The sequence below is a fragment of the Bacillus sp. AFS073361 genome, from assembly GCF_002567005.1.
GTDB lineage: Bacteria > Bacillota > Bacilli > Bacillales > Cytobacillaceae > Neobacillus.
In genome coordinates, this window is sequence record NZ_NUZU01000052.1 from 1 (window position 1) to 52201 (window position 52201).

The 52201-nt window shown below is 37.4% G+C and carries 49 protein-coding genes and 1 riboswitch; of the genes, 31 read left to right on the forward strand and 18 right to left on the reverse strand.

The annotated features are described in order from the left end of the window. Nucleotides 1-104 precede the first annotated feature (104 nt). The 4 genes from COJ96_RS24450 to COJ96_RS24470 form a co-directional block, all read right to left on the reverse strand. On the reverse strand, nucleotides 105-782 hold the full coding sequence (locus tag COJ96_RS24450) for a DUF2642 domain-containing protein (RefSeq protein WP_098576412.1): 678 nt from the start codon (nucleotides 780-782) through the stop codon (nucleotides 105-107). A 191-nt stretch (nucleotides 783-973) separates the two neighbouring features. Then, complete coding sequence (locus COJ96_RS28895; protein WP_180230244.1) at nucleotides 974-2350, reverse strand: hypothetical protein; 1377 nt, start codon at nucleotides 2348-2350, stop codon at nucleotides 974-976. A gap of 59 nt (nucleotides 2351-2409) precedes the next feature. After that, entirely contained in the window at nucleotides 2410-2907 is a 498-nt protein-coding gene (locus COJ96_RS24465; RefSeq protein ID WP_098576414.1) for a hypothetical protein, read from the reverse strand. A gap of 139 nt (nucleotides 2908-3046) precedes the next feature. Beyond that, the gene (locus tag COJ96_RS24470; protein ID WP_098576415.1) at nucleotides 3047-4132 is read right to left on the reverse strand and encodes a CotH kinase family protein; all 1086 of its coding nucleotides are present in this window, start codon (nucleotides 4130-4132) and stop codon (nucleotides 3047-3049) included. A gap of 471 nt (nucleotides 4133-4603) precedes the next feature. Between COJ96_RS24470 and COJ96_RS28905 the strand changes: the two genes are divergently transcribed. From COJ96_RS28905 to tuaH, 16 genes are all read left to right on the forward strand, one after another. Next, nucleotides 4604-5494: a hypothetical protein gene (locus tag COJ96_RS28905; RefSeq protein ID WP_180230246.1), complete on the forward strand. Its 891-nt coding sequence runs from the start codon at nucleotides 4604-4606 to the stop codon at nucleotides 5492-5494. Between the two features lie 313 nt (nucleotides 5495-5807). Further along, a complete protein-coding gene (locus COJ96_RS24485) occupies nucleotides 5808-7166 on the forward strand; it encodes an arsenic transporter (RefSeq protein ID WP_098576416.1) in 1359 nt (452 codons plus the stop codon). A gap of 596 nt (nucleotides 7167-7762) precedes the next feature. Beyond that, a complete protein-coding gene (locus tag COJ96_RS24490; RefSeq protein ID WP_180230247.1) occupies nucleotides 7763-8863 on the forward strand; it encodes a pyruvate kinase in 1101 nt (366 codons plus the stop codon). Nucleotides 8864-9131: 268 nt separating this feature from the next. Beyond that, nucleotides 9132-9932: a hypothetical protein gene (locus tag COJ96_RS24495; RefSeq protein ID WP_098576418.1), complete on the forward strand. Its 801-nt coding sequence runs from the start codon at nucleotides 9132-9134 to the stop codon at nucleotides 9930-9932. A gap of 139 nt (nucleotides 9933-10071) precedes the next feature. Beyond that, entirely contained in the window at nucleotides 10072-10812 is a 741-nt protein-coding gene (gene map, locus COJ96_RS24500) for a type I methionyl aminopeptidase (protein WP_098576419.1), read from the forward strand. 149 nt (nucleotides 10813-10961) lie between these two features. Then, the gene (locus COJ96_RS24505; protein WP_098576420.1) at nucleotides 10962-11375 is read left to right on the forward strand and encodes a MerR family transcriptional regulator; all 414 of its coding nucleotides are present in this window, start codon (nucleotides 10962-10964) and stop codon (nucleotides 11373-11375) included. 69 nt (nucleotides 11376-11444) lie between these two features. After that, nucleotides 11445-12755 (forward strand): hemolysin family protein, encoded by a 1311-nt coding sequence (locus COJ96_RS24510; RefSeq protein ID WP_098576421.1) that lies wholly within the window; start codon nucleotides 11445-11447, stop codon nucleotides 12753-12755. A 370-nt stretch (nucleotides 12756-13125) separates the two neighbouring features. Continuing rightward, complete coding sequence (locus COJ96_RS24515; protein ID WP_257148627.1) at nucleotides 13126-13707, forward strand: sugar transferase; 582 nt, start codon at nucleotides 13126-13128, stop codon at nucleotides 13705-13707. Between the two features lie 16 nt (nucleotides 13708-13723). Beyond that, entirely contained in the window at nucleotides 13724-15169 is a 1446-nt protein-coding gene (tuaB, locus tag COJ96_RS24520) for a teichuronic acid biosynthesis protein TuaB (RefSeq protein ID WP_098576423.1), read from the forward strand. A 13-nt stretch (nucleotides 15170-15182) separates the two neighbouring features. Beyond that, entirely contained in the window at nucleotides 15183-16379 is a 1197-nt protein-coding gene (tuaC, locus tag COJ96_RS24525) for a teichuronic acid biosynthesis protein TuaC (RefSeq protein WP_098576424.1), read from the forward strand. Between the two features lie 24 nt (nucleotides 16380-16403). Further along, nucleotides 16404-17738, forward strand: a complete 1335-nt coding sequence (gene tuaD, locus COJ96_RS24530) for a UDP-glucose 6-dehydrogenase TuaD (RefSeq protein WP_098576425.1) — start codon at nucleotides 16404-16406, stop codon at nucleotides 17736-17738. A gap of 15 nt (nucleotides 17739-17753) precedes the next feature. Further along, entirely contained in the window at nucleotides 17754-18695 is a 942-nt protein-coding gene (locus tag COJ96_RS24535; protein ID WP_098576426.1) for an NAD-dependent epimerase/dehydratase family protein, read from the forward strand. A gap of 24 nt (nucleotides 18696-18719) precedes the next feature. Further along, nucleotides 18720-20162: a teichuronic acid biosynthesis protein TuaE gene (tuaE, locus tag COJ96_RS24540; RefSeq protein WP_098576427.1), complete on the forward strand. Its 1443-nt coding sequence runs from the start codon at nucleotides 18720-18722 to the stop codon at nucleotides 20160-20162. A gap of 14 nt (nucleotides 20163-20176) precedes the next feature. Beyond that, nucleotides 20177-20866: a hypothetical protein gene (locus COJ96_RS24545; protein WP_098576428.1), complete on the forward strand. Its 690-nt coding sequence runs from the start codon at nucleotides 20177-20179 to the stop codon at nucleotides 20864-20866. An 11-nt stretch (nucleotides 20867-20877) separates the two neighbouring features. After that, entirely contained in the window at nucleotides 20878-21636 is a 759-nt protein-coding gene (gene tuaG / locus COJ96_RS24550) for a teichuronic acid biosynthesis protein TuaG (RefSeq protein WP_098576429.1), read from the forward strand. A gap of 15 nt (nucleotides 21637-21651) precedes the next feature. Further along, on the forward strand, nucleotides 21652-22809 hold the full coding sequence (tuaH, locus tag COJ96_RS24555; RefSeq protein WP_373561745.1) for a teichuronic acid biosynthesis protein TuaH: 1158 nt from the start codon (nucleotides 21652-21654) through the stop codon (nucleotides 22807-22809). A gap of 653 nt (nucleotides 22810-23462) precedes the next feature. Here the strand turns inward: tuaH and COJ96_RS24560 are convergent. After that, complete coding sequence (locus COJ96_RS24560; protein ID WP_098576431.1) at nucleotides 23463-24815, reverse strand: arsenic transporter; 1353 nt, start codon at nucleotides 24813-24815, stop codon at nucleotides 23463-23465. Nucleotides 24816-25122: 307 nt separating this feature from the next. Here COJ96_RS24560 and COJ96_RS24565 point away from each other — a divergent pair, with 307 nt between their 5' ends. After that, the gene (locus COJ96_RS24565; protein ID WP_098576432.1) at nucleotides 25123-25497 is read left to right on the forward strand and encodes a DnaJ family domain-containing protein; all 375 of its coding nucleotides are present in this window, start codon (nucleotides 25123-25125) and stop codon (nucleotides 25495-25497) included. Between the two features lie 79 nt (nucleotides 25498-25576). After that, on the forward strand, nucleotides 25577-26428 hold the full coding sequence (locus COJ96_RS24570) for a D-alanyl-D-alanine carboxypeptidase family protein (protein WP_098576433.1): 852 nt from the start codon (nucleotides 25577-25579) through the stop codon (nucleotides 26426-26428). A gap of 54 nt (nucleotides 26429-26482) precedes the next feature. On the opposite strand, the gene COJ96_RS24575 is transcribed toward COJ96_RS24570, so the two are convergent. The 5 genes from COJ96_RS24575 to COJ96_RS24595 all read right to left on the reverse strand — a co-directional run bounded on the left by COJ96_RS24575 (nucleotide 26483) and on the right by COJ96_RS24595 (nucleotide 31681). Beyond that, a complete protein-coding gene (locus COJ96_RS24575) occupies nucleotides 26483-26812 on the reverse strand; it encodes a hypothetical protein (protein WP_098576434.1) in 330 nt (109 codons plus the stop codon). A 72-nt stretch (nucleotides 26813-26884) separates the two neighbouring features. Beyond that, on the reverse strand, nucleotides 26885-28057 hold the full coding sequence (locus COJ96_RS24580; RefSeq protein WP_098576435.1) for an MFS transporter: 1173 nt from the start codon (nucleotides 28055-28057) through the stop codon (nucleotides 26885-26887). Nucleotides 28058-28376: 319 nt separating this feature from the next. After that, nucleotides 28377-30014, reverse strand: a complete 1638-nt coding sequence (locus COJ96_RS24585) for a PhnE/PtxC family ABC transporter permease (RefSeq protein WP_098576436.1) — start codon at nucleotides 30012-30014, stop codon at nucleotides 28377-28379. 1 nt (nucleotide 30015) lies between these two features. Continuing rightward, nucleotides 30016-30768 carry a phosphonate ABC transporter ATP-binding protein gene (locus COJ96_RS24590; protein ID WP_098576437.1) on the reverse strand — a complete coding sequence of 251 codons (753 nt, stop codon included), beginning with the start codon at nucleotides 30766-30768 and terminating at the stop codon, nucleotides 30016-30018. Nucleotides 30769-30781: 13 nt separating this feature from the next. Then, nucleotides 30782-31681 (reverse strand): putative selenate ABC transporter substrate-binding protein, encoded by a 900-nt coding sequence (locus tag COJ96_RS24595; protein ID WP_098576438.1) that lies wholly within the window; start codon nucleotides 31679-31681, stop codon nucleotides 30782-30784. 229 nt (nucleotides 31682-31910) lie between these two features. Here COJ96_RS24595 and COJ96_RS24600 point away from each other — a divergent pair, with 229 nt between their 5' ends. Further along, nucleotides 31911-32396, forward strand: coding sequence for a hypothetical protein (locus COJ96_RS24600; RefSeq protein ID WP_098576439.1), 486 nt, complete (start codon nucleotides 31911-31913; stop codon nucleotides 32394-32396). A 121-nt stretch (nucleotides 32397-32517) separates the two neighbouring features. Further along, a complete protein-coding gene (locus tag COJ96_RS24605; protein WP_180230249.1) occupies nucleotides 32518-32736 on the forward strand; it encodes a hypothetical protein in 219 nt (72 codons plus the stop codon). 90 nt (nucleotides 32737-32826) lie between these two features. On the opposite strand, the gene COJ96_RS24610 is transcribed toward COJ96_RS24605, so the two are convergent. Next, nucleotides 32827-34140, reverse strand: coding sequence for a nucleobase:cation symporter-2 family protein (locus COJ96_RS24610; protein ID WP_098576441.1), 1314 nt, complete (start codon nucleotides 34138-34140; stop codon nucleotides 32827-32829). Further along, entirely contained in the window at nucleotides 34140-34733 is a 594-nt protein-coding gene (locus tag COJ96_RS24615) for a xanthine phosphoribosyltransferase (RefSeq protein WP_098576442.1), read from the reverse strand. The genes COJ96_RS24610 and COJ96_RS24615 overlap by 1 nt, the downstream gene beginning before the upstream one ends. A 136-nt stretch (nucleotides 34734-34869) precedes the next feature. Further along, a riboswitch (purine riboswitch) is annotated at nucleotides 34870-34971 on the reverse strand. A gap of 215 nt (nucleotides 34972-35186) precedes the next feature. Here COJ96_RS24615 and COJ96_RS24620 point away from each other — a divergent pair. Next, a complete protein-coding gene (locus COJ96_RS24620; protein WP_098576443.1) occupies nucleotides 35187-36185 on the forward strand; it encodes an NAD(P)H-dependent flavin oxidoreductase in 999 nt (332 codons plus the stop codon). 121 nt (nucleotides 36186-36306) lie between these two features. Here the strand turns inward: COJ96_RS24620 and COJ96_RS24625 are convergent, their stop codons facing one another. Further along, complete coding sequence (locus COJ96_RS24625; RefSeq protein WP_098576444.1) at nucleotides 36307-36594, reverse strand: hypothetical protein; 288 nt, start codon at nucleotides 36592-36594, stop codon at nucleotides 36307-36309. A gap of 324 nt (nucleotides 36595-36918) precedes the next feature. Between COJ96_RS24625 and COJ96_RS24630 the strand changes: the two genes are divergently transcribed. Further along, a complete protein-coding gene (locus COJ96_RS24630; protein ID WP_098576445.1) occupies nucleotides 36919-38112 on the forward strand; it encodes a glycine C-acetyltransferase in 1194 nt (397 codons plus the stop codon). Between the two features lie 43 nt (nucleotides 38113-38155). Continuing rightward, nucleotides 38156-39100 carry an L-threonine 3-dehydrogenase gene (locus COJ96_RS24635; protein ID WP_098576446.1) on the forward strand — a complete coding sequence of 315 codons (945 nt, stop codon included), beginning with the start codon at nucleotides 38156-38158 and terminating at the stop codon, nucleotides 39098-39100. Between the two features lie 39 nt (nucleotides 39101-39139). Here COJ96_RS24635 and selD read toward each other — a convergent pair whose 3' ends face one another. Further along, nucleotides 39140-40207: a selenide, water dikinase SelD gene (gene selD / locus COJ96_RS24640; protein WP_373561746.1), complete on the reverse strand. Its 1068-nt coding sequence runs from the start codon at nucleotides 40205-40207 to the stop codon at nucleotides 39140-39142. Nucleotides 40208-40333: 126 nt separating this feature from the next. Here selD and COJ96_RS28910 point away from each other — a divergent pair, with 126 nt between their 5' ends. Beyond that, nucleotides 40334-40573 (forward strand): Rdx family protein, encoded by a 240-nt coding sequence (locus COJ96_RS28910; protein ID WP_373561747.1) that lies wholly within the window; start codon nucleotides 40334-40336, stop codon nucleotides 40571-40573. A 105-nt stretch (nucleotides 40574-40678) separates the two neighbouring features. On the opposite strand, the gene COJ96_RS24650 is transcribed toward COJ96_RS28910, so the two are convergent. After that, nucleotides 40679-41077: an Hsp20/alpha crystallin family protein gene (locus tag COJ96_RS24650; RefSeq protein ID WP_098576449.1), complete on the reverse strand. Its 399-nt coding sequence runs from the start codon at nucleotides 41075-41077 to the stop codon at nucleotides 40679-40681. A 168-nt stretch (nucleotides 41078-41245) separates the two neighbouring features. Between COJ96_RS24650 and selA the strand changes: the two genes are divergently transcribed. After that, the gene (selA, locus tag COJ96_RS24655; protein ID WP_098576450.1) at nucleotides 41246-42652 is read left to right on the forward strand and encodes an L-seryl-tRNA(Sec) selenium transferase; all 1407 of its coding nucleotides are present in this window, start codon (nucleotides 41246-41248) and stop codon (nucleotides 42650-42652) included. Nucleotides 42653-42743: 91 nt separating this feature from the next. Here the strand turns inward: selA and COJ96_RS24660 are convergent, their stop codons facing one another. Then, nucleotides 42744-42881: a small acid-soluble spore protein P gene (locus COJ96_RS24660; RefSeq protein ID WP_098576451.1), complete on the reverse strand. Its 138-nt coding sequence runs from the start codon at nucleotides 42879-42881 to the stop codon at nucleotides 42744-42746. A gap of 112 nt (nucleotides 42882-42993) precedes the next feature. Between COJ96_RS24660 and COJ96_RS24665 the strand changes: the two genes are divergently transcribed. Next, nucleotides 42994-43263 (forward strand): hypothetical protein, encoded by a 270-nt coding sequence (locus COJ96_RS24665; protein ID WP_098576458.1) that lies wholly within the window; start codon nucleotides 42994-42996, stop codon nucleotides 43261-43263. A 94-nt stretch (nucleotides 43264-43357) separates the two neighbouring features. Here the strand turns inward: COJ96_RS24665 and sspO are convergent, their stop codons facing one another. Further along, nucleotides 43358-43510 carry a small acid-soluble spore protein O gene (sspO, locus tag COJ96_RS24670; protein ID WP_098576452.1) on the reverse strand — a complete coding sequence of 51 codons (153 nt, stop codon included), beginning with the start codon at nucleotides 43508-43510 and terminating at the stop codon, nucleotides 43358-43360. A 330-nt stretch (nucleotides 43511-43840) separates the two neighbouring features. Between sspO and acnA the strand changes: the two genes are divergently transcribed. Then, nucleotides 43841-46546: an aconitate hydratase AcnA gene (gene acnA / locus COJ96_RS24675; RefSeq protein ID WP_098576453.1), complete on the forward strand. Its 2706-nt coding sequence runs from the start codon at nucleotides 43841-43843 to the stop codon at nucleotides 46544-46546. Nucleotides 46547-46868: 322 nt separating this feature from the next. Then, nucleotides 46869-48599: a ribosomal protection-like ABC-F family protein gene (abc-f, locus tag COJ96_RS24680; RefSeq protein ID WP_098576454.1), complete on the forward strand. Its 1731-nt coding sequence runs from the start codon at nucleotides 46869-46871 to the stop codon at nucleotides 48597-48599. Between the two features lie 94 nt (nucleotides 48600-48693). Here abc-f and COJ96_RS24685 read toward each other — a convergent pair whose 3' ends face one another. Next, nucleotides 48694-49731, reverse strand: a complete 1038-nt coding sequence (locus COJ96_RS24685; RefSeq protein WP_098576455.1) for an NAD-dependent epimerase/dehydratase family protein — start codon at nucleotides 49729-49731, stop codon at nucleotides 48694-48696. Nucleotides 49732-49925: 194 nt separating this feature from the next. Here COJ96_RS24685 and mtnA point away from each other — a divergent pair, with 194 nt between their 5' ends. From mtnA to COJ96_RS24700, 3 genes are all read left to right on the forward strand, one after another. Beyond that, on the forward strand, nucleotides 49926-50975 hold the full coding sequence (gene mtnA / locus COJ96_RS24690) for an S-methyl-5-thioribose-1-phosphate isomerase (protein WP_098576456.1): 1050 nt from the start codon (nucleotides 49926-49928) through the stop codon (nucleotides 50973-50975). Nucleotides 50976-51095: 120 nt separating this feature from the next. Then, a complete protein-coding gene (locus tag COJ96_RS24695) occupies nucleotides 51096-51632 on the forward strand; it encodes a TlpA family protein disulfide reductase (protein ID WP_098576457.1) in 537 nt (178 codons plus the stop codon). 141 nt (nucleotides 51633-51773) lie between these two features. Beyond that, nucleotides 51774-52201, forward strand: a 428-nt coding sequence (locus tag COJ96_RS24700; RefSeq protein ID WP_142333046.1) for a transposase, incomplete at its 3' end; no start/stop codon positions are given.

Here is a 52201-nt window from a genome sequence, read left to right on the forward strand (position 1 = left end):
GATTTGTCGACAGTCTGAGAGTGTCTCTAGACACTCTGTTTTTTTTTGAAAAAAAAGCCGGTGCTTGTTCACTAATTACCCACTCGAACACTTAATTTTAGACATTAAGTCATATGGATTGTTTTAATATGTTGAAGATTAATAAAGACCGGATCTTCTTTTGCGCCAATTAATTCCACAAAATTATCCTTAATCGCTTTTACCTTTCCGATAACATTTTCATTTTCCGCGATATTAAAGACAATCAATTCCCCAGTCAACTTTTCAATTTGAACCTCAAATGATCTTGCAAAGGTAATATTACTTGGATTCACTGGCAGATTTGCGTTACTTAAACCGTATGGACGTTGATTATTTGTGTAAGGAATTAACCATTTTAAATGGTTTAATGAGATAAACATGGTTTTGTAAATTGGCGAGTAGAAGACAAAATAATTATTCATAATACTAATAATATAACCATGTAAAGCTTGGTTACTCGTTACATATATTTCTGTAAAAATCCCTTTAGCGGCTGTTAATGTTTTTCGCAATGAGATTTCTTCGTTATTATTATAAATAGGTGCTGGTTCGTCATTAAGAGAAATTCCATCGAAGTTATTAATTTCATCTTGTGTTAAATAACGCCAGTTTTGGCAATGTATAGCTGGGATGTATAGGTAGTCATATCCATTAAAAATAACCCATAAATCGCTGCCTACATCAATAAGTAATCCTTTAATCATTTTCTTCCCAGAAATCTCTAATTGGATATATTTACCGATATTATCTTTCAACTTCATATTCTCACATCCTTTCTTTTGTTTTCCCATTTACAAAAAGAGGTGGGCTGAAAACACGATTAACCGATACCTTGGATACTTCGTTTTGAAATGCCCACCTCATATTTGTATGGGGTTTGGGGATCGTAACAGGGGAATTATGGGGAGTAAACAAATACTACTATTCAATTTTCAATTTATATTTCATAAATTTAAAATCTAGTTATCCGGTTGTTTCTATTTGGCCATCCCGCAAATGGGAAAGTTCTTGGACTGTCATTATTTGCTGGTTCACCAGCAAATCGAAGGACCTTTTGCTCAGGTTCTTTTTGTTTCCATACATTTTGACTGCTGTTTAATGTAGTTTCATGTTCTGTTTTCTTAGCAGAATTTACCGTCTCTTGAGTTTTCGTTGCTCTTGCTTCAGTCAGTTGTACTTTAAATGGTGGTGCAGGATTATTTTCTGTATTTACAATAGTTGCTGTTTCTTTAGCTGTTTTCATTCCATCTGATTGATGGTTTTCTTTCAAATTGCTCCGCTTTGTATCTTCAGACTTATTATCCTTAGTTCCCATTTCAAATGATGATTTTGAAGAGTCCTTTTCATTTGTTTGAGATTTTTTTGCCCTAAAGATATTTGTAGGAATTTCCTCCTTGGATTGAACCATAGTAGATTCAATTTTAATTGGCTGTGACCAGACCATAGTGTTATTAGGTTCGATTGCTTCAATCTTATGCTCCATTTCACTTTTTTCCATTAGTGATGGAGATTTAACTGAATTGCTGCTGTCTTCCTTTGAGGTCACGTCTGATTTATTTTTTGTTTTGTTACTAGTTTTCTTGGAAGAGGAATCAGATTTATTCTTAGATTTGTTTTTACTTCTTTTGGAAGATGATGATGATGATGATGATGAGTCAGATTTACTCTTAGATTTTTTTTCACTTCTTTTGGATGATGATGATGATGATGATGATGATGATGATGATGATGATGATGAATCAGATTTATTCTTTGATTTGTTATCACTTTTATCGGAAGAAGAATCAGATTTATTCTTAGCATCTTCATTTTTTTTGGAGGAAGAATCAGATTTATGGTTAGAACTGTTTTCATTTTTTGAATTACTTTGCGAACTAGCATTAGTTGATGCACTGTTTGTTCCTTCTTGATTAACGTATCCTTTTAAAATGTTAGAAATTTGGCTTAATTTAATTAAGATTTTTTCTTCTCCATTAATGAGTGTTGCAAAATCTTCATCCACCTGGCTCATTATGCCATTAAATTTTTGTTTATTTACACAAAGGATGGTTATCCAATTGTTTTTAAAGGAGTTTAACACCTCGGTTAAACTTTGTGTTCTTATAAAATTGGCTGTTGTTTCTTCACTCTGAAAAAGTTTCGTATTTTTTGTGATTGCTTGAATCTGTTCAAAACTATAATAAAAGACATAATTATTATTGTCTTCCACGATGATGTGATCTCTCTCTACACCAATCAGTTTACCATTAACTATCTCTTCACCTATATATAGATTTACATTATAGCCTAATAATAAATCCAACGAAGATGAGATTTTATCTAAACCCATTTAAGTGTCCTCCTTGGAGATAACTATATCGCTTCTCCTAATGAGAAGCGATATGGTTTTTATTTGTCTTTCTTTTGTTTGCCTGAGCCATTCCGATGCTCCTGTTGACCTTCAACATCTTCTTCAGGCTTTTCGACTTTTAATCCGTAGCTAATATTTCTAATGTGGAACATCGAGAGGCGAACGATTTCTTCTTTATTAATTAAAGAAACATAATCATTAGCTACTTCTCCTAATACACCCTCTAATTTCTCTGGGCCTCCACGATTAATTTTGACCCATTGGTACATTAAGGAAGATAACATCCCCTGAAAGCTATCAGCTTTTTTAAATTCGAATTCTTCAGGAACCTCAATATCGAACTCTAACTGATCCTTTGCATTCTCCGTCACACTTTTAATATGATGTGTGCAGTAGTATACGACACCATCATCTTCTGTAAGAAGGACCAGATGGTCATCATAGACATCCATTAATTTACCTATTCTTGAATCTGGGCCACCTCGATCGATCTTAACAATTTTACCCACCAAAGACTTCATCATGTCTCTATTCATAAAAATCTTTTCCTCCTTCAAATTAAATAAACATTTACACTGCATCTATATGTATCACGGTATGATGTTGTACTAATAAAGTAGCCTTTTTTTCCTGTTTTGGGGAAAAATAGGCAAAAAAAAAGTATATGATTGAACTTCATATACTCTTCACCTTAAAAAATGATGTTAATTCTTTCTTTAGATAAGTGTTTCTTTTTTTTATAAAATTAAAATAAACCTTTTTTTCTTGCTCAAGGGTATCAGCTGTAGTCTTTATATACGGATCTAGACTAATATGTGGTTTTAAGGTTTCGAATAAGCCATCAATTATAGGTTTTTGAACATCTAGAGTAAAATCGTTTTCCAAAATACTTGTTAAAATTTCGTTATAAAGGTTTCTAAATTGCGGAAAGTGGAAAAGTCTTGCAGAAAGTGTGTTATATCCAGTTAATGGTACATAGTCATAATCAAGTTTTCTGCCATGAAGATTTCTGCCCCAGGTACCATCATAATCCCAAGGTGAAATTTCATAAAGTCCTGTTTCACCATTTTTATATAATGCATAATTATGGATAAATCCATCATAATTCTGAACACATACCGCTCCAGCTACCCATCTTAAGTATTTCTCTACATCCAATACTTTTGGGATTTCCTTTGCAAAATCTTCATTATTTAGCGCATTAATCATAGCAATAAAGTTACGCAAATCATCGATATCCTCTTTTTCGCCATATTTTATTGTGTATCCTTGATCCAACCTTTTTTTTATTTCTTTTTTCTTGGTTAATAAAGAGAAATTTGCTCGATTATTGGTTGCATAAATAATAGGTCCATCCGGCAATTTTCTTTTTTTAAGGAGATATTGATCAAAGGATTCAATCTCTAAATATATACCCTTATTATAACCATTGATATACAACAGAACATGCTGCGAGTGTGGAGAGATGACGCCAATTCGATCAAAGAAATCAAGCGATAGTTTATTCCTGCTTAATGATACATCTGAAAATTCTGCATTGAGGTGAATTTCATGAGCCCCATTAATCTTGAACGGCTTTTGAAACACAATTCGATAGGATTTTTTTTTCTTATCCCTTATTACGTTTCCTCTATAAGCAACTTTAATATTAATACGATCTTCACCTATTTTTAATATCGCTGGTACTAATTCATCATTCCAAATGTCATTATCCAATTTTCTTAACCACTTCGGATTAATTAAAATTTCATATTTTAACACTTGAATTCTCCTAAGTCATATTTTTTCTAGATATATGCATCCTCACAAACGAATGTGTATATAACTAAAAAAAAATCAGACTAAAAAAAATATATGATTGTCTATGTCAAATAGATGAATTCATCATAATCTGAAATAGAATAGAAAAAATGTTTAGGAAAGTGGTGGAGAAATGGTACTAAAGCTTGATATTGAGCATTTACTTTCGCAAGCTAAAGAAAATGGCTTAGTTGGCTTTTTGGATAACAATCCTGTAGGTAAAAAAGCAAGCAGCAATAAATCATCCTCAGATAGTACAGGATCTACTGGAACGAACAGCAGTAATAGCACCAGTAGTGACACAAGCGGTAGCTCTGACAACAGCAGCAGCAGTAGCAGCACAGGCNNGCACAGGCAGCAGTAGCAGCTCAAGCAGCAGTAGCAGCTCAAGCAGCAGTAGCAGCTCAAGCAGCAGTAGTAGCTCAAGCGGCAGTGGAAGCTCAAGCAGCAGTGGAAGTTCTAGCAGCGGAAAAGGACCTAAAGGGCCTAAAGGACCTAAAGGACAACAAGGCAACAGCGGCAGTTCAGGCAGCGGCAGTTCAGGCAGCACTGGAAGTAGCAGCACAGGCAGTAGTAGTACTGGAAGTAGCAGCACAAGTAGCGGTAGTACTGGAAGTGGCAGCACCGGCAGCGGCAGCACTGGAAGTAGCAGCACAAGCAGTAGTAGTACTGGAAGTAGCAGCACAAGTAGCGGTAGTACTGGAAGTGGTAGCACCGGCAGCGGCAGCACTGGAAGTAGCAGCACAAGCAGTAGCAGTAGTAGTACTGGAAGTAGCAGCACTGGAAGTAGCAGCACAAGTAGTGGCAGCACCGGCAGTGGCAGCACCGGCAGTGGCAGTTCAGGCAGCAGCTCCAGCAGTGGAAGTTCTAGTAGCGGAAAAGGTCCTAAAGGTCCAAAAGGACAACAAAGCAGCGGCAGTACAGGAAGCTCTGGAAGCTCCAGCAGTACAGGAAGCTCCAGCAGCACCGGCAGCACTGGCAGCATCGGCAGCTCCAGCAGTACAGGAAGCTCCAGCAGCTCCAGCAGCACCGGCAGCACCGGCAGCACTGGCAGTACCGGCAGCACTGGCAGTACCGGCAGCACCGGCAGCACTGGCAGTACTGGCAGTAACGAATGCACTGGCAGCAGCAGTTCAGGTAGCAGCAGTTCTGGCGTCTGCGGCAGCACTGGAAGCAGCAGTTCAGGCAGCAGCAGTTCTGGAAGCAGTGGCAGTAGCGGGAAAAAAGGCCCTAAAGGTTGAGAATACAAGTAAGCGACCGATACTTAAACAGTATCGGTTTTTTTATAGTATAGGATATTTTAAAAAAATTGTTGATAAATAGAGCTAGTTCTTTGAATCCAGCTCCACGCCGTAAGGCTAGTATAATCGCGAAACAAGCGCTTGCGCCTTTTATTCATTAATTCGTACATAAACCCAACAAAGAGTATTAGTGACACTCGACTATTGCTATAAAAATAGGTAAAAATCTAGAGAAATTTATGAAAATATTTCTAGTTAGATGCTGATTTACTCCCTTTACGAGATATTCGTTTAGAACAAGCTGGTGCATAAGGACGTACTATGAAGTAAAGGACAAGATTGAATAAACGGAAACTTACGAAGGAAACTTAAGTGAAGGGAGTAAAATAACTTTTATGTATTATCAATCGACGGTAATTATCACCATCTCCGCTTTTATTCTAACAATGGTCTTGATCTTTATCCGTCCCAAAAATATAAACGAAGCAATACCTGCTGCATTAGGCGCCATCCTCGTCTTTTTAAGTGGAAGCGTTTCGATCGGAGATTTACTTGACATAAGTTCAAAGGTCACTGGGGCAGCAATTACTATTATTGCAACAATCGTTATGGCGATCGTACTCGAAAGTTTTGGCTTTTTTAGTTGGACAGCAGCTTTAATGTTAAAGCTCTCAAAGGGGTCCGGAATCCGATTGTTTTGGAATACCTTATTACTCTGCTTTTTGATGACTCTATTTTTTAACAACGATGGAAGTATATTAATAACAACACCGATATTGATTTTAATATTAAATAATTTGAAGTTAAAGAACCGGCAGAAGATTCCATTCCTACTAAGCGGCGCGTTAATCGCAACTGCCTCAAGCGCCCCAATCGGTGTTAGTAATATCGTTAATCTAATTGCATTGAAAATCATTGGTATGGATTTGTATCTTCAAACGGAAATGATGTTTGTTCCCGGAGTACTAGGATTACTATTTTTATCCTATCTTTTATACCTAGTATTCAAAAAAGATATTCCAACAGAAATCCGCTTCCACTCCTACTCAATCCCACTGCAAAAGAACCGCCCATACCATCCACTCCAACAAGGGTCAGAAAGCTTATTTGACCAACAAAAGAAACTCATGATCACTATGTTGATCTTCGTTTTCCTTGTAAGGATTAGTCTCTTCGTCGCTTCCTTTATTGGCATCTCAGTCTCATTGGTTGCTGTATGTGGTTCAATGATCTTATTGATTTGGAGATGGATTTATTTAAAGATAAACCCAAAAGACGTAGCAGGAAAAATACCGTGGCATATATTAATCTTCGCCTTTAGTATGTATGTCATCATCTACGGATTACACAATATTGGATTATCGCAGCTTCTATTAAGCTATTTAAAACCAATCGTTAATGACAGTTTGTTTCATGCAAGCTTAACCATGGGGGCAATCACTGCCTTTCTCTCAAATATCTTTAACAATCATCCAGCCTTAATGATATCCACTTTTGCCTTGACCGATATGGGACTAACTCCGTTATTAACAAAAACCGTTTACTTATCTAACATCATTGGCAGTGATATTGGCTCGCTTATCCTTCCAATCGGTACTCTTGCAACACTCCTATGGATGCATATTCTAAAAACAAATAAAATAAGAATAACATGGATGGAATATATTAAAGTTACCATTGTTGTTATCCCAGCCACTATGGTCTTCACCCTCATTAGCTTATACTTATGGCTATTATTGGTATTTGCAGCATAATAAAAACAGGATTCATCATTTGATGAGTCCTTTACTTTACCTTTGCCCCAAAACAGTTCTCATGTCATTCATCCATTTCTAAAAATTCCAATATTTTAATCTTAATATTCATTAATACAAAACCTTTTTCATTTAATTAATAATAAGAAAAATAGAACCTTTCGGACTTAAGGATGTGAAAAGATGTGGTTAATTCTCCAACGACTAATCTAGACCTGGAGAAACATTTATTAAAGATTTATAACCATATAATCCAATTAAGCGAGGAGAATGTTAGTAGCATCCCAGTAAGTGATGGAATTCAAAATCGGGATAACTTATTGGCTTATCTAGCCTTTCTTGAACAAGATACTCTTGAATTACGGCAAAAGTTGGTGGAAAACGGCTTTCCGACACTTGAGCAATCGCATATGCACGTTTTATACTCTTTAGAAAAAATATTAGAGAATTTGAATGTTACCAAGTTTCCTTCCAAAAAGATTTTTGTTCCCACTCCCCTAGAATCACGGACCATTATGGAGAACCGCTCGGAGGTACTCCTAGGTAAAAAGAATACTCAACTTCAATCAACAATAATGGTCACCTTAGATGAGAATATGATATACAATAAAGCCCTACTAGAAGATTTATTAGTAAATGGGATGAACATTGCAAGAATAAACTGTGCTCATGGTCATCAAGATTTATGGAAACAACTAATAGAAAATTTAAAAACAGCGGAAAAAAGGCTAAAAGCAAATGGGAAATATATTAACAAAACATGCAAAATATTTATGGATTTAGCGGGACCAAAGGTTCGCATCGGAAAACTTAATCATGTCAAAATAACCGTAAAAACAGGAGACCATTTACGTTTATACCTTGACTCAGAAAAACTTGCGCATCCAGCAACAACAAACTATCCTGCAGGTGTCCCAGTTACATTAGAGAAAGCTTTTCGTAATGTTCAAATCAGAGATCCAATTTTTATTGATGATGGAAAGATTTCAGGAGTTGTTCTTAAAGTTACAAAGGAATTCATTGAAATAAAGATTAGTTCAACTGTAGTCCGTGAATTTAGAATAAAAGAGGGGAAAGGTCTGAATTTGCCTGATTCACTAGTAAGTTTGAATGTAAGTGCCTTAACTGAGAAGGATATTGGCGATTTACCTTTTGTTATCCAACACGCTGACATTTTAGGATTATCATTTGTCCACTCTCCACTTGACCTTAAAAAACTTTATGATGAATTAGAGAGACATAGCGCTATTCATATGGCGGTGGTTGCAAAAATCGAAACAAAGGATGCAGTCCATCAATTAGCAAGAATAATCTGTGAAGGATTAAAATTTAGGTCATTTGGTATTATGATTGCAAGAGGTGACCTCTCCGTTGAGGTAGGTCCTGAAAACTTATCATATGTGCAAGATGAGATATTAAAAATCTGTGCCGTTTCTTATATTCCAGTTATTTGGGCAACAGGCGTTTTAGAAAGATTAACAAAAAAAGGACTCCCCACACGTTCAGAAATTACAGATGCCTCTTATGGAAAACGAGCAGATTGTGTCATGCTTAATAAAGGTCCATATATTATTGATTCGTTAGTATTACTTACAAAATTATTAAAAACAGAATCAAGGAATCTGCCAAAAAAACAAAGGGGTTCTTTAAATTTAACTGCTCAATACAATGTATTTAATAGTTGGTCAAAAAAGTGAGTTTGTTTTGAGCCATGTTTCTTTGTCCACTTATTATCTGTGAACCTCCTAACCTTTTTTGATTGTGAAAAAAATAGACGTATGTACAAATAACATACTAAATGGAGCCTGACATATATATAAGAAAAGCATCAACATTTTGAGCATAATTTTAGCCGGTGAGACGTGGGAGCATTGTGTATTTCCTAAAAACTTAAATAAAGTAGTCGCTTGTCTTTAACACTTCCCTCCTTATTGAATACTATTTATATAAAAGGCATGTGAGGATATGTATTTAGTTGGCTTCTACTCTCCAAAAGCAAAATCAGGTGTCACTGAATTGGCCTTATCCATCTATCATTGGCTTAAATTAAATACAAATGTATCTGCTGCATTTATTTCGTACGGGACTTTAGAAAAAGAAGAAACAACAAACGAACTCGTCCATGAATTTTCAAAACTATCACTAATGGAACAAAAACGTAAAGTTAAAATCATGAAAAATGAATATGATATCATTATTTATGATGCTTCCAGTCAACTGTCAGAGGGGGTATTAAAACTATTACCGATTGTTGACCGGCTTTTTGTAGTTGGTGAAGAACATACTGATTTTGCCGTTAAACTGCAAAAAATCATTCAATTTGATAAAATTTTTGATAAGAGCGTGAAAAATTTTATTACCCACTTACGAGGCAGTAAAACTTTTATCATCCGTGAAAACAAGGAAGATCGAGTGATAGGCTTTAATTATACGAAAAATGAAACCAATGTGATTGGGCAGATGGTGTACACAGATTATGTCACACGGTATTTAGAAGAAAAATTCATTGATAAAAACATTAAAATATTTAACAAAATTTTAAAAATACCAAAGAAGGAATTGTATAAAGGCCTGCACCAATTAGGAATTGATTTTGAAAAAGCGCTGCTTTTTCATGAATATGTCTTTCTTCGGGAAGCTTTAGGACAAAAGTACGAAGAAGCGATCGAAAACCTCTTTCCGCTATTAATTAATTCCACCTATAAAGAAATCTTCGAAAAATTTCAACTCGAAATTAATTTTATCAAAAAAATAAAAACCTTATGATTGAAAAAATACAGAGTAGTTGGATTAACTCTGTATTTTTTTACCCTTAATAATTATAATCCTTGGATTTTACCTGTAGATAAATGTACAATCTAATAGGTGTACATTACTTAAGATAAAATTATAGGTGGGAAAAAGAATGATTGCAAAGACCGAAGAAGATTTTAATGGCTTGAAAGAAATTGGCAGAATTGTTGCTATGATTCGCGATGAATTAGTGAAACAAGCGGTACCTGGAGTAACCACTAAAGAACTTGATGATATAGCTGCTGGTTTATTTGAGAAGGAAGGAGCCATTTCAGCTCCAAAAGGTGAATACGATTTTCCTGGCTTTACATGTATTAGTGTAAACGAAGAAGTGGCTCATGGAATTCCGAGCAGTCGTGTCATTAAAGAAGGAGACTTGGTAAATATTGATGTTTCAGGTTCCAAGAACGGTTATTTTGCTGATACCGGGATCTCGATTGTAGTTGGAGAAGGGGAAGAAATCCTAACGAAGATCTGTGCGGTGGCAAAAGAAGCCTTTGAGGCAGGCCTAAAAAAAGCCAAACCAGGCTCCAAAATTAATGGAATGGGTAAAGTGGTATATCAAACAGCGAAAAATCATGGATTAACGGTAATTAAAAATCTGACAGGGCACGGAATTGGACGCACTATCCACGAAAAACCTGAATATATTTATAATTACAATGAAACTTCTGACAATGGTTTGTTAAGGGAAGGAATGGTCATTGCCTTCGAACCATTCATCTCAACACATGATGAAGAAGTGTTTCAACTGGATGATGGCTGGACATTTGTTACAGAAAAAAGTTTTGTAGCACAATACGAACATACGTTGATTATCACTAAAAACGGACCGGTGATTTTAACACGATAATGAAAAGTAAGATATAGAACATTTTCCAGTTCTATATTTTATTTTGTCAACTTCAAACCACATTTCAAACCGTTACGTTGACTGTATGGTTTGAAATGTGGTATATTTGTACTAACATTTATTTTGGAAGGGGTGAGTAATTTGGGAAGTTGTATCGAATTGGTGAAATAGCTAAATTGAAGAATATCTCTAAGCGGACCATTGATTATTACACCCAAATAGGCTTACTAAACCCTATTCGGACGGATTCAAATTATCGATTGTACGGAGAAGAGTGTATTAAGATTTTAAATATGATTGAACACTATAAAAATCTAAATATGCCACTGGAAGAAATAAAGTCTTCGATTGAATTAATTAAATCAGACAACACCATCGATAAACAAAAAGTAGAAAAACATTTTGAACAGATTGCAAGTATTATGCAGCATTTGAAAGAAGAAATAAACGTGATGGAACCAATTCTACAAAGATTAAACCATCAACAAAAAGATGTGCTTGTTAATAGACTTTCGTCTGAAGGCCGTACACTCGCACAATCATTATTATTACTATTTGGCTAGAATAAAAGAATTTAACACGTAAAAAACAGGAGGTGTATTCCTTACTTAAATATTTAAGTAAGGAGACCATTGATAATTAGTAATCTACTAATAATAGCAATTTTAATTGCTTTTACAGCATTTTTTGTAGCGTATGAATTTGCTATTGTTAAAATCCGCGGTACACGTATTGATCAACTCGTTAGCGAAGGGAACAAGAATGCAGTCGCGGCAAAAAAGATCGTTTCAAATCTAGACGAGTATTTATCGGCATGTCAACTAGGTATCACCGTGACAGCTTTAGGGCTTGGGTGGTTAGGAGAACCAACGGTTGAGCATATCCTTCACCCGTTATTGAGTTACTTGAACATGCCTGAATCCATTTCGAGTATCACTTCCTTTATCCTTGCGTTTGCATCCGTAACATTTATTCATGTTGTGGTGGGTGAACTAGCACCTAAAACTTTTGCCATTCAAAAGGCAGAAACGGTCACTTTGATCTTTGCAAGACCGATGATGCTCTTTTATAAGATCATGTATCCGTTTATTAAAGCCTTAAATGGATCTGCTCGTTTAATCGTTGGAATTTTCGGTCTAAAACCAGCTTCAGAACATGAAGCTGCACACTCAGAAGAAGAACTCCAAATAATCATCTCTGAAAGCTACAAGAGCGGGGAGATTAATCAATCGGAATATAAATATGTAAACAATATCTTTGAATTTGATAACAGGAATGCAAATGAAATTATGGTGCCTCGTACGGAAATCGTTGCATTTGATATCTCACAATCATTAAATGAATGTCTTCAAATTGTAACGGAAGAAAATTATACTCGTTACCCAGTAATTGATGGTGAAAAAGATAACATCATTGGTATGGTAAACATGAAAGAAGTGTTTACTGAATATATCAAAGGGAAGAATGTTGAAACCTCGATTCAAGAGTACGTTCGTCCTGTTATTCAAGTGATTGAATCGATTCCAATTCATGATTTGCTTTTAAAAATGCAAAAAGAACGTGTTCATATGGCAATCTTAATGGATGAATATGGCGGTACTGCTGGTTTAGTGACTGTTGAAGATATTCTTGAGGAAATTGTCGGCGAAATTCGTGACGAATTTGATGCGGACGAAGTACCCGAAATCAATAAAATCAGTGAAAACAAAACGATCGTTGATGGTAAAGTTCTGATTGATGAAATCAATGACTTATTCGGGCTTGATCTCGAAAATTCAGATATGGACACCATCGGCGGATGGATCTTATCTGAAAAGATGGATCTCGTCGAAGGTGATAAAGTTAGTTATGATGATTATGAATTCAAAGTGCTTGAAATCGATGGTTACCATATTAAATCACTAGAAATTTTAAAAATAGCTAAACAAGAATCCATCGCTTAGCTTAATTAATGCCCTCTTGTCTAATCAAGGGGGTATTTTTTTATAATCATTAAAAGCTGTCCCAAAAAAGGAGATTGATCCCCATCCTTTTTGGTGCAGCTTTTTCATTTAATCGATAATTCTACCTATATTTTGTAAAGAACTTTACAAAGTATTTATAAACTTCATAAATATTCAAAATCTTTTACAAACTCTTCACCCTTCCTCAACAGCAGCTTCAAATTATGTACCTATACTTTACGTATGGGCTAGCCAGTCTCATTATCAATAAATCTTTTGGGGTGATCAATTTGTGAGTACTGAAAAAAGCTACAATTTCTACCAAGATTATCTAAAGGTATCATCATCAAAACTCACATTACCAAAGAATGTGGAACATTATCTTTATCTAAAAAGAGCGTATGACATTTTCCTTGCAACCGTAGGGTTAATAATTGCAATACCAATAGTTCTTTTATTTTCAATCCTCATTGTGATTGAAACACCTGGTTCTCCATTTTACGTACAAGAGCGACTTGGAAAGAATGGGAAGCGATTCAAGCTGATGAAGTTACGCTCCATGACTATGGATGCTGAGAGGGAAGGGGCAAAGTGGGCTGAGGTAAATGACCCACGTATTACAAAAGTGGGAGCATTCATCCGAAAGACTCGTATCGATGAGCTACCACAATTAGTCTCTGTTTTAAAAGGAGACATGTCTATTGTAGGGCCCCGACCAGAAAGACCATTCTTTACTGCAATATTCAATAAAGAGATTAAGGGATTCGAAAAACGGTTGCTTGTTAAACCAGGTCTTACAGGTCTAGCGCAGGTTAGTGGGGGATATGATATGTCTCCACGAGAAAAACTTCAATACGACTTGGTGTACATACAAAATTTAACCTTCTCACTTGAAGTAAAAATTATGGTGAAGACATTCAAAGTGATTTTCACAGGTGAGGGAGCACGTTAATAAAGGCGGGAAGTTTATGTCAGTCATCAGAAGTCAACTACATAAAGGAATAAAGTGGACTGGAATTTCTACCTTTATCATAACTACCATCCAAATCGTCCAGTTTGCATTCCTTGGCAAGCTAATGAGTATATCCGAATTCGGGCTAGTAGGAATGATTACCACGATTGTAGTTTTTGCCCAGATCTTGCTGGATCTTGGTTTTGGTACAGCCGTGATTCAAAAAGAAGAGGTTTCTGCCCGTGTATTGTCATCACTGTTTTGGATAAATGTGGTAGTAGGTGTAGGGCTGTTTGTGCTCTTATTTCTCTTTAGCCCGCTGATTGCGACATATTTTCATCGAGGTGAATTAATCGAACTTATTCGAATATTGGCTGTGATGTTTTTAATCGCTCCGGTCGGGCAGCAATGCCAATATTTGCTGCAAAAAGATTTGCGATTTAATTTACTTGGGGCCATTGAAGCAGGGACAACATTCATCTCTTTTTTAATATTAGTGATCCTCATACTTATCATTAGTCCAATTTACGCCTTTGTCATTTCACAAGTCGTTCTTAATTCATTAAAAGGCATTCTTTATTTTATCTGTTATCAAAAGAAATGGCGCCCATCATTCGTATTTGATTTGTCGGAATGCAAGGAATACATGGCGTTTGGGGCCTACCAATTAGCCTCCCGGTTAGTCAACCGAATTGGTTCCAACCTTGATGTGATATTAATTGGCCGCTTTATGGGCGCTGAGGCACTAGGTATTTACAATCTGGCCTATCAAATCGTGACCATACCAGTCTTAAAGATTAATCCGATTATTACGAGGGTCGCTTTTCCGGTTTTTTCGAAAAGCCACCATAATCAAGTTTTATTAACTGATGGGTTCTTACACATGACAAAATTGTTGAGTCTAGTTTCGTTTCCCATCTTAATGGGTCTCACCGCCGTGTCTAATGTGTTTATTTTAACTGTTTTTGGACAGAAGTGGCTGGACGCCGTTCCAGTTGTACAAATCATGGCAGTCGTAGGCATTCTTAGGGTTTTAATGAATCCCAATGGATCCGTTATTTTAGCAAAAGGAAAAGCTAATATAGCATTTTATTGGGATGCCGGTGTTCTCATTCTCTATGGGGCCTCTTTATGGATAGCGGTAATGACGAATAATTTGGAAGTTGTAGCCTGGACCTATGCAGGAGTAAGCCTGGTAAATTTCTTAGTTGGAAGATGGTTATTAAACTGGTTAATTCAGCTTCGGTTTCGGCAATATCTGCAAACTATTTCTGTTCCATTCTTATTATCTTTGCTCATAACAACACTCGCCTTTTGTTTGAAAAAGATTTCGAGCTTTTATTTTACTCAAACCAGCATATGGCCGCTAATTTTTTCCGTAGGAATAAGTGCGATCGCCTATATTTTGCTTTTGAATAGGGTTTATCCCGATTTTTTCTTGAAGATCGTAAAAAACAAATAAGAGGGCAAACATAATGAAAATTTTATGGATTACAAGTGTCTATCCAAGTGACGAATATCCAGGGCAAGGTGTTTTTCATGAAACTCAAGTTCAATCATTAATCCGTTTAGGCGTAGAGGTTACGGTGATTTGTCCTGTGCCGCGTCATTCAACCTTAATCAAGTATGTAAAAAGGCAGTATCGAGCAAATAAGGAGATCCCATTTAAGTATGTTCGAAAAGGAGTGACGGTCTACCGTCCGCCTTATTTAGCACTTCCGGGCCAACTCAGATGGTCTCAACCGGATAAACGGATGGCAGCTTCCATCTTAAAAACAATGTCTGATGGCTTAATAGAGCCCGATTTAATTCACGCACATTTTGCCATGCCGTCTGGAGGGGCAGCGAGAATAGTTGCAGAACATAAAAAGCTGCCATGGATTTTAACGTTACATGGCAGTGATGTAAATATTTATCCTTTTTATAGTGCAAGATCGAAAAAAATATTCGAACAAACCGTACATGCGGCAAACCTGGTCTTGGCAGTGGGTGAAAGCCTTAGGAATAAAGCAAAGGAGTTAACAGGCAGAGATAGTATGGTGCTTCCCATCGGGGTTGACCTATCACGCTTTAAACCTAGTGATGAAACCAAAACGCAAATCAGGAGACGCCTCCAACTCCCTGAAGAAAAGAAGATTATTGTTTTTATAGGAAGATTAACAGAAGCAAAAGGAGTTTTTGAACTTGCTCATTCACTTCAATGGCTTTCTAACGAAGTAGCCATTTTGTTTGTTGGCGATGGACCAGCTAAAGAAAAATTAGCCCAGCATTCCGACTTCAATAGACGGTTGTTCCTTATGGGGCAGGTTGAAAATGAAAGAATAAGTGATTACTTGCTTGCTAGTGATGTGTTTGCTCTCCCATCTTATACAGAAGGGATGCCAACCGTTGTTATTGAAGCACTAGCCTTGAAGGTGCCTGTAATTTGTACTGAAGTGGGGAGTGTCCCAGAATTATTTGGTGAGCATCGCCATCTTTTAATTGATAGTAAATCGGTATCCAGCCTAGTGACTCGATTAAACGAGATTTTAAACAGAAATCCCTTTACCACACATGTTCAGGATGAACTCTATGAACATATTCAAAAAAACTATCATGCTGACCGAAATGCCGTTTTATTAAAAGCTGTTTATAAACGGACAATAGAATCCATTTATTCAACGATCAAGTAATACGAACCGAAAGGATTGATAAGGATGAAAAAAATAGCTGTTATTGGAACTGGATATGTTGGACTCGTTTCAGGTACATGTTTTGCTGATTCAGGAAACGAAGTTACTTGTTGCGATATTGATCAATTAAAAATTAATGAACTGACACAAGGGATTATGCCGATATATGAGCCAGGATTAAAGGAACTGGTCCATAAAAATGTTCGTAAAGGAACACTTAAATTTAGTGCAAATATCAGTCAAGAAATCCAGGATGCTGAGGTAATTCTAATTGCAGTTGGCACGCCAATGACATCATCAGGTAAGGCTGACTTAACCTATGTAAAACAAGTCGCTAAATCCATTGGTGAAAATTTAAATAATTATAAAGTAATTGTCACTAAAAGTACGGTACCTGTCGGAACTGGAAAATTAATAGAATCGGTTATTCAAGAATACAACAATGGAAACCATCCTTTTGACGTTGTCTCTAATCCTGAGTTTTTAAGAGAAGGTTCGGCTATTAAGGATACGATGAATATGGAGCGTGCCGTCATTGGTGCTGCAAGCGAAAAAGCTTTTCAAATGATTGAGGAATTACATCAGCCCTTTACGGCCGATATTGTGAAAGCTTCTATAGAAACGGCGGAAATCATTAAATATGCTGCCAATGCATTTTTGGCAACCAAGATCTCATTTATTAATGATATTGCGAACATATGTGAACGTGTTGGTGCAGACGTTACAAAAGTGTCCGAAGGTATTGGTCTTGATAGCAGGATTGGCAATAAATTTTTACAAGCAGGCGTTGGATTTGGCGGATCCTGCTTTCCAAAAGATACGGCTGCACTTCTGCATATTGCTGAGGATTGTGGATACAATTTTAAATTAATCAAGGCAGTGATTGATACAAACGAAGGACAAAGGGTGCAGCTGGTAAAAAAATTGTTACGTGCATTAGGTTCTTTTAAAGGGAAAACGATTACTGTTTTAGGATTAGCATTTAAACCAGATACCGATGATATTCGGTCTTCTCCGGCATTGGATATTATTCCTTACTTAACAGAGCAGGGGGCAATCGTTAAGGCATATGATCCCATCGCAATCGTAGAAGCAAAAAAACAGATCGGTTATCAGTGCACCTATTCAGAGGATATCTATGAAACTATTCGGGATGCAGATGCTTGCATGATTTTAACAGATTGGCAGGACGTAAAAACATTAGATTTACCCTTAGTAAAGCAATTAATGAAACAGCCTCTGATGGTGGATGGCCGGAATCTCTTTGATTTAGAAATGATGAAACGCCTTGGATTTTCGTATTTTTCGGTTGGGAGACCAGCCATTCAAGCGGGATCTTTCACAACAAAGGCAATATAGGAGGAGGTTATTCTGATGAGAAAAGTAATAGTCACAGGCGGAGCAGGATTTATTGGCTCCCATATAGTAGAGGAATTGCTTCAAAATAATTACCATGTCACAGTCATTGATAATTTTTCAACAGGCAAACAAAAAAACATCGATCACTTACCTATTGAGGTCTATAATCACGACATTACCAATCCTAGCGTAATTGATTTAATTGTTTCTCTTAGTCCAGATTATATTATTCACCAAGCGGCACAAGTAAGTGTGGCGGAGTCTGTTAAAGACTTTCTATTTGATGAAAAAGTAAATATTAAGGGTTCGCTGCACATTATAAAAGCAGCGATTGAATCAAAGGTGAAAAGATTTGTATTTGCTTCGTCTGCTGCGGTGTATGGAAACCCGGTTTCACTGCCTGTTACCATTTCACACCCAACTCATCCGGAATCACCATATGGACTTACAAAGCTATCGGTTGAAAATTATTTAAAAATGTCTTGTGAACTGTATCAGCTGCCATATTGTATTTTACGCTACAGCAATGTATATGGACCAAGACAAGACGCAAAGGGTGAAGGAGGAGTCGTAGCTATTTTTTCAGATAAACTCACCGAAAATAGAACACCTTTCATATATGGAGATGGATTGCAAACGAGAGACTTTATTTTTGTTAACGATGTGGCAACAGCAAATGTAAAAGCACTAAATGTAAAAGAAAATATTTGTGTCCATGTGTCTTCTGGCTCATGTATTTCTATCAATGAACTGTTTAAAACGATGACTGAAGCCGCTGGTTCGAATCTGCGCCCGATCTATAAACAAGAGCGTGCAGGCGATATTAGGCATAGTATTCTTGAAAACGAAGAAACGAAAACAATACTAAATTGGGTGCCGGCTGTCAACCTGTTCGAAGGGTTACAGGCGACTCTCCAGTTCTCAAAGGAAAACCAATTGCAATCATTAAATGGTTAGTTTGAAAAAGGAGAAGGAAGTTTGATGCAAAGTAATCTACTAGTTAAACAAGCAACAGGTGTGTCAGCTTTTCTCTTAGCAGGATTGGCCATTACCTATTCACTTGTTGAAATGCCGGGTATAATGATGATTTTTATTGGGGTATGGGCGGTCATCGTTATTACTTTACTTATAAAAAGCAATGTTATTAGTAAACCGCAATTTCCCGCCGTTATGTATTTATTAGTCATGACAACATTTCTGAATCAATCAGTTCTAAACATTCATGTTGGATTTTTTAGCATATTTTTGTATCGCTTGGTTCTAATCGCAGCAGTTATAGTCTTTTTGTTTCATGCAATAAAAGAAAGGAATCTTCCTCAATTTTGGAATCAACTAAATGTAAAAGGGATATTGCTTTTTCTACTGTTTTGGATGGCTTATGGTTCGGTATCACTACTTTGGGCAAAATCAATTATAGAGGGTATTAAGTCGTTAATTCTTTTGGGTATGGGAATAACGTTTGTCTTTTTGGCCGTCTTTACATTTAGAAAAATGACTAGTTTGTTCTTGTTTTATGGAATCTGGATGTTTATGACAGTCTTTTTAATGGTGATTGGATTAATCAATCATTTTGCTCACATCCAGCTGCCTACATCAACATTGTACGGTGGTCCTGAATATAAGCTGTCATATCCAACATCTGTTTTCTTTAATCAAAATGATTTTGCCACATTTCTTACGATATCGTTCTTTTTTTATCTAGCTTTAACAAAAAATAGTAAACATGTATTTTTGAAAACAACCAGCATACTTCTAGCTATTATTTGTGTGTATCTCATTTATTTGACAGATTCACGGGCAAGTTTGCTTGGTGTAATGATTGGATTACTTGTTTATATGTTTATCCTTCTTCCAAGATTTTTAAAGAAAATGGCCGTTACTATCGGATCAACCGTATTTCTATTGAGTACGATTGTATTTTTCGGCAAGTTAGTAGATTTGTATAACGCTTCAACCATCAATCTTAGTAATGGAATGCTTCCATCTAATGTAGCAAGATTAAATTTACTGAAGAATACCCTTCAATACATATTAGATAGCTTCGGATTCGGGGTGGGAGCAGGCAATATCTCATTCTATTTGAAAAACGAATCCATCTATCCCACTAATAATGTTGTAGAAGTTCATAATTGGCTTGCGGAAATTATGGGTAATTTCGGAATTGGTATTTTACTTGGTTACATAACTATGTATGCCTATCTTTTCATACGTCTTTATAAATTTTATAGAGTTGGAAGAAATAGAAACCAAAAAGGATTACTTGAAGCGTGTATGATGGGGCTAATTGGATTTGCTGTTTCGAGTATCAGTCCGAGCTCTATTAGTAATCTATTTTTTCATTGGGTATTTCTAGGATTAGTTATTTCTACGGTTTCTGTTCTTAAAGACACGAAAAATCAACATCAACATGAAAAATCCTACTAAGGAGCAAGGTTAAAATGGGACATATGATTCAACGATTAAAAGAAAGAATGAACAAATACTTCTTAATATTATTAGCAACGACCATTTTTCTGGGCATAATTGGATGGCTTCTTCCCGTGGGACAAGAGAAATCAAGTTATACATTAGAAACTTCGATATCCTTGGGAAACTATAAGAATCCTGAGTTAAATAATCCTAAACTTGTGATCAGTTTATTAACAAACGCTCCTTTTTATGAAGAACATTTGAAAGATCTATGGAAGGAAAAGTTTAAGGAAATAAATACGAATTTACATGTAACTATGGGGCCTGATAACATCATTAATCTTTCATATTCAGATCATTCAAAGGAAAGCACAGCAAAGGTACTTAACGAGATTACTAGTGCTTTTATCGCCATCGATCATGATAGTTTCCAAGAAAAACAGAAAATCATTCAAGAATCTATCGATGCAATAACAAATGAAAAAGTAGGACCTGAGGCAAAAGTAGACCAGCAGCGTTTCTTATATGAACTTAAGACTGCTAAAGACGACATAAGACATGCTGAAATATTAAAACCTGCGGATTTTTATGCACTTGATACTGAAAATAGAGCTTTCAACTCAAAGGAAAGAGCAGTATTAGGGATATTATTGGGCGTAACATTAAGCTTTCTATGGATCGTTTTTCCCATCATTTTCAAGGAACAGTCATTTGAATAGGAGGTTATTTCATGAGTCCACAGCAGCCACTGATCTCAATTATAACACCTTCATATAATTCAAGTTTATTTATCGAGCAGACAATCACTTCTGTAAGAAAGCAAACCTATCAAAACTGGGAAATGATTATTGTTGATGATTGTTCTACAGATAATACACCAGAAATATTAGAGCAAATTGAAAAAGAAGATGAAAGAATAAAGGTTATTTATTTAAATCAAAATGGCGGGGCAGCCGTTGCCCGAAACATAGCTTTGCAAAATGCAAAGGGCAGATATGTAGCATTTCTTGATAGTGATGATTGCTGGAAACCAGAAAAATTACAAAAACAGTATTCTTTCATGCAAACCAACTATTATGCTTTTACATTTACTGGTTACGAATTAATAACTAATGATGGAGTTCTATTGAACAAACAGATACCTGCCCCCGAGCAAATTACGTACAATGATATGTTAAAGAATACGATTATTGGATGTTTGACTGTCATGATTGATCGAAAGACGGTTGGCCATTTTCAGATGCCAAACATACTCACACGACAGGATTTAGCCACCTGGCTAGCCATATTAAAAAAGGGGTTCAATGCATACGGATTAAATGAAAATTTGGCCGAGTATCGGACTGGGAATCCTTCAATATCAAGGAATAAGTGGAAAGCAGCAAAAATGAATTGGTTTGTATATCGCAAGGTAGAAAAACTTAACGTCATCAAAGCTTTTTGGTGTTTTTCACATTATGCCTTTCATGCTCTACTAAAAAGAATTTAAAAAGGGATGGGACAAATGAAGAATATACATATCATTGTGGCAACAGGGGAGTGGGGGCAGGACCAGTTACGTTACCGAAGACATCGGCTTGCAGAATATCTTCAAAAACATTCAGATACAAAAGAGGTTATTTGGTTATGCCCGTCACCAACACAAAAAGAAAAGTCCTGCTCTAGATTGTCAAATGGAATAAAACAATGGACCATACAAGATTTATTGCCACATAAAGTGTTTCGGTTTGGACGATATATTGATGAATTTCATAGATCAAAACTTCACCCATTAATACAATATTTAAGAGAAGAACAGGAAAAGTATAAAGTGAATTTATGGTATACCTTTCCAGGTTACCCAATCCTTTCTGACCTCTTTTCCTGGAATAAAGTCGTTTATGATTGCAGTGATTTATGGACTTCGCCTATCAGTGGGAAAAACTCCATCCTAGCTAATTCTAGAAAAAATATCATATCAAAAGCTGAAAATCGGATTATTCAAAGGGCAGATGTAATTACTTGCACCTCTGAGTATCTAAGTTCGAGAATAGTAGAAAATTTAGGTTCCCAAGAAAAGGTGTTCACCTTTGAAAATGGGGTAGAATATGATTTATTTGCGAACAATCCAACACAAATGGAGAATATTCTACCTGCTCAATTTAATGGTACGGTTTTAGGATTTATCGGTGGCATTAAACCGAAACTGGATTTTGATTTGATAAAGGAGGCAGCACAAAAAAAACGAGAATGGCTTTTTCTGTTTGTAGGTCCAGATGGCACGAATGATCATCCAAAATTTAAAGATTTATTAACCGAGAGAAATGTTTTATGGACTGGAAGTGTCGAACCTTCAGAAGTACCAAAATATATGAACTTAATTGATATTGGTATTATGCCATACAAATCCTCTCAATATAATCAAGCTGTCTTTCCATTAAAGTTATTTGAGTTTTTAGCAGCGGGGAAGTCGGTACTTGGTTTGCATTTGCCCTCAACGAAAAAATATGCCGAGGAATCTGTCTATGCTTATTTAGATACCGATAGTACGAACCAATTCATCCAAGTATGTGAACAATTAGAAGGGACTATAAATGATGAAAATATGATTCATAAGCGTAAGACACTTGCTAAATCAAAAAATTGGAACGAAGTATTTGAGGACATGTTTAGATTGGTTTAAAACAAACCGAGATAGCGTCAATTTTTGGAGACCCATAAAGGGTTTCTTTTTTTTGATAGTTGTTTTTTGAGTGTGTAAATGATCACAGGTGTGGAATTTTTGATGAAGGAAATACTTGCGGATCAAAAAAGAATAGTAAATACTTAACCCAGTCAATGTCTATTTGATTTTGATTTAAAAAATGAGTAATAAAAAATCCGTATAAAAGCTGCCGAAATAAAAATCAGAAACAGAATATTAAGAAAATTATTCATACAACTACCTCCCCATTTGGAAATTACTTATAAAAATGAACCATTGTATTGGAATGGCTATAGTTACATTTTAACCAGTAAATACTAAGAAATAGTTGATTCGATGTTAACCTTTTGTAAAGTATTGTTATATTTATTTTATAGATATTGAGGCTTGTTTAGCACAGGTCCATATGAAAACTTTTACAATCTTGAACAAATATAAGGAAAATACATATATTTATAATATGTAGTAAGTCTCATAAAAAAAGACCGTGAGCTCAAGACACGGTCTAAAAAACAACTATAGTAGTTAATGATTAATCCAACCTCGTCAGCCAAAACAGGATGGATTTTTCTTTGTGGACATTTTTTTGCTCATCTGAATAACACCTTTCTATCTGTTATTAAAATCATTTTTTAGTTCTGAAGTGTGCCTCCAAATAGCCATGATACCCAATAATATAGAATTACCAAGGTAAACAAGGTAGCTGGCGGGATAACAACGAAGGTTATTTTCATATACTGCCACCAACTAATCATGACTTTTCCTTTCCTTACAATATGCATCCACATTAACGTGGCCAGAGTTCCCATTGGTAGTAATAATGATCCCATGTCACTTCCTATGACATTGGCAAGATAGGATATTTTTAAACTGAGCAGAGGTAGATCCATATTTGTTAATGTTAGTGTGCCGACCATTAACGCAGGATGATTATTAAATATGTTCGAAAGAACGGATAACAAGACACCCATTAGTACACTGGCATGAAGCAGGCTTCCAGAAACCATTGGATGCATGAAGTGGATGAGCCACTCTGTTAGACCAATATTATTTAAACCGTAAATGATCACATACATACTAAAAGCGAAAACGATGATATACCACGGCGTTTTCTTCACCATATCGGTGGGGGGTATTTTTAAATATGCCCATCTCCAACCTAAAAGGACAAAAGAGCCAAAAACTGCCATAAGCGAAACTGGAATAGACAGAAACGATGCTACAAAGAGGCTGACACGAACCGCAAAGACAAACAGTAGAACGTTTCTCATAAATCTCGATCGGTCTTTCTCAGAAGCATGTTTCAATGGACTTGGCTTAAGTGGATGATAAGAAGAGAGTGAAAGCCCAGTTACCTTAGTAGGGATCGTTTTTGGTAAGACCTTTTTGAAGCGAAGAAACAAAAGCCAGGTCAGTAGAAGTAAACCAAGTGTTGCAGGGACAAACATCATCGCCGTATGCAAGTACAAACTCATGTGGACGATTTTTAGGGCGATTAGATTGACAATATTACTTACGCCAATGGGCGCACTTGAAGCGGTCGCGATTAATGCACCTGAAAGCAAATACGGAATTTTTTGGTGGTTTTTTAAGCCCATATTGTTTAGCAGTATAACTAATATTGGTGTTGTGATTAAAATACTTCCGTCGTTATTAAAAAAGAGTGTCATTAAAAAACACAATAGATTGACATACCAGAATAATCGAATGCCAGACCCTTTTGCTTTTTCTGCAAGCTTTTCTGCCATCCAGTTAAAGAACCCAAAACTTTCTAAGACGATGGCCATTACAATTGTCGCCATTATGGTAATCGCGGCACCACTGATGGTTTCCGCTATTAGACCGAGGTCAGAGAATGTAACACTCCCACTTAAGATAACAACGATCGCACCAATCGTAGCAGGGATTGCTTCATTAATACCTCGGGGTCTCCAAAAAATAAATCCTAGGGTGAGTAAAAAGGAAGCTATCGTTAACCAAACCATTGAATAAATTTCTCCTTTCGGAAGCTAGTATTTCTTGAAATGAATCATGAGCGACTTTACCTCCACGTTTTGCATCCGCATCTATCCCTCCATTCCATCTATCCCTCTTGTGACTTTGTACTGTATGTATATGTCTCCCGACTGAGACAGGCTTTAGGTTTGTACCTGTTTTTTCCGAATTTCCGCTTGAGTCTATAGTGGTTGAAGACAGAGAGAGCCCCCGAAAATACGGCGGTTCTCTTAACTAGTTTATGTTTACTAAATTTCTTCCAAATAAGTTAAAATAGATATTAAAAAGAGGTGTGTCATGGACTTATTTTCAAGAATAGCTGAAGATAAAATAAAAGAAGCAATAAAAAATGGGGAATTCGAAAATCTGCCTGGGATGGGAAAGCCGTTGGATCTAAAAGATGATCTGCCAGGGATGAGCGCAGAAATGAAAATGGGTTACCGAATGCTTAAGAATGCAGGATTCATTTCAGACCAAGTCGATTTACGAAAAGAATTGATTACCTTAAATGATCTCATTTCCGCCGCCACTGATGACGAAGAAATTAACAGGTTACAAGAAAAATTAACAAGGAAACAGTTGCAGTTTGAAAAAGTGATGGAACAAAGAAGGAAAAATTCGAATGGACGTTTCGGCAGTTATGCGGAGAAAATTTATGGAAAAATTAAATAAGTAGTTGTCTGGCTTCACTAAAAATGGAACAAAATAATTGCAAGAAGATAAAGGGTTTATTACTGGAGGTACATACGTCATGTCTACCATCAATAAGATTGCTGCAACATTATTGTCAGTCCTGTTTCTAATAGGAGGAATGGTTCCAAATAGGGTCAGTGCTGCTGAATCAGAGGTCCCCAATATTGTGGGGGTGTATGGAGTAGCCATTGATGCAGAGACAGGCGAAATTCTTTACAACAAAAATGCCCACTCAAAAGCATTTCCTGCAAGTATGACGAAAGTGTTAACGGCCATTATTTTAGATGAACAAATAAAAGATGGGACTTTATTAAGGGTTAGCTCACATGCGGCGAATCAAGAATGCCTCTGTTTGGGGCTTACAGCAGGGGAGATGATTTCTAAACAAGACGCGATGAAAGCTTTATTATTATTAAGTGCGAATGATGTCGCCGTTACAATTGCTGAGAACGCGGCAGGAAGTGAAGAAGGATTTGCAGTTCTCATGAATCAGAGGGTCAAAACATGGGGCCTTAAAAATACTCATTTCGTTACATCAAATGGGCTTCATGACCCAAACCATTATACAACACCCTACGATATGGCCCTCATCACCAAAGAAGCGCTTAAACATCCTAATGTACTAAAGGTTATGACTACACGAAAAACAATGATTAAAACAAGCAAGAAAGAAAAGACAATCAGTAATCTATTTAAATTTCACAGGAGCCCAAACTCGATTACTGGTAAACCTGGGTTTACAAATGCGGCTCATCATACACTATTGGAATACTTAAAACAAGGAAATAAGGAAGTTATCTCGGTTGTCATGAAAACCGATAAACAGTCAAAATACAGCGATATTCAAACCATGGCAAACTATTCATTTGCCCATATGAAGTCAGAAAATGAGTTTTCAGAAGGTAGGTAGTGAGGAGGGACCCATTCATTTGACCTCAAAAAATAGACCGCCTTGTCAGCGGTCTTACTGTTGTTCTTGGTCATCCCAATAATGTAAAGTATCGATTTTACCTGTCGGCTCACTTTTTAATACATTACCATCCTTGTCTTTATATACCTCGTACTCCTGGTACGTTTCTACGATATAGCCATCCACTTTTTCGATTTTCTCTAGTTTTTCCTCCAAAACTGGAACATCGCTGGAAGGCTCAACTTCTACAGGCTGTGCCATCACAGGTTGATCGGCTGAATAGGTAAAGTTTTTATTAATAAATGAGTACGGTGAATCAAGATACGCTGCAAAACCTAATGTGGCCAATAAGCAACAAATACTAATAAAGGTTTTTAATTTCATAAAATGGGCTCCTTTTTTACTTACATCCTCGTAACCCATTTTATGCGTGTCCTAAAAACATATGCATCTTGTTTAGTTTTGTATATTTGTTGATTTAACAGAAGCAATCTGCGGTCGAAAAAGTAAAAATAGAATAAAAGCAGCAATGGAGATAATTGCACCAGAAATATACGGAAGCCCGATGGCCAATGAAAACAGCCAACCACCAAGTGGAGGACCAATAATTCGGCCAAGTGAGTCAAAGGAAGATAATAGGCCAGTTGAACTTCCGTGGCCAGCGCTTGACGTTTTCGTAATTAGAGAAGAAACACTTGGACGAATGACTCCATTCCCTAAACCAAATATAGTTAGAAAAAGAGCTGCAGTACCAAAACTATTCACCAATAAAATTAAAGCAAATCCAAGCGCAGAAACAATGATACCCGACTGGATAACCATCCTTTCCCCGTATTTCTTCGTCAATCTACCAACTAGACCACCCTGGACAATCGCACTCCCAAATCCCATGATCATAAAAATATAGCCAAGTTGAGTAGCATCTAAATCTGCCTTTTTCGCAGCAAAGTAAGCAAACGTTGCTTCCAAACCAGCCAGGGATAAAGAAATTAATAATTGCACTAGATACAGAACCGTTACAGCCTCACTAAACGCCTTCCAAAAAGAGGGTTGTTTTTTGGTACCTGCCTCTGTTCTCAGTTTTGATTCTTTTAGCAAAAGGAAAACAAGAATCAAGGTAATGAAAGAAGATCCACAAGCAAGATAAAAGGGCATGTTCAAGCTGAATTTTGAGAAAATACCACCAATTGCTGGACCGAAAACAAAGCCTAAGCCCGTTGCTGCACCAACAATCCCCATTCCTTTGCCGCGATTCTCTTCGGTGGTGATATCGGCAACGTATGCCATTGCGGTAGGCATATTAGCAGAGGAAAGAATACCGCCAATAATTCTTGCCGCGAATAACATCCAAAGCTCTGTTGACAATGCTTGAATTAGAAAGGAGAGACCAAGTCCAGCTATCCCAATCATCATCACTGGCTTTCGCCCAATTCGGTCGGAAACTTGCCCCCACATTGGAGCGAAAATAAGCTGCATGAGCGAATACACCGCCATAAGTAATCCTAGTTCGGTTGGGTTCGCCCCAATTCCTTCGGCATAGAAAGGTAAAACTGGAATGATAATTCCAAATCCCACCATCACCAAAAACATAACTACAAATAAAATCGGTAAAGCGGACTTTGATTGCAAAGAATTTCACTCCTAGATGACATTTAAAGTCGTTGATATTACATACTTTCTTCCTATCAATAGGATAATGGAAATGTTGATAGAAAAACAAGTCTCATGCATCAATTATTTCCTTGGGTGGAAATAGTATGCAATACTTTTATTATCACTTATTTAGCTAATAGATAGCGATAATTATGCAAAATGCTAGCAATGGATAGCAGAGTGATAAAAACCACAAAAAACACCATTCCATTAGGGGAACGGTGTTTTTTAGCTGAATCTAGTTCCAGTGCCCAGCGGCTAATGGACTTCGCTATTCGGGCACTTTCACTTTATATTATTTAACTGCTTTTCTCGTACTTTCTGATGCAAAGTCAGCGATAATGACGAGAATCATATAACAAAGAAGTAACAAGGTAATCTCTGTATATTGGAAATAGCTCATTGCCAACTTAAATTCCATTCCAAGACCACCCGCACCAACAAAACCAACCACAATGGTTGTCCTCATGATGACTTCCCAGCGATAAAGAATATAAGTGAGAAATCGTGGTAATACCGTGGGCAGGATACCGTATAAGAAAATCTGGATTTTCGATGCACCTGTAGATGCTAAATTCCTTATTGGACGCGGGTCCATATCCTCAATCACCTCTGCCCAAAGCTTACCGAGAATCCCAAAGTTGTGGAGTGCAAGAGCGATTGCCCCAGGCAGTAAACCGGGTTTAAAAATAAAGATAATCATCATTGCCCAAACTAACTCAGGAACAGAACGAGAAAAGATATAGGTGATGCGAACTATTCCATAAAGAATCCAGTTATACCACTTCTTTGAAGAAGTTAACCCCCCATTAGCTATATTTCTAGCTGCAGGAATCACTGTAAAAAAAGCAGCGATGGTCGCAAATCCAATTGCCATAATACTCATTTCCAATGTTTCAAGCGTGAGTTTCAAAGCAGCGGCCCAACTGCCAGCGTTGAAGAAAGCAGGGGTGGCATCATTTAATCCGATCAGACCACCGAAAAATTTTTTTGCATATTCAATATTCTTATCAGATAATAATTCAAAAAATTGAGCATTCTCAGCGACCGTGATAAATCCCCATGAACAAACTACTAAAAGCAAGGTGAAAAGAAGTGAAAGCCAGCCAGGACTGAATCCCTTTCGGCGTTTCCGTTCTGTTAACCCCTTACGGACAAAATTACTCCAAACATCTACCAATATTACAAGAACAATTAGAAAAAAAACATATGACCAGACTTGATCGTATTTCAAATCAGCCAATGATAATTGAATTTGGTAGCCTAGACCGCCAAGTCCAACAAAACTCATAATGGCAGAAGACCGAATGGCACATTCAAAGCGGTACATCGTATAACTGATCATGTCGGCCCAAATCAAAGGAAAATAGCCGTAGGTGAGTAGTTGCAGTTTGGATGCTCCTGCTGATTTTAAGGCCGTAATTGGTTGATCAGGCACATCATTTAACATGTCCGCAAAAATTCTGCCAAGTATCCCTCCGTATGGAATCGCAAGGGCAAATATGGCAGCATAAGGGGAAAGACCTACGGCAGCAACGAAAAGCCAGGCCCATATTAACTCATGAATCGAACGCGTGAAGCCTAATATTCCCCTAAAAAATACTTTAGACGTTAACCGAGCAACCCTGCTTGAGGTTAATGTTCCAGAGGCAAGAACACCGACTATTAGTGCATAAATAATGGCAAGTGACATGCCGGCAACAGCATAGGCTAGCGTTATCCAGGCTGATTCAAGCCCCTTCATTAATACCTCAGCAGAAAGGTCCGGTTGAATGAGTCCTTCAAATATTTGCAACAATGTCGGTATTCCACCTGCATGGAATAGATCGGCATTCCATTGAATTGAAAACAAGCTCCAAACGAATACGGCCGTCAAAAGTAACGTGAGAAGGAGGCGATTATACATACCGAAGACTGATTTACGTCCCAACATCTCACCCTTGCTCCTTTAACCGATAAAGATCTCTTAACAAATCATCTGTTACTTTTTCTGTCGGTAAATCAAAAAGAATTTCCCCATTTTTAAGGGCGATGATTCTTGTAAAATATTTACGAGCATATTCGACGGAATGTATACTTGTGATTAATGTTTGTTTTTGCTCTGAAACGATTTTAATGAGCATGGCTAAAACATCTTCCGCACGCGCCGGATCAAGGGAGGCTACAGGCTCGTCCGCTAAAACCACTTCAGGTTTTTGGACCATTAATCTTGCCATTGCGACACGCTGCTGTTCGCCTCCAGATAAAGTGGACGTGATTTCATGGATTTTATTAGAAAGACCAACTCGATCCAGTGCTTTCAAAGCAACTTCTTTTTCTTGGGGAACAAGTAATGAGAAGAGGGATTTGATAACGCCCCATTCCGCTAATCGTCCCGCCAGGACATTATGAATGACGGCAATGGACCCAATAAGATCAAACTGTTGCCGAATGACGCCAACTTTTTTAGCAAAAATTTTGCCTTTTTTATAGGCTGATATTGGATGGCTATCGATTATTAGTTCCCCGTTTTGGATTGGCACGAGTCCGGCTATGGAATTTAATAATGTAGTTTTTCCCGCGCCGCTTGGTCCAATTAAGGCAACCATTTCCCCTTGCTCAATAGAAAAAGAAAGGGAAGATAAAGCTATCTTCCCCTCAAAATGTTTCGATATATTTTTTGCTTCAATCATTGTTTTTGAAGACATTCTACGACACCTACTACTTAATAATCTGTAACTCTTTTGCTACCTTTTCAATCTTTTTGTAATTATCATTATTTGTTTCGACAAAACTCTCCGTTTGGAATAAATCCGCAATTTCCTTTTGGTCTCCCGTAATGGATAGAAGGGCATCTTTAACTTTTTGCTTAGTTCCTTTACCAAAGACTTCTTCGACATTACTATTGATAGTCCAGTTATAGTCATAGTAAGCAGGGGTGGTATAGAATACTTTTACTTTTTTCGTATCCACTTTACCTTCTTTTACCGCTGCTTCCCAAACGGCCTCATTGAGTGCGCCCGCCTTAAAGGCACCGGATTCAATTAACTTATAGGTTGTATCATGTGAACCGGAGAAGTTGGGCTTGCCATCAAAATCGGTATTGGCATCTATTCCAGCTTCAGTTAGGAAGTATCTTGGCATTAAATGGCCGGAAGTTGAGCTTTCACTGCCAAATGTGAATGATTTCCCTTTTAAGTCTTCCAGCTTTGTGATATTTTCAGATGATTGGGTAATAAAGACCGAATGGAACTTAGCGTCCCGTGGTCGTTGCACAATTGATTCTGCTTCAGGAACAAGGTTTCTAGCTTGTACACTTGTTAAGCCGCCAAACCAAGCCATATGAATTTCACCACGTTGGAAACCAGTTACTAATGCTGCATAATCCACAGACGGTACAAATTCAACTTTCATACCAGTTTTTTCACTAAGATATTTTGCAACAGCGGTCATCCCTTTATCTAAATCTGCAGCATTCTGGTCAGGAATGGCTCCAATTTTAAAAATTTCATTATTAGTCGCTTCTTTTTTTCCTTCACTCGTTTTTTCATCACTTTGCCCACAAGCAGCTAATGAAATTACTAGCATAACAAGAATAAGAGCAGAAAGCCATTTTTTCATATTAATTCCACCTTAGTTTTTAAATAGTTTCTCTGTACTTTTAGAATTATACTTAAATGATTTTTGATTATAAATTCATTAAATCGATTTAAATAATATTTATTAATCGATATTATAGATAACAAAACATATTTAACTATAGATGGCAGGCATTCCAAACTTCCTCCAATTTTTACGATGAATAATATTCCATAAAACAAGGGCAAAATAAAAGAAAAAGGAATTAGATATGATTGGATTACTAATTGCCATTATTTCATTTAATTATTTTGCTTTTAAGAAAAATAAACTTCTAAATGGTAATCAAATTGTCCATATATGGACTTTTACGGTCGCTTTCCAAGTATTGTTCGATGTGATGGTTGAATTCAAATACCATGGATACTGGTATTTTGATAAAGAAATTGATTGGGAAGGATTGCTTCCACATATATTCTTAGTGCCTGCTGCTAATATGATTTTTTTAAATTACTTTCCATTTAAATCAAAAATCATTAAGAAAATATTTTATATTATCATTTTTGTCATTCTGATTTTGATTTATGAAGCCATCACATTGCTGCCTGCTCCGTGGGGTTACTTTCATTATGGATGGTGGAAGTTATGGCACGCAGCCATTCTTGACCCGATTTTACTGATCATACTATTAGGTTTTTATAAGTGGATATGTAAGTTAGAAATGAGTTCCTGTAAAGCTCCAAAAATACCAGAATGAATAGATTTTGAGCTGCATCCGCACTCTTTTCTTTTTGCTGTTTATTTATTTTTTTAGATGCTTAAACACATGAATACCCTTGTCCATATAATAGTAAAAAAGAGGGGAAGGGGTGAATCGTTTGGCAATCAATGAAAAGGGAATATCAATCGGTACCATTTCTGGTGGGATTGTAAACTTTGGCGGAGCGGTTTGTATTAGTCCAATTACAATCACATCGGAAAATACAGGTTCGGGAAGTGATAATACAAAAACAAATATAACTTCAAGGTCTAGAGTAAGCTCCACTACAAAAAGAAACATAACAGACCTGTTAGAAATGATTAAGGCGATGCTTTGAATGGCATCGCCTTTTTGATAACATTTCCTGAAATAAAAAAGAAAGGACGTTACCTTTTTTAGTATCGTCCTTTTACATTATTTTTTATTATTATGAGGCAATTTGATTATTTACTTCATTTACTTGCTTCATTTGCTTTGTTGACTTTGTTACGTTTAAAACAATGTTTAAAAAGATTGCAGTTAGACTTCCTGTGACAATGCCGCTGCTGGTAAGGATTTTAACACTCTCAGGCAGGTGGGCAAACATATCCGGTACGGCTGTTACACCCATTCCCATCCCAACTGAACAAGCTATGATTAGGAGATTTTCTTGTGAAGCAAAATCTACGTTACCAAGCATTTTTATTCCATAAGCAATGACCATTCCAAACATAGCCACCATTGCACCACCAAGTACAGGTGTTGGAATAACTGTAGTAAAGGCTGCAATTTTCGGAATAAACCCAAGAAAAACTAACATGCCGCCCATTGTATAAATGACGTTATTGCTTTTAACACCTGAAAGCTGGACAAGTCCTACGTTTTGAGAATAGGTTGTGTATGGGAACGCATTAAATATCGCACCAATAATACTTGCTAGACCTTCCGCACGATAACCTCTTGATAAATCCTTCTCTGTTAATTTTTTTCCAGTGATGTCACTTAAAGCGAAATAAACACCTGTTGATTCTACCATACTCACAATTGCAACGAGTGTCATCGTAATGATCGGAGTCCATTCAAATGTAGGGGTCCCAAAATAAAATGGTTTTACCATGTGGAACCATGATGCATCAGCAACAGCTGAAAAGTTTACTTTCCCCATAATAGATGCGACTACCGTACCGCCCATTAATCCTAGTAAAATAGAAATGGAGCGAATAAAACCTTTTGTAAAACGGTAAAGCAAAATAATAAATAGCAACGTTCCGAAAGCTAAGCCGATATTTGAAAGGCTGCCAAAATCCGGGCTCCCTTGTCCGCCAGCGATGTTATTCATTGCGACAGGGATCAGTGTAATCCCAATAATAGTAACAACAGAACCAGTAACAACAGGTGGGAAGAACTTAATTAACTTCCCAAAGAATTGAGAAATAACAATGACTATTAGTCCGGAAATGAGAATGGAACCATAAATGGCAGAAATGCCAAACTGTCCGCCAATGGCAATCATCGGTCCAACGGCAGTAAAGGTACAGCCAAGTACAATTGGTAAACCGATTCCGAAAAATCGATTCTTCCAAACTTGTAGAATTGTTGCAATTCCGCACATTAAGATGTCGATGGATACCAAGTAAGTTAATTGTTCTCCCGAAAATTTAAGAGCCCCTCCGACGATAAGTGGAACAATTACCGCTCCTGCATACATCGCTAACACATGCTGAATGCCCAAAGAGGCAATTTTAAATGGAAGTTGTTTCATTAGATTAATTCCTCCACATTTTCATTGATAAATGTTACTTCTCCGTTTGATAGGGAAGCAATTCTTGCTAAGGATTCAACCCTTAAACCCATGTCCTTCAATTTTTGTGCACCGTGTTGAAATGATTTCTCGATGACAATGCCAATTCCAGCAACGTTTGCACCGCTTTGTTGAACGATTTTTACTAAACCAAGAGCAGCTTCACCATTAGCTAAGAAATCATCAATGATAAGTACTCGATCACTTTCATTCATGTATTTATTGGAAACCGAAATCTCGTTTGTTTCATTTTTGGTAAATGAATAGACAGACGCCGTAAGTAAGTCATCGACCAGTGTCAATGATTTTCTTTTTCGAGCAAATAGAACTGGAACGTTCAAATATAAACCGGCCATCACGGCAGGGGCAATGCCTGAGGATTCAATCGTTACAATCTTAGTAATGCCTTCCTCTGCAAATAATCTCGCAAATTCTTTCCCAATCTCAAGCATTAACTGCGGGTCGATTTGATGGTTTAAAAATGAATCAACCTTTAATACCTGGTCGGATAAAACCTTTCCGTCAGAACTAATTTTGTCTTCTAGTAATCTCATGATTGAAAACTCCCCTTTAAAATAATAAAAGCCCAAAGGTCAATACCTCACAACAAAATAATTGAGTGAGATAATGACCTCTGGGCTCCATGTCCAAACGGCTAAGGAATGAGTGCATCTCTTAAAAAATTTGCACATTTTCCCATTACCCACTCATAGTCAGATTGTTAACGGCAATCTGGTAGAAACTTTCGGGCCTTATCCCCGCGATTATATGAGTGAAACGCATATGAATTTATTCACATTATAAAGCACATAAAAAGGGGAAATCAATCATTATTTTGCAAAAAACGAACAATAAGGTTTTTAAAATTAAAATCGTTCGTGCTCGGAAAGCTTTTAAATAAGTGTAAATAAAAGAACCACACAAATATTGAATAACCATTCATTTTCAGTTACTATTAAAGAGAAAATTAATTCTGAAAATTCTAAAATAAAGAGAAGGTGAGCACAATGAGGAAATCTATTCCAGATTCCTGGTGGAATCAAATGAAATTACCGGCCATTTCAGCCCCGATGTTTTTGGTGTCAGGCACCGAACTCGTCAAAAATTGTTGTCTGAATGGGGTAATTGGTTCTTTTCCTGCTCCAAATGCAAGGCCAATTGAAATTCTAGATCAGTGGATGGGGCAATTAAATGCAGAGTTGGCGGAGGCACGGGCTCTCGAACCTAACCGCAAGATTGCACCGTGGGCGATGAATATGGTTGTACATAGTTCCTATGGCCGCCTGCAGGAAGAACTTGAATTGATTAAAAAGCACCAGCCGCAATTGGTGATTACCTCATTAGGAAGTCCGAAATTAGTTGTTGATATTGTTCATGAATATGGTGGTCTCGTGTTCTCGGATGTAAGTGATTTAAAATTTGCTAAAAAAGCGGCAGAAGCAGGTGTTGATGGCTTGATATTAGTATCTAGCGGGGCGGGAGGTCATGCTGGACAAATTAATAACTTTGCCTTTGTGGATATGGTTCGTAACTTTTGGGATGGCATTGTTGTTCTGGCAGGTTCTATTTCAACAGGGAAGGGGATTTTAGCAGCACAAGCTGCCGGAGCAGATCTTGCTTATATGGGAACAAGGTTTATCGTAGCTACCGAAAGTATGGCAAATAATGAGTACCGAGAAATGCTCGTTGAATCCACGCAAGAAGATATCCTATTAACCGATGCTTTCTCCGGTGTCATGTGTAATATGCTGGTACCAAGTATTAAAAAGGCGGGATTGAACCCAGATACACTGGTTAAAAAAGCTCAAGTTAACTTTGATAGTATGCAAAGGGAAACAAACGTAAAAGCATGGCGCGATATTTGGTCAGCAGGGCACGGCGTCGGAGCCATAAATAAAATTGAATCAGTGTCTGAAATAATAAATAGTTTAGAAAGCGAATACAAAGAAGCATTACAAACTCTCAATCGGAATGCAGGGAAATTTAGTTCCTTGCCTTGTCAATAAATTAAAAGTAAAAAACGCTCAGCGCCACTTGGCTGAGCGTTTTTACTTTGTGGTAACTTGATTGGAATACATCCATTACCTACAAACGGCCCTCTATTTTAGGACATAAGGGAAACTGAGTTTACTTCTTCTTTTTTTCCTTTGAGACGATCTTAACCACCTTATAACCTGGTTTCATTTTAATCTTTTGAACTCCATTATTGGTTGTCACTTGATACATGGTGAATTTCCGAGGCTGACGTTCGAGGACGTCGATCTTCTTAATTGTCTCTTTGTGAAAATATTTATGAAGTTTCTTGGTTTGCTTTTCTTGTTTTTCACCATAAAGGAGATCGTAGGCGAAGATAAATAAAAATATAAATAAAGCACCAAGGATAAGTGTATACAAGACAGAATATAAAAATGACAAGGTTGACATCCTTTCTTAAAGCAATCGAGAGTATCTACGTCTTCAAGAAACCATTATAACGGAAAAGCAATCTATTTATAAGTTAATGTATAGTGAATGATCTTAAGAAATAACATTATTTTGATTTGGGTAATCTAATAGATATAAAAAATATTTTTCTTTTTTGTCCACTATATATGAACAAATTTAAAAATTTATGATAAAGTATACAATAAGAATCCTTTAATACCGCTATTCAACAGCAATATCAATGTCCTTCTGAAGCGGACGACTGTTTATCCGTAAATGACATTAAAGGTTCAAATTATAAGGGGGAAATGAATAATGTCTAGTCATATTTTAGAACAATTTTTAAATGAAAATCTTGAGGATTTAAAGGGGAAAGGTCTATACAATGTCATCGATCCACTCGAGAGCCCCAATGGTCCACTAATCACGATTAATGGCAGAGAACTTGTTAATCTTTCTTCTAATAACTATTTAGGGTTAGCAACCGATGAACGTTTGAAAAATGCAGCAGCCGAAGCCATTGAATCCTACGGCGTTGGGGCAGGCGCAGTTCGTACAATCAACGGAACACTTAAGTTGCATGTGGAACTCGAAGAAAAATTAGCTGAATTTAAACATACTGAAGCAGCGATTGCCTACCAATCGGGATTTAATTGTAACATGGCAGCCATTTCTGCGGTAATGGATAAAAATGATGCCATTCTATCGGATGAATTAAACCATGCGTCGATTATTGATGGCTGTCGTCTATCGAAAGCAAAAATCATCCGTGTTAATCACTCAGATATGGAAGATTTACGTGCAAAAGCAAAAGAGGCAAAAGAGTCCGGCCTTTACAACAAGATTATGGTGATCACAGATGGCGTCTTTTCCATGGATGGCGATATTGCCTTATTGCCAGAAATCGTAGAGATCGCTGAAGAATTCGACTTAATTACATATGTCGACGATGCACATGGTTCAGGTGTCCTTGGTGATGGGGCAGGGACCGTAAAGCATTTTGGTCTTTCTGATAAAATTGATTTTCAAATTGGCACATTATCTAAAGCAATTGGTGTAGTCGGCGGATATGTGGCTGGTAAAAAGAATCTGATTGATTGGTTAAAAGTTCGCAGCCGCCCATTCCTATTTTCAACTTCACTTACTCCTGCAGATGTAGCAGCAAGCAAGAAATCGATTGAAATTCTCATGGAAAGCACAGAGCTTAACGAGAAACTTTGGGATAATGGAAATTATCTTAAAAAAGGCTTGAAAGAGTTAGGTTTTAATATTGGTAACAGCGAAACGCCAATTACACCTTGTATTATTGGTGACGAAGCACTTACCCAACAATTCAGTAAGCGTTTGAATGAAGAAGGGGTTTATGCTAAGGCCATTGTTTTCCCAACGGTACCGAAAGGAACTGGACGTGTTCGTAACATGCCAACAGCAGCACATTCAAAAGAAATGCTCGACCGTGCAATTGCGATATATGAAAAAGTAGGTAAGGAAATGGGCGTAATTAAATAGAAAATACAATTATTAGCTAAGTGAAGAGGACGGTGAAACGACGATGAAGCGTATATTAATTACTGGTGCTTTGGGACAGATTGGATCAGAATTAACCTTAAAACTACGAGACATTTATGGAGCGGATAATGTTATTGCGACAGATATCAAAAAGAATGAGAGTGAAGCTGCTCTAAGCGGTCCATTTGAGACGGTCGATGTAACAGATGGAAACCGAATGGTGGAAGTAGCAAAAAAATACAATGTTGATACGGTTATGCATTTAGCTGCCTTGTTATCGGCAACTGCAGAGGCGAAGCCTGTATTTGCATGGAATTTAAACATGGGTGGGCTGATGAATGGACTTGAAACGGCCAGAGAACTAAAAGCACAATTTTTCACACCTAGTTCGATTGGTGCGTTTGGGCCTTCAACCCCTAAAGACAATACCCCTCAAGATACAATTATGCGACCGACCACGATGTACGGGGTCAATAAAGTTGCTGGGGAATTATTGTCTGACTACTATTTCCACAAATTCGGAGTCGATACCCGCGGCCTGCGTTTCCCTGGATTAATTTCCTATGTCGCTCTTCCTGGTGGTGGAACCACTGATTATGCGGTTGAAATTTACTATGAAGCAGTCAAAAATGGAAAATATACTTCTTACATTGATAAAGGTACTTATATGGATATGATGTATATGCCAGATGCCTTGAATGCCATTGTTGATTTAATGGAGGCCGATTCCTCTAAATTAATCCATCGCAATGCTTTTAATGTGACGGCAATGAATTTTGATCCAGAGGAAATTGCTGCTTCCATTGCTAAGTTTGTTCCTGGATTTGAAATTTCGTATCATGTGGATCCGGAACGTCAAAAAATAGCGGAAAGTTGGCCGAATTCCATTGATGCTACAGCAGCAAAAGAGGAATGGGGCTTTAAATACGCATTTGATTTAGATAAAATGACCAAGGACATGGTAGAAAAACTGCGTCAGAAGTTCTAATAAAAAAATCCTGAGCCAAAATGGTTCAGGATTTTTTTATTATCTTTTCACATAAATATATTTTTCCTTTTTCTCCGTAACTCTTCCTACAATCGAAGCATGTGCTAATCCACTAGCTCGAAGTTTTTCCACATACAGCGCGGCTTCCTGTTCACTGAGAGCAACAAACAAACCGCCGGAAGTAATCGCATCACAAAGGAGGAGTTGTTCCTCAGGAAGGAGTTCCTCGTAGACAACATCATCCGCTAACCATTTATGATTCGCCTTTGAACCGCCGGGAACTACACCATTTTTCGCTAATTCAAGGGCACCTTCTAGGACTGGGACTTGGCCGAGTGAAAATTCAAAACTGACATGACTGCCGCGTGCCATTTCACTTCCATGACCTAGTAATCCAAATCCAGTTATATCCGTGACAGCGTGAGGGTGAAATTCTGTTAACACTTCAGCCGCCACCTTATTTAGCTCAGCCATAGTGTCAGTCACAGTTTGTTCCTGTTCTGGCGTTACTGCACTTCTTTTTATACCAGTTGTGATGATTCCGACACCGATAGGTTTGGTCAACACAAGGAAATCACCTGACTGGGCACCGACATTTTTCCACACTTTATCTGGGTGGACGATTCCAGTTACAGATAATCCAAATTTAGGTTCTTGGTCATCAATAGAATGGCCGCCTACGGTAATCGCTCCGGCTTCCTTTACTTTATCAGCTGCTCCACGCAGTATCTCCGAAAGCATCTCAGCGCCCAATTTTTTAATAGGAAAGCCGACGATATTTAAGACGGTTTTAGGCTCTCCACCCATAGCATACACATCACTTAATGCGTTTGCAGCGGTGATTTGTCCAAACATATAAGGGTCATCCACAATAGGAGTAAAGTAATCCACGGTCTGAATTAGTGCAATCGAGTCAGTTAATTGATAGACCCCAGCATCATCAGATGTATCAAGTCCCACTAATAATTCTGGAACAGGTTCTTGTTTCGGTAAATGACGCAAAACTTGCGCCAGGTCCTCAGGACCAATTTTGCAGCCTCAACCAGCTTTTGTTGAAAAAGAGGTCAGGCGTACTTTATCTTGTTCACTCAACGTGTCCACCTCCATTTTTATAGTATAACTCTTTCCCAAAAATTCCGCACGGATAGACAAAAAAATTGTAGTGGAAGAAGGAATAGGGTAAAATATTTACACTATCACGAAGTAGTAAACTCATTTTTGGAGGCTGTTTCTATGAAGAATTACCATATTATTGTAGAATTTTGCATGCAATGAAACTACTCACCTAAAGCCGCGAGTTTCGCGGAAGAGCTTTTCAATCATTTTTTTAGAGATATTCAAAAGTTAGAACTAATTCCAAGTTCAGGCGGCGCATTTGAAGTGACCGTGAATGGGGAGAAAATCTATTCCAAGCTTGAAACAGGAGTATTTCCTGATACAGACGAGATGATTGAAATCATTTCCAAAAAATAAAAAGAAGCCCTCTGATCAAAAAGAATTAGAGGGCTTCTTTTTTTTACTTATAAAAAGATTATGTTAATTGAGGAACGAAAAAATATTCCCACAATAGTGAAGAAATTATGGAAGGGTAATGTATCTATTTTTTCCTATACATCTATCTATTTTTGATATCACAACTTCTAAAATTCCGTTAGTAAAAGTGGCATAAACAGCCTGGTTCACGACTTGAAACGGAAAGTTAATGGTCCTTTCTCGTTTTTTGATCTTGGAAGGGGGGGATTTAGACGCTGATATCACTAATTTATCTCCTTCTATATAAACCTTTAATTCAGAAGTTTGATATTCATTTAAGATGGCCTCAACAATCCATTCCTTTTCTGTCTCATACAGATCGATTTGAAATTGGGTTGCATCATAATAGGACGTAAGTGGATCGAGAAAATATTCCTCCAGCCATTTTTCTACTTCTTCAAAGTCAAAGTTTTGATTATTTTTCAGTTGTTTCTTTTTTGACATATTTAATCCCCCTTGCTCGTTTCATTTTATTCATAAGGGATAAAAATGTGAAGATGATATGATATAATTGGGACATGCAGAAGCGCCTCTTTTCTTAATTACGATTATCTATGGGCTCTTAAGCTTGGTATATTATAGAAGAGAACGACGGATAAAGGAGTTTTTATCTTGAAAGAATGGCTACGCTCCATCCCAGCGGTCCATGAACTTCAAAATCATCAGAGATTTTTGAATCTACTTAATGAAAGTCAGTTGGATCAACCAAATTTGACCAAACAACTTAAAGATTGTCTTGAAAGCATTAGGGGGGCAATTCTTTATGATAATTGGCCAGGTGCGAGACCAGGGACCAACGATTTTCTTGACGACCTATTTTCTATCCTCGAATCAAATATTAAGAAGCAGTATTCTTATACAATTGAAAAAGTGATCAACGCAACAGGCACTATTTTACATACGAATTTAGGAAGGGCTAGATTAAGCGAAAACGCGATCAGCCATATGATTGAGATGGCAAGGAACTATTCCAATCTAGAGTATAAGTTATCTGAAGGCGAAAGAGGCTCACGACATAGTCATGTTGAAAGCTTAATTAAAGAAATTACTGGGGCTGAAGCAGCCATGGTGGTTAATAATAATGCTTCTGCTGTTTATCTTGTTTTAAGAGCCCTCGCTCTTCAAAAAGAAGTCATTGTTTCGAGAGGGCAGCTTGTTGAAATTGGCGGTTCCTTTCGAATTTCATCAATCATGGAAGAGAGTGGAGCAAACCTAGTTGAAGTGGGCACCACCAATAAAACGCATTTATTTGATTATGAAAATGCAGTCAGCCCAGACACAGCAATTGTCATGAAAGTTCATACGAGTAATTTTAAAGTGATTGGTTTTACCAAAACGGTCGAGACAGAAGAACTTGTTCAGCTTACAAAACGTTTGGAAGATGTCATTTTTTATGAAGATCTAGGAAGTGGTGCAATATACGATTTCAGGAAGCATGGAATTGGTGAGGAACCTGTCGTAAAAGAGGTCATTGGGTTAGGGGCAGATGTTGTATCTTTTAGTGGAGACAAGCTCCTTGGCGGACCACAGGCAGGGATTATTGCTGGTAAAAAAGAAATTATTGACCGTTTGAAAAAACATCAATTGGCACGAGTTCTGCGTGTCGATAAAATGACGTTAGCTGCATTAGAAGGAACATTAATTGATTATGCCCGTGGTGAAACAGGACTGGTAAATATTCCAACGCTTCGAGATTTATTTGTACCACTTGAAGAATTAGACGTTCGATCTAAGTCTTTTGTTACAAATTTATTACAAAATACTGGAAAGTATGTTACAAAAATTACTGAGGCAACCAGTCAAGTGGGTGGAGGAACGATGCCTGATGTGGAGCTTCCAACGATGGTGATCGCTTTGAAACACAGTACTCTGAGTGCAGACCAGCTTAGCATAAAACTACGCACAGAAGTGAAGCCGGCTATTGTCGGACGGATCCAAAAAGATGAATTTATCATTGATTTACGAACAGTGACGCTTGAAGAAGAAAAGCACCTACTACAAGCTTTTATTAATATTTAGAATATAAACCTGGAGCCCCAGCACTTAATCTTAGTGCTGGGGCTTTATATAGAGAATTTAGTGCCCAAAAACCTATAGGTGCTTCGGGTAACTACATATCATGATGGGTATTATGTTTGGCCCTTGTATGGTTGCGATTCTTTACCTTTTTAGAACCACTAAGCGGCTCAGGCTGGCCAGATTGTTTTGGTGCATTTTTTCTCATGTCTTTGCCATCGTTTTTGTTCATTTTTCATCCCTCCTATATGTTAGGATGCAGTCATTAAGTCCTTTTATACCGTATATTTTTTGTAGTTCTGTGCAATTTAACTGTAAACAAAATGAAGGAGTGAAAGATGCTCATGCAAAAGTTTCCTTACCACAAAGATAAACAACAAGCATTTCAAGCAGCACAACAAGGGTATGAAAATGCCCAAGGACTATATGAAACCATCGTGAGTGATAGTGCAAGTTATGGCCATCAACTGAAACATCTGAAGGATGAAGTAAATGAAGCCTATCAGCAGATTTCAAATGCCATGGAAGTAGCATCAGAACATCAACGGGCACAGTTAGAGCGGTTCCAACAGGATTTATCAACCATGGTGTCAGAAGTCAATCAAGTGGAGTAAGAAAAGCAGGCGGGAGATCGCCTGCTTTCCTTTTCTGAATTCTGTTGAAGTGCTTAGGGTTTGGCGGTCATAAGCATTGAGCTTCCGCTTTTTACTATTGATTCTTTTTCCGTTTTTTGTTATTCATTCTTTCTTTGGCGGTTAATTCAGACTCACTGGCAAATTCCTCATTAAAGCCAGCGCCTTTTCCTTGGCCTTTAGCTGCATTCATCCCTGGAATTACATGATTAGACTTTCGTTTCACCATAGTAATCACCTCCTACAACATTACTATTTCCTGCATAGCAAAAATAATGACAAAGAAAAGTTTTTTTGAGATAATATTAGTGAAAATTTCGTTTTTTCCCTACCAACATCTATATTAACACAGATGGTGTTTTTTGAATTTTCAGAACAAAATACATAAAAAAACATAAGTTAAACTTATCAATCACAATAACTTTCTTGTTATTTACTTATGAATTAGGTTGTATTAAGATAAGAATTGTGAGAAAAGTTAAGACGGATGGGAAAATTCAGACTTTTCGACTTTTCATTTATTTTAGTGAATTATGACGAATGAGGGGGTTTTTAACACATGGTTAAAAACGATGTATTTAACGCACGAGCTTCTTTTGAAGCCAATGGTAAACGTTATCACTATTACCGTCTAAGTGCACTTGAAGAGGCAGGAATCGGCAACGTTTCTAAATTGCCTTACTCAGTAAAAGTTTTACTTGAATCTGTACTTCGCCAATATGATGGCCGCGTAATCGCAAAAGAGCACGTTGAAAACTTAGCTAAATGGGGAACAGCTGAACTGAAAGAAGTGGATGTTCCATTCAAACCTTCACGTGTAATCCTTCAAGACTTCACAGGAGTTCCAGCAGTAGTAGACCTTGCTTCTTTAAGAAAAGCAATGGCTGACCTAGGTGGGGACCCAGACAAAATTAATCCAGAAAAAACTGTAGACCTTGTTATCGATCACTCTGTTCAAGTTGATGCTTATGGATCTAGTGATTCTTTACGAGTGAACATGGATTTAGAATTTGAACGTAATGCAGAGCGTTACCAGTTCCTTAGCTGGGCACAAAAATCATTCAACAACTATCGTGCCGTTCCGCCTGCAACAGGTATCGTTCACCAAGTAAACCTTGAGTACTTGGCTGACGTTGTTCACGTAGCTGAAGTAGATGGTGAATTAGAAGCATATCCAGATACTTTAGTAGGAACAGACTCACATACGACAATGATCAATGGTATTGGTGTTCTAGGCTGGGGCGTTGGCGGTATTGAAGCTGAAGCTGGCATGTTAGGACAGCCTTCTTACTTCCCAGTACCTGAAGTTGTTGGTGTTAAGTTAACGGGCGAACTTCCAAATGGAGCAACAGCAACTGACTTAGCATTAAAAGTAACTCAAGTACTACGCAGTAAGGGTGTTGTTGGTAAATTCGTTGAATTCTTCGGCCCAGGTGTATCTGTACTTCCACTTGCAGACCGTGCAACGATTGCAAACATGGCTCCTGAATACGGTGCTACATGCGGATTCTTCCCAATTGATGATGAATCACTAGCATATTTACGCTTAACAGGCCGTGAAGAAGATCAAATTAATGTGGTTGAACAATACTGCAAAGCTAATGGCTTATTCTTTGATCCTTCATTTGAGCCAGTTTACACAAATGTAGTTGAAATCGAACTTTCTGAAATTGAAGCAAATCTATCTGGTCCTAAGCGTCCACAAGATTTACTCCCACTTTCAAAAATGAAAGAAGAATTCGTTAAAGCTGTTTCTGCACCACAAGGAAACCAAGGCTTTGGCTTACAAGCAGATGAGCTTGATAAGTCCGCTACAGTTAAATTTAACAATGGCGACGAAACTACTATTAAGACTGGTGCAGTTGCGATTGCATCGATCACAAGCTGTACAAATACATCTAACCCGTACGTCCTAGTAGGTGCTGGATTGGTTGCGAAGAAAGCTGTTGAATTAGGAATGGAAGTTCCAAAATTCGTAAAAACATCTTTAGCTCCAGGATCTAAGGTAGTAACTGGATATCTTCGTGATTCTGGCTTACTTCCATACCTAGAGCAAATCGGCTTCAACCTAGTTGGTTACGGCTGTACAACATGTATCGGTAACTCCGGTCCATTAAAAGAAGAAATTGAAAAAACAATCGCTGAAAACGATCTATTAGTTACTTCAGTACTTTCTGGTAACCGTAACTTCGAAGGCCGTATTCATCCGCTTGTAAAAGCAAACTACCTTGCTTCACCACCATTAGTTGTTGCTTACGCCCTTGCTGGTACTGTAAACATCGACTTCGCTTCTGAAGCAATTGGTAAGGATAAAGATGGAAACGATGTATTCTTCAAGGATATTTGGCCATCTACTGCAGAAGTTAATGATGTAGTAAAACGCACGGTTACTCCTGAATTATTCCGCAGCGAATATGCGAACGTGTTTGGTGACAACGAGCGTTGGAACGAGATCAAAACAAGCAATGAGCCATTATATACTTGGGATGAAGATTCAACATATATTGCTAATCCACCGTTCTTTGAAGGCTTATCACCAGAACCAGGTACTGTTGAACCATTAACAGGACTTCGTGTAGTAGGTAAGTTTGGTGATTCTGTAACAACTGACCATATTTCACCAGCAGGTGCTATTGGTAAAAATACGCCGGCAGGGAAATATCTACTTGAAAAAGGCGTTGCGATTCGTGACTTTAACTCTTATGGTTCCCGTCGTGGTAACCACGAAGTAATGATGCGTGGAACATTTGCAAACATTCGTATTCGTAACCAAATCGCTCCAGGTACAGAAGGTGGTTTCACTACTTACTGGCCAACTGGTGAAGTTACATCGATTTATGACGCTTGCATGAAGTACAAAGAAAACGGTACTGGACTCATTGTTCTTGCTGGTAAAGATTACGGAATGGGCTCTTCACGTGACTGGGCTGCGAAGGGAACTAACCTTCTAGGTATTAAAACAGTTCTTGCTGAAAGCTTTGAACGTATTCACCGTTCAAACCTTGTGTTAATGGGTGTGCTTCCACTTCAATTTAAAGATGGAGAAAGCGCTGAAACACTTGGTTTAACTGGTAAAGAAACCATCGATGTTCAAGTAGGCGAAGATGTAAAACCACGTGATCTTTTAAAAGTAACTGCAACTGACGAAGCAGGTAACAAGAAAGAATTTGAAGTTCTTGTTCGTTTTGACTCAGAAGTTGAAATTGATTACTACCGTCACGGTGGAATTCTTCCAATGGTTCTACGTGAAAAATTACAAGCTTAATATTGATAACACCATGCCACTTCAACTTGGCATGGTGTTTTTTATTGAAAGGATTGACAATCTTTCTCTCTTTTTAATAAAATATAACTAACAAACGAAAAGGAATGATTAAGGGCCGATGAAATTATAATCTTATTTTTCAGACATGATTCGAATAACGAAAAATGTTGAACCTGAAGAATAGGATTAGTATGTCCTTTTTTATGTCCTAATCGTATAAATGCGAACACAATCAAACCATTAACGGGTTTATTTGTGTTGCTTCTAAAGCGATATATATGACATAAATCTCTCTTCAGGTTCTTGTGAAGGGAGTTTTTTTATGCATACAAATCAGCAAATTGTATTAAAAGTAATTGACATAGAAAAAAGTTTTCATTTAAAAAAGGTATTGGATAATATTCATTTTGATATAAAAAATGGGGAACGGATCGGGCTTGTTGGCTATAATGGAACAGGAAAAACCACTTTGGCCAATATCCTTTTTGGGAAAATGGCACCAGAAAAAGGCATTGTAGAAAAATCAAAAGATTTAACGATTGGATATCTTTCCCAATCCATTGATTATCAGGTTAGTGATTTTCAGCAGTCTTTATCAGGAAATACCAAAAGTCATTTGCTCGAGCATGCCAGCATGTTAGGTCTCACGAAGGTTTTTAACTGGGAAGAAGAGCGTTTAGAACATTTAAGTGGCGGGGAAAAGTTAAAGTTGGCATTAGCAATGGTTTGGGCTTCAAAACCAGACTTTTTAATATTGGATGAACCAACGAACCATTTAGATTATAAAGGGATCGAGTGGTTGGTTTCTGAATTAGAGAAGTTCCGAGGCCCCGTCCTAATCATCTCGCATGATCGACATTTTTTAGATAAAACGGTAACTAGAATTTTTGAATTAGAAAATAGCAAAATTAATTTTTACAATGGAAACTATAGTGACTATCAGAAAGAGAAGAAGCTACGACTTGAAAATGAGAGACACAAATATGATGTCCAGCAGCAAAAAATAAAAGACGTGGAAACACAAATTACTCAGTTAAAATCGTGGTCCGAAAAAGCGCATCGCGAATCTACAAAAAAAGGGAAAGGACCAAGCAAAAGACAAAATGGGTTTAAGGAATATCATCGGGTAAAGGCTAAAAAAACAGACAATCAAGTAAAATCAAAAATGAAACGACTGCAAAATGAGTTGGAAAAAAATAAGCTGGAAAAGCCTTTAGATGAAGTTCAAATTAGGTTTCAGTTTGACACACAAGGGAAAAGAGGCAAACGAATTGTCGAGGCTAAGAACCTGTCCAAATCGTTTGACAATCGAACACTTTTTCAAAAATCCAACTTCTTTATTAATTATGGCGACCGCTTGGGACTCTTGGGTGAAAATGGCTGCGGTAAAACGACACTAATAAAAATGATGTTAGGTCAAGAGGATTATTCTAATGGGGAGTTGTGGAGCAGCGACTCCATAAAAATTGCTTATTTAAGTCAAGATGTTGATGAGTTACCTGCCGAAAAAACAGCTATTGAAGCTCTAGGATTCACTGATCGCGAGAGTGTGCTGAAAGCAAGAACTCTATTAGCCAATGTAGGCTTAAAGGAGCCGTTGATCACTAAGCCAATTGGAACATTGAGTTTAGGGGAACGAACGAGAATAAAACTCGTTGATATGTTAATGAAAGAATATGACGTTCTCATTCTTGACGAACCAACCAATCACCTAGACTTACCGAGCAGGGAGCAGCTTGAAAATACGTTATCAGAGTTTTCTGGGACGATTATTACCGTTTCTCATGACTATTACTTCCTCAATAAGCTTTGTGACCGGCTGATTGTATTTGAAAATCAGCAAATTCGACGAATTGAGATGAAACCTGAGGAGTATTTAAATCAGGAGGGAACCAATGAGGACGCATTGAGAGAATCACTCTTAATAATTGAAAACAAGATTGCATCTGTCTTAGGTGAGTTATCGTTCATGGATCAAAAAGACGCTAGATATACTGAGTTAGACAAAGAATTTAATGAATTACTTAAGCAAAAACGAAAACTAATGGGCTAAAAGAATACAGCCCATCAATTGCCTAAAATGAAAGGTCCTCAATATTTTCTATTGAGGACTATTTATATTTCAGACTAGAACAGTATAAACCAGCTCAATTTTTGGCCAATAAATTTAGAAGTTCTTTCTCTTTATCTGCGCGTATCCCAGCATTCCACTCATCCTCAGCCAATTGGCGGGTTTTCTCCCATTCATAAATATCAGTGATACTATCTTCAAGAGGCCTGTATGAAAGACCACTCTGAATGGCTTTATCAACATTGATAGAAAATGCACCTTTCCATGGCTTTACTGACTCAGGTGACAATGGAGAATTTTCGGGTACCCACAGCGGCATTTCTGTCCATGGGGCTACATTTTGATCCAAAAGAAATTGTTCCTCGGCCCAAACCACGTCTGCATTTGAACCTGTCACTTTCATACATGTATCGACAAACTCTTTAATTGTTAATGGATAATCCGGGCCCGTTGCATTAAACGTTCCAGAGGAGCGCTGTTCTTCCATGTCGAGGATCCAGTTAGCCAGGTCTTTGTTGTCAATCATCTGCACCCGGCGGTTTGGATTTCCTGGGACCAGAACCTTGCCGCCTTTTGCCATTCTATTTACCCAATAAGGGACACGGTCCGTATAATCATTTGGTCCAATTAATTGACCGGCACGAATATTTAACACACGCCCCGGCATATTTTTCTCAGCTATTTGTTCACATAAGGCCTTAAAATGTCCGTAATATTGATAGATGGGTCCGTCTGCATCCATTGAAAGCTGATTTGCTTCCTCAATTGACATTTCCAAGACAGGGTAGTTTTCATCTAAATTCTCTTGAATCCAATCTTGATAGACAGAAATACTCGAAATAAACGTATAATGCTGGACCTGGTCTTTTAATAAGTTTGTTGTGTTCTGGACTGTATAGGGGATAAACCCGCTTGTATCAAGTACAGCATCCCAATAGCGGTTTTGAAGCGCTTTCAAATTTCCAAATCGATTTCCGTAAAGGACCTCGATATCCTTAATTCCGGGACTTTGAATACCACGATTAAATATGGTGACTTCATGGTTTCGTTTTAAAGCTTCTTCTACGAACGTTTTCCCTAAAAAGCGGCTTCCACCTAAAACAAGTATTTTCAAAAATATCCCTCCTTCATTCATGCTTCTATTTTAACAAATTTTCAAACAATTTAGTTAACTTATCATAGAGACGAATAAAAAAATGAAAGTATTGCATATGTCTCGGATATTGTTAAAATTACATTGGGTGAAGTTGAAGGAATGATTCTAAAAACTTAACAAGAATTTACATAAAGTTGAAGGGATGCTTTAAAATGGAAAACACATACTTACAATCCGTTTCCTATGAAAACGGAGTACTAAAAATACTCGATCAAACCAAAATACCAAACATTACAGAATTTCTCGAAACAAAAAAAATCGAAGATGCCTGGGATGCCATTAAACAACTTAAAGTTCGTGGAGCGCCGGCAATTGGCATAGCTGCAGCGTATGGATTAGTGCTTGGGATCAAAGATGCTCCAGAAAGTTCTTTTGAAGAGTTTTATGAACATTTACAAAAGCAATCAGATTATTTGGCATCATCACGACCAACAGCCGTGAACTTGTTTTGGGCCTTGAAACGAATGAATGAACGAGCACTTAAAGAGAAGGAATTACCGATTAATCAAATCAAAGAAGCCTTGGAAGAAGAAGCTCATAACATTCGTAATGAAGATGAAGAAGTATGTCGGACCATTGGAAAGCATGCTTTAAACCTATTAGAGGACGGCATGGGGATTCTAACCCATTGCAATGCGGGCGGGATCGCTACTGCGAGATATGGAACAGCTTTAGCACCACTTTATTTAGCAAAAGAAAAGGGCTGGGATATCAAAGTTTTTGCTGATGAAACAAGGCCGCTGCTACAAGGTGCGCGATTAACTGCATGGGAACTAATGCAGGCTGGCATAGATGTTACTCTCATTACCGACAATATGGCCGCAATGGTGATGCAAAAGGGCTGGGTGCAAGCAGTGATTGTCGGTTGTGATCGCGTTGCAGCCAATGGTGATGTAGCCAACAAAATCGGGACATACGGGGTTGCCCTATTAGCAAAAGCCCATAATATCCCTTTCTACGTGGCAGCACCGACCTCAACGATAGATTTGGATACAAAAACAGGTACCGATATCCCAATCGAGGAAAGAGATGCATCTGAAATTACGGATGGCTTTGGAAAAAGGACCGCCCCTGAAGGTGTGAAAGTATTTAATCCTGCGTTTGATGTCACACCAAATGAACTTGTTACCGCAATCATTACTGAAAAAGGGATAATAAAAGGAAATTACCAGGGAGAACTGGTGAAACTCTTTCAATCCTAAGAGTGGAAGCGGATTGTTTTTTGTAAATTGTCACAGTTTCGGCATATCCTTGTTTGGTTTCACCTAAGATTATAGTGTAAAATCAATGTAGCAGATTATGATGTAAAGGAGGATTCGGGAATGATAAAAAAAGTAATTGCAACCGTAATACTTGTATCCTTACTTACCGTCGCGATTGTTCAAGCCATGGATAAGACTTCAGAAACTCCCGAAACGAAGAGTCAACCCACAGCAAGTCAAGAAGGTCTCGCTGTTGGAGCAAAAGCACCTGATTTTGAACTGAAAACACTTACCGGAGAAAAGGTAAAGCTGTCTAATTTAAAAGGCAAAAAAGTGATGCTGAACTTTTGGGCAACCTGGTGTCCTCCATGTAAGGCAGAAATGCCGGCAATGGAGCAATTTTCAAAGCAGATGCCAAAGGATGTTGTCATTTTAGCTGTTAACATTGATCCTCAATTAGATGTCCAAGGTTTTGTAGATAAAAATAAAATTACTTTTCCAATTCTTCTTGATGCAGAAGATACTGTAAATGAAACTTATCAAGTCCTATCCATACCAACTACGTATTTTATTGATAGTAAAGGAAACATACAGAACAAATATATCGGTGAAATGAAACTTGATGATATGAAAGATTTTACCAGCAAGTTAAAATAGACTAAAAAAGACGTTGGATGATTCGAGGGCACTGAAAAAGTCCACCTAAAAAATGTAAAAAAGGTATAATACCTCATTCATTGAGTGAATTATACCTTTTTTGTTATATAATTATAGTATCAATTTTAACGGGTGGGTATTATGATACAAAATCAACAAACAATAATTTTTAGTCCATATATGGGTATTTATGATTTAGTTGTTCCGGAGGATAATTTGTTACGTAGATTTAATAATTTGGTGGACTTCTCTTTTGTTTACGATGAACTTAAAGATAATTATTCCCAAGATAATGGTCGAAATTCTATTGACCCTATTCGCATGTTTAAATATTTATTTTTAAAAACAATATTTGACCTTTCTGATGTTGATATTGTTGAGCGTTCTAAATATGACATGTCTTTCAAATATTTTCTTAATATGGCTCCGGAGGAGCCTGTAATCAACCCAAGCTCTTTAACCAAGTTTAGAAAACTTCGTTTAATAGATATAAGCCTGTTGGACATGCTTATCAATAAAACCGTTGAAATTGCCATTGAGAAGGAAATCATCAAAAGTAAATCCATTAT

Bases quoted from the DNA above. Each gene is read 5' to 3' on its own strand.
- COJ96_RS24450 (WP_098576412.1), bottom strand. From the start codon at position 782: ATGAAGTTGAAAGATAATATCGGTAAATATATCCAATTAGAGATTTCT.
- COJ96_RS28895 (WP_180230244.1), bottom strand. From the start codon at position 2,350: ATGGGTTTAGATAAAATCTCATCTTCGTTGGATTTATTATTAGGCTAT.
- COJ96_RS24465 (WP_098576414.1), bottom strand. From the start codon at position 2,907: ATGAATAGAGACATGATGAAGTCTTTGGTGGGTAAAATTGTTAAGATC.
- COJ96_RS24485 (WP_098576416.1), top strand. From the start codon at position 5,808: ATGTATTATCAATCGACGGTAATTATCACCATCTCCGCTTTTATTCTA.
- COJ96_RS24490 (WP_180230247.1), top strand. From the start codon at position 7,763: ATGATATACAATAAAGCCCTACTAGAAGATTTATTAGTAAATGGGATG.
- COJ96_RS24495 (WP_098576418.1), top strand. From the start codon at position 9,132: ATGTATTTAGTTGGCTTCTACTCTCCAAAAGCAAAATCAGGTGTCACT.
- map (WP_098576419.1), top strand. From the start codon at position 10,072: ATGATTGCAAAGACCGAAGAAGATTTTAATGGCTTGAAAGAAATTGGC.
- tuaB (WP_098576423.1), top strand. From the start codon at position 13,724: ATGTCAGTCATCAGAAGTCAACTACATAAAGGAATAAAGTGGACTGGA.
- tuaC (WP_098576424.1), top strand. From the start codon at position 15,183: ATGAAAATTTTATGGATTACAAGTGTCTATCCAAGTGACGAATATCCA.
- tuaD (WP_098576425.1), top strand. From the start codon at position 16,404: ATGAAAAAAATAGCTGTTATTGGAACTGGATATGTTGGACTCGTTTCA.
- COJ96_RS24535 (WP_098576426.1), top strand. From the start codon at position 17,754: ATGAGAAAAGTAATAGTCACAGGCGGAGCAGGATTTATTGGCTCCCAT.
- tuaE (WP_098576427.1), top strand. From the start codon at position 18,720: ATGCAAAGTAATCTACTAGTTAAACAAGCAACAGGTGTGTCAGCTTTT.
- COJ96_RS24545 (WP_098576428.1), top strand. From the start codon at position 20,177: ATGGGACATATGATTCAACGATTAAAAGAAAGAATGAACAAATACTTC.
- tuaG (WP_098576429.1), top strand. From the start codon at position 20,878: ATGAGTCCACAGCAGCCACTGATCTCAATTATAACACCTTCATATAAT.
- tuaH (WP_373561745.1), top strand. From the start codon at position 21,652: ATGAAGAATATACATATCATTGTGGCAACAGGGGAGTGGGGGCAGGAC.
- COJ96_RS24560 (WP_098576431.1), bottom strand. From the start codon at position 24,815: ATGGTTTGGTTAACGATAGCTTCCTTTTTACTCACCCTAGGATTTATT.
- COJ96_RS24565 (WP_098576432.1), top strand. From the start codon at position 25,123: ATGGACTTATTTTCAAGAATAGCTGAAGATAAAATAAAAGAAGCAATA.
- COJ96_RS24570 (WP_098576433.1), top strand. From the start codon at position 25,577: ATGTCTACCATCAATAAGATTGCTGCAACATTATTGTCAGTCCTGTTT.
- COJ96_RS24575 (WP_098576434.1), bottom strand. From the start codon at position 26,812: ATGAAATTAAAAACCTTTATTAGTATTTGTTGCTTATTGGCCACATTA.
- COJ96_RS24585 (WP_098576436.1), bottom strand. From the start codon at position 30,014: ATGTTGGGACGTAAATCAGTCTTCGGTATGTATAATCGCCTCCTTCTC.
- COJ96_RS24590 (WP_098576437.1), bottom strand. From the start codon at position 30,768: ATGTCTTCAAAAACAATGATTGAAGCAAAAAATATATCGAAACATTTT.
- COJ96_RS24595 (WP_098576438.1), bottom strand. From the start codon at position 31,681: ATGAAAAAATGGCTTTCTGCTCTTATTCTTGTTATGCTAGTAATTTCA.
- COJ96_RS24600 (WP_098576439.1), top strand. From the start codon at position 31,911: ATGATTGGATTACTAATTGCCATTATTTCATTTAATTATTTTGCTTTT.
- COJ96_RS24610 (WP_098576441.1), bottom strand. From the start codon at position 34,140: ATGAAACAACTTCCATTTAAAATTGCCTCTTTGGGCATTCAGCATGTG.
- COJ96_RS24615 (WP_098576442.1), bottom strand. From the start codon at position 34,733: ATGAGATTACTAGAAGACAAAATTAGTTCTGACGGAAAGGTTTTATCC.
- COJ96_RS24620 (WP_098576443.1), top strand. From the start codon at position 35,187: ATGAGGAAATCTATTCCAGATTCCTGGTGGAATCAAATGAAATTACCG.
- COJ96_RS24630 (WP_098576445.1), top strand. From the start codon at position 36,919: ATGTCTAGTCATATTTTAGAACAATTTTTAAATGAAAATCTTGAGGAT.
- COJ96_RS24635 (WP_098576446.1), top strand. From the start codon at position 38,156: ATGAAGCGTATATTAATTACTGGTGCTTTGGGACAGATTGGATCAGAA.
- COJ96_RS24650 (WP_098576449.1), bottom strand. From the start codon at position 41,077: ATGTCAAAAAAGAAACAACTGAAAAATAATCAAAACTTTGACTTTGAA.
- COJ96_RS24660 (WP_098576451.1), bottom strand. From the start codon at position 42,881: ATGAACAAAAACGATGGCAAAGACATGAGAAAAAATGCACCAAAACAA.
- COJ96_RS24665 (WP_098576458.1), top strand. From the start codon at position 42,994: ATGCAAAAGTTTCCTTACCACAAAGATAAACAACAAGCATTTCAAGCA.
- sspO (WP_098576452.1), bottom strand. From the start codon at position 43,510: ATGGTGAAACGAAAGTCTAATCATGTAATTCCAGGGATGAATGCAGCT.
- acnA (WP_098576453.1), top strand. From the start codon at position 43,841: ATGGTTAAAAACGATGTATTTAACGCACGAGCTTCTTTTGAAGCCAAT.
- abc-f (WP_098576454.1), top strand. From the start codon at position 46,869: ATGCATACAAATCAGCAAATTGTATTAAAAGTAATTGACATAGAAAAA.
- mtnA (WP_098576456.1), top strand. From the start codon at position 49,926: ATGGAAAACACATACTTACAATCCGTTTCCTATGAAAACGGAGTACTA.
- COJ96_RS24695 (WP_098576457.1), top strand. From the start codon at position 51,096: ATGATAAAAAAAGTAATTGCAACCGTAATACTTGTATCCTTACTTACC.